This is a genomic window from Pseudomonas sp. MTM4 (genome assembly GCF_019355055.1).
Taxonomy (GTDB): Bacteria; Pseudomonadota; Gammaproteobacteria; order Pseudomonadales; family Pseudomonadaceae; genus Stutzerimonas.
In genome coordinates this window covers 2,816,429-2,874,099 of the sequence record NZ_CP048411.1, presented here as the reverse complement: position 1 = coordinate 2,874,099, position 57,671 = coordinate 2,816,429, and the positions used below count along the sequence as shown (strand labels likewise).

At 60.5% G+C, this 57,671-nt stretch carries 47 protein-coding genes, 1 tRNA gene, 1 pseudogene and 1 other annotated feature (1 of these 50 cut by a window edge); of the genes and pseudogenes, 23 read left to right on the top strand and 26 right to left on the bottom strand.

Features of this window, described 5'->3' with window-relative positions; translation table 11 throughout:
- A protein-coding gene (locus tag GYM54_RS13235) for an arsenic resistance protein (protein WP_003292675.1) crosses the window boundary here: on the top strand, positions 1-854 show its 3' portion. The gene continues 106 nt to the left of window position 1, outside the view; 854 of the gene's 960 nt are visible here — the last part of the coding sequence; its start codon lies off the left edge, out of view; it ends in the stop codon at positions 852-854.
- Between the two features lie 25 nt (positions 855-879).
- Here the strand turns inward: GYM54_RS13235 and tnpC are convergent, their stop codons facing one another.
- Together tnpC and GYM54_RS13225 are read right to left on the bottom strand one after the other, a co-directional pair.
- Positions 880-1,242 (bottom strand): Tn3 family transposase post-transcriptional regulator TnpC, encoded by a 363-nt coding sequence (gene tnpC / locus GYM54_RS13230; protein ID WP_003292676.1) that lies wholly within the window; start codon positions 1,240-1,242, stop codon positions 880-882.
- A complete protein-coding gene (locus GYM54_RS13225; RefSeq protein ID WP_003292677.1) occupies positions 1,239-1,415 on the bottom strand; it encodes a hypothetical protein in 177 nt (58 codons plus the stop codon). The genes tnpC and GYM54_RS13225 overlap by 4 nt, the downstream gene beginning before the upstream one ends.
- Before the next feature lie 143 nt (positions 1,416-1,558).
- Here GYM54_RS13225 and GYM54_RS13220 point away from each other — a divergent pair, with 143 nt between their 5' ends.
- Positions 1,559-1,726, top strand: a complete 168-nt coding sequence (locus GYM54_RS13220) for a hypothetical protein (protein ID WP_197446040.1) — start codon at positions 1,559-1,561, stop codon at positions 1,724-1,726.
- 305 nt (positions 1,727-2,031) lie between these two features.
- Here the strand turns inward: GYM54_RS13220 and GYM54_RS13215 are convergent.
- Positions 2,032-2,241: pseudogene (locus GYM54_RS13215) on the bottom strand (type II toxin-antitoxin system HigA family antitoxin); the annotation flags it as partial.
- A 149-nt stretch (positions 2,242-2,390) separates the two neighbouring features.
- Between GYM54_RS13215 and GYM54_RS13210 the strand changes: the two are divergent.
- A protein-coding gene (locus GYM54_RS13210) for an IS3-like element ISPst4 family transposase (protein ID WP_076611849.1) occupies positions 2,391-3,613 on the top strand; the annotation gives its coding sequence in 2 pieces (ribosomal slippage) (positions 2,391-2,676 and positions 2,676-3,613; 1,224 coding nt in all).
- Positions 2,669-2,785, top strand: a sequence feature (AL1L pseudoknot). It overlaps the preceding gene by 117 nt.
- Before the next feature lie 109 nt (positions 3,614-3,722).
- Here the strand turns inward: GYM54_RS13210 and GYM54_RS13205 are convergent.
- Entirely contained in the window at positions 3,723-4,280 is a 558-nt protein-coding gene (locus tag GYM54_RS13205; protein ID WP_023444708.1) for a hypothetical protein, read from the bottom strand.
- A 379-nt stretch (positions 4,281-4,659) separates the two neighbouring features.
- Between GYM54_RS13205 and GYM54_RS13200 the strand changes: the two genes are divergently transcribed.
- Together GYM54_RS13200 and GYM54_RS13195 are read left to right on the top strand one after the other, a co-directional pair.
- Positions 4,660-7,161 (top strand): site-specific integrase, encoded by a 2,502-nt coding sequence (locus GYM54_RS13200; RefSeq protein WP_081262847.1) that lies wholly within the window; start codon positions 4,660-4,662, stop codon positions 7,159-7,161.
- Positions 7,158-10,271 (top strand): site-specific integrase, encoded by a 3,114-nt coding sequence (locus GYM54_RS13195; protein WP_023444705.1) that lies wholly within the window; start codon positions 7,158-7,160, stop codon positions 10,269-10,271. Before GYM54_RS13200 ends, GYM54_RS13195 begins: the two co-directional genes overlap by 4 nt.
- A 12-nt stretch (positions 10,272-10,283) precedes the next feature.
- Here the strand turns inward: GYM54_RS13195 and GYM54_RS13190 are convergent, their stop codons facing one another.
- Positions 10,284-10,496: a helix-turn-helix transcriptional regulator gene (locus GYM54_RS13190; protein ID WP_019341961.1), complete on the bottom strand. Its 213-nt coding sequence runs from the start codon at positions 10,494-10,496 to the stop codon at positions 10,284-10,286.
- 148 nt (positions 10,497-10,644) lie between these two features.
- Here GYM54_RS13190 and GYM54_RS13185 point away from each other — a divergent pair, with 148 nt between their 5' ends.
- The 5 genes from GYM54_RS13185 (at position 10,645) to GYM54_RS13165 (ending at position 13,594) form a co-directional block, all read left to right on the top strand.
- Positions 10,645-10,878 (top strand): hypothetical protein, encoded by a 234-nt coding sequence (locus GYM54_RS13185; RefSeq protein WP_019341962.1) that lies wholly within the window; start codon positions 10,645-10,647, stop codon positions 10,876-10,878.
- Positions 10,871-12,031 carry an Arm DNA-binding domain-containing protein gene (locus GYM54_RS13180; RefSeq protein ID WP_023444704.1) on the top strand — a complete coding sequence of 387 codons (1,161 nt, stop codon included), beginning with the start codon at positions 10,871-10,873 and terminating at the stop codon, positions 12,029-12,031. The genes GYM54_RS13185 and GYM54_RS13180 overlap by 8 nt, the downstream gene beginning before the upstream one ends.
- A gap of 11 nt (positions 12,032-12,042) precedes the next feature.
- Positions 12,043-12,327 carry a hypothetical protein gene (locus tag GYM54_RS13175; protein ID WP_023444221.1) on the top strand — a complete coding sequence of 95 codons (285 nt, stop codon included), beginning with the start codon at positions 12,043-12,045 and terminating at the stop codon, positions 12,325-12,327.
- A 263-nt stretch (positions 12,328-12,590) separates the two neighbouring features.
- Positions 12,591-12,902, top strand: coding sequence for a hypothetical protein (locus tag GYM54_RS13170; RefSeq protein WP_023444220.1), 312 nt, complete (start codon positions 12,591-12,593; stop codon positions 12,900-12,902).
- A 320-nt stretch (positions 12,903-13,222) separates the two neighbouring features.
- A complete protein-coding gene (locus tag GYM54_RS13165; RefSeq protein WP_064480996.1) occupies positions 13,223-13,594 on the top strand; it encodes a hypothetical protein in 372 nt (123 codons plus the stop codon).
- A 325-nt stretch (positions 13,595-13,919) separates the two neighbouring features.
- Here the strand turns inward: GYM54_RS13165 and GYM54_RS13160 are convergent.
- Together GYM54_RS13160 and GYM54_RS13155 are read right to left on the bottom strand one after the other, a co-directional pair.
- Positions 13,920-15,037 (bottom strand): IS3 family transposase gene (locus tag GYM54_RS13160; protein ID WP_231108049.1). Its coding sequence is split into 2 segments (ribosomal slippage): positions 13,920-14,833 and positions 14,833-15,037, totalling 1,119 coding nucleotides; the frame shifts between segments, so codons are not numbered across the junction.
- A 453-nt stretch (positions 15,038-15,490) separates the two neighbouring features.
- A tRNA-Arg gene (locus GYM54_RS13155) sits at positions 15,491-15,567 on the bottom strand.
- A gap of 430 nt (positions 15,568-15,997) precedes the next feature.
- On the opposite strand from GYM54_RS13155, the gene gabD reads away from it, so the two are divergent.
- The 4 genes from gabD (at position 15,998) to GYM54_RS13135 (ending at position 22,293) form a co-directional block, all read left to right on the top strand.
- The gene (gene gabD, locus GYM54_RS13150) at positions 15,998-17,446 is read left to right on the top strand and encodes an NADP-dependent succinate-semialdehyde dehydrogenase (RefSeq protein ID WP_197445367.1); all 1,449 of its coding nucleotides are present in this window, start codon (positions 15,998-16,000) and stop codon (positions 17,444-17,446) included.
- Between the two features lie 346 nt (positions 17,447-17,792).
- Positions 17,793-19,898, top strand: coding sequence for a 3-hydroxyacyl-CoA dehydrogenase NAD-binding domain-containing protein (locus tag GYM54_RS13145; RefSeq protein ID WP_197445366.1), 2,106 nt, complete (start codon positions 17,793-17,795; stop codon positions 19,896-19,898).
- A gap of 43 nt (positions 19,899-19,941) precedes the next feature.
- The gene (locus GYM54_RS13140) at positions 19,942-21,138 is read left to right on the top strand and encodes an acyl-CoA dehydrogenase family protein (protein ID WP_197445365.1); all 1,197 of its coding nucleotides are present in this window, start codon (positions 19,942-19,944) and stop codon (positions 21,136-21,138) included.
- A 12-nt stretch (positions 21,139-21,150) separates the two neighbouring features.
- Positions 21,151-22,293 (top strand): acyl-CoA dehydrogenase family protein, encoded by a 1,143-nt coding sequence (locus GYM54_RS13135; protein ID WP_197445364.1) that lies wholly within the window; start codon positions 21,151-21,153, stop codon positions 22,291-22,293.
- Positions 22,294-22,637: 344 nt separating this feature from the next.
- On the opposite strand, the gene GYM54_RS13130 is transcribed toward GYM54_RS13135, so the two are convergent.
- Complete coding sequence (locus tag GYM54_RS13130; RefSeq protein ID WP_181103303.1) at positions 22,638-23,975, bottom strand: MFS transporter; 1,338 nt, start codon at positions 23,973-23,975, stop codon at positions 22,638-22,640.
- A gap of 145 nt (positions 23,976-24,120) precedes the next feature.
- Positions 24,121-25,005 carry a serine aminopeptidase domain-containing protein gene (locus tag GYM54_RS13125; protein ID WP_197445363.1) on the bottom strand — a complete coding sequence of 295 codons (885 nt, stop codon included), beginning with the start codon at positions 25,003-25,005 and terminating at the stop codon, positions 24,121-24,123.
- A 92-nt stretch (positions 25,006-25,097) separates the two neighbouring features.
- On the opposite strand from GYM54_RS13125, the gene GYM54_RS13120 reads away from it, so the two are divergent.
- Positions 25,098-25,676, top strand: a complete 579-nt coding sequence (locus GYM54_RS13120) for a TetR/AcrR family transcriptional regulator (RefSeq protein ID WP_131649091.1) — start codon at positions 25,098-25,100, stop codon at positions 25,674-25,676.
- A 14-nt stretch (positions 25,677-25,690) separates the two neighbouring features.
- On the opposite strand, the gene GYM54_RS13115 is transcribed toward GYM54_RS13120, so the two are convergent.
- Positions 25,691-26,473, bottom strand: coding sequence for an IclR family transcriptional regulator (locus tag GYM54_RS13115; protein ID WP_197445362.1), 783 nt, complete (start codon positions 26,471-26,473; stop codon positions 25,691-25,693).
- Positions 26,474-27,011: 538 nt separating this feature from the next.
- On the opposite strand from GYM54_RS13115, the gene rpmB reads away from it, so the two are divergent.
- Together rpmB and rpmG are read left to right on the top strand one after the other, a co-directional pair.
- Positions 27,012-27,248: a 50S ribosomal protein L28 gene (rpmB, locus tag GYM54_RS13110; protein ID WP_019339373.1), complete on the top strand. Its 237-nt coding sequence runs from the start codon at positions 27,012-27,014 to the stop codon at positions 27,246-27,248.
- A gap of 11 nt (positions 27,249-27,259) precedes the next feature.
- Positions 27,260-27,415 carry a 50S ribosomal protein L33 gene (gene rpmG / locus GYM54_RS13105; protein WP_025243687.1) on the top strand — a complete coding sequence of 52 codons (156 nt, stop codon included), beginning with the start codon at positions 27,260-27,262 and terminating at the stop codon, positions 27,413-27,415.
- Positions 27,416-27,682: 267 nt separating this feature from the next.
- Here the strand turns inward: rpmG and GYM54_RS13100 are convergent, their stop codons facing one another.
- The gene (locus tag GYM54_RS13100; RefSeq protein WP_197445361.1) at positions 27,683-29,011 is read right to left on the bottom strand and encodes an aspartate aminotransferase family protein; all 1,329 of its coding nucleotides are present in this window, start codon (positions 29,009-29,011) and stop codon (positions 27,683-27,685) included.
- A 200-nt stretch (positions 29,012-29,211) separates the two neighbouring features.
- Between GYM54_RS13100 and GYM54_RS13095 the strand changes: the two genes are divergently transcribed.
- On the top strand, positions 29,212-30,705 hold the full coding sequence (locus GYM54_RS13095; protein WP_197445360.1) for an aldehyde dehydrogenase: 1,494 nt from the start codon (positions 29,212-29,214) through the stop codon (positions 30,703-30,705).
- Positions 30,706-30,888: 183 nt separating this feature from the next.
- Here the strand turns inward: GYM54_RS13095 and GYM54_RS13090 are convergent, their stop codons facing one another.
- From GYM54_RS13090 to GYM54_RS13045, 10 genes are all read right to left on the bottom strand, one after another.
- Complete coding sequence (locus GYM54_RS13090; protein ID WP_197445359.1) at positions 30,889-32,289, bottom strand: glycosyltransferase family 2 protein; 1,401 nt, start codon at positions 32,287-32,289, stop codon at positions 30,889-30,891.
- Positions 32,286-33,410, bottom strand: coding sequence for a HEAT repeat domain-containing protein (locus GYM54_RS13085; protein ID WP_197445358.1), 1,125 nt, complete (start codon positions 33,408-33,410; stop codon positions 32,286-32,288). Before GYM54_RS13085 ends, GYM54_RS13090 begins: the two co-directional genes overlap by 4 nt.
- A complete protein-coding gene (locus GYM54_RS13080) occupies positions 33,400-34,530 on the bottom strand; it encodes a YaiO family outer membrane beta-barrel protein (RefSeq protein WP_181103292.1) in 1,131 nt (376 codons plus the stop codon). Before GYM54_RS13080 ends, GYM54_RS13085 begins: the two co-directional genes overlap by 11 nt.
- Complete coding sequence (locus GYM54_RS13075; protein ID WP_131649083.1) at positions 34,527-34,916, bottom strand: response regulator transcription factor; 390 nt, start codon at positions 34,914-34,916, stop codon at positions 34,527-34,529. Before GYM54_RS13075 ends, GYM54_RS13080 begins: the two co-directional genes overlap by 4 nt.
- Positions 34,913-37,783, bottom strand: coding sequence for a CHASE3 domain-containing protein (locus tag GYM54_RS13070; RefSeq protein ID WP_181103290.1), 2,871 nt, complete (start codon positions 37,781-37,783; stop codon positions 34,913-34,915). Before GYM54_RS13070 ends, GYM54_RS13075 begins: the two co-directional genes overlap by 4 nt.
- A gap of 147 nt (positions 37,784-37,930) precedes the next feature.
- Positions 37,931-39,568: a diguanylate cyclase gene (locus tag GYM54_RS13065; protein ID WP_181103288.1), complete on the bottom strand. Its 1,638-nt coding sequence runs from the start codon at positions 39,566-39,568 to the stop codon at positions 37,931-37,933.
- Positions 39,561-39,950 (bottom strand): response regulator, encoded by a 390-nt coding sequence (locus GYM54_RS13060; RefSeq protein WP_131649080.1) that lies wholly within the window; start codon positions 39,948-39,950, stop codon positions 39,561-39,563. The genes GYM54_RS13065 and GYM54_RS13060 overlap by 8 nt, the downstream gene beginning before the upstream one ends.
- Complete coding sequence (locus GYM54_RS13055) at positions 39,947-42,349, bottom strand: PAS domain S-box protein (RefSeq protein ID WP_181103281.1); 2,403 nt, start codon at positions 42,347-42,349, stop codon at positions 39,947-39,949. The genes GYM54_RS13060 and GYM54_RS13055 overlap by 4 nt, the downstream gene beginning before the upstream one ends.
- 44 nt (positions 42,350-42,393) lie before the next feature.
- Positions 42,394-42,780 carry a response regulator gene (locus GYM54_RS13050; RefSeq protein WP_131649078.1) on the bottom strand — a complete coding sequence of 129 codons (387 nt, stop codon included), beginning with the start codon at positions 42,778-42,780 and terminating at the stop codon, positions 42,394-42,396.
- Between the two features lie 154 nt (positions 42,781-42,934).
- Positions 42,935-45,883 (bottom strand): PAS domain S-box protein, encoded by a 2,949-nt coding sequence (locus GYM54_RS13045; protein ID WP_197445357.1) that lies wholly within the window; start codon positions 45,881-45,883, stop codon positions 42,935-42,937.
- A 287-nt stretch (positions 45,884-46,170) separates the two neighbouring features.
- Here GYM54_RS13045 and desA point away from each other — a divergent pair, with 287 nt between their 5' ends.
- Positions 46,171-47,361, top strand: a complete 1,191-nt coding sequence (desA, locus tag GYM54_RS13040; protein ID WP_197445356.1) for a delta-9 fatty acid desaturase DesA — start codon at positions 46,171-46,173, stop codon at positions 47,359-47,361.
- Positions 47,362-47,502: 141 nt separating this feature from the next.
- On the top strand, positions 47,503-48,501 hold the full coding sequence (locus GYM54_RS13035) for a sensor domain-containing diguanylate cyclase (RefSeq protein WP_197445355.1): 999 nt from the start codon (positions 47,503-47,505) through the stop codon (positions 48,499-48,501).
- 46 nt (positions 48,502-48,547) lie between these two features.
- On the opposite strand, the gene GYM54_RS13030 is transcribed toward GYM54_RS13035, so the two are convergent.
- The 5 genes from GYM54_RS13030 to GYM54_RS13010 form a co-directional block, all read right to left on the bottom strand.
- Complete coding sequence (locus GYM54_RS13030; RefSeq protein WP_197445354.1) at positions 48,548-48,928, bottom strand: hypothetical protein; 381 nt, start codon at positions 48,926-48,928, stop codon at positions 48,548-48,550.
- A 263-nt stretch (positions 48,929-49,191) separates the two neighbouring features.
- Complete coding sequence (locus tag GYM54_RS13025; protein ID WP_197445353.1) at positions 49,192-49,869, bottom strand: hypothetical protein; 678 nt, start codon at positions 49,867-49,869, stop codon at positions 49,192-49,194.
- Positions 49,870-49,926: 57 nt separating this feature from the next.
- On the bottom strand, positions 49,927-51,042 hold the full coding sequence (aguA, locus tag GYM54_RS13020) for an agmatine deiminase (RefSeq protein WP_197445352.1): 1,116 nt from the start codon (positions 51,040-51,042) through the stop codon (positions 49,927-49,929).
- Between the two features lie 109 nt (positions 51,043-51,151).
- The gene (gene aguB / locus GYM54_RS13015; RefSeq protein ID WP_131649071.1) at positions 51,152-52,030 is read right to left on the bottom strand and encodes an N-carbamoylputrescine amidase; all 879 of its coding nucleotides are present in this window, start codon (positions 52,028-52,030) and stop codon (positions 51,152-51,154) included.
- Between the two features lie 252 nt (positions 52,031-52,282).
- Positions 52,283-53,659 carry a glutamine synthetase family protein gene (locus tag GYM54_RS13010; RefSeq protein WP_131649070.1) on the bottom strand — a complete coding sequence of 459 codons (1,377 nt, stop codon included), beginning with the start codon at positions 53,657-53,659 and terminating at the stop codon, positions 52,283-52,285.
- Positions 53,660-53,911: 252 nt separating this feature from the next.
- Between GYM54_RS13010 and GYM54_RS13005 the strand changes: the two genes are divergently transcribed.
- The 3 genes from GYM54_RS13005 (at position 53,912) to GYM54_RS12995 (ending at position 57,533) form a co-directional block, all read left to right on the top strand.
- Complete coding sequence (locus GYM54_RS13005; protein WP_131649999.1) at positions 53,912-54,658, top strand: gamma-glutamyl-gamma-aminobutyrate hydrolase family protein; 747 nt, start codon at positions 53,912-53,914, stop codon at positions 54,656-54,658.
- Positions 54,659-54,702: 44 nt separating this feature from the next.
- Entirely contained in the window at positions 54,703-56,061 is a 1,359-nt protein-coding gene (locus GYM54_RS13000; protein WP_131649069.1) for a glutamine synthetase family protein, read from the top strand.
- A 113-nt stretch (positions 56,062-56,174) separates the two neighbouring features.
- Positions 56,175-57,533, top strand: coding sequence for an aspartate aminotransferase family protein (locus tag GYM54_RS12995; protein WP_131649068.1), 1,359 nt, complete (start codon positions 56,175-56,177; stop codon positions 57,531-57,533).
- Positions 57,534-57,671: the final 138 nt, after the last annotated feature.

Genomic DNA, 57,671 nt, shown 5'->3' with positions numbered 1-57,671 from the left:
CCATGGCCATCACACCGGCGATTGCCGTGCTGATGTATGCCATGTTTCTGCAGATTCCTTTTTTGGAGCTGCGAGAAGCTTTTGCCAACCGCCGCTTCGTCGGTGCCTTGTTGCTGGCCAACTTCCTATTGGTGCCATTGATGGTGTGGCTGGTGACGTGGCCGCTCTCATCGAACAAGGCCTTGTTGGTCGGCGCGCTGCTTGTCCTGCTGACGCCTTGTATCGATTACGTGGTGGTCTTCACCCACCTGGGCAAAGGGGACTCTCGTCTGGTGCTCGCGGCGACGCCATTGCTGCTGTTGCTCCAGCTTCTGCTGCTGCCCCTCTACTTGCGGCTAATCCTTGGCCCCGAAGCCGGCACAGTGATCGAGCTGTGGCCCTTCGCAGAAGCCTTCCTGTTACTGATCGTCCTACCCTTGGTAGCGGCTGTGCTCACCGAATTTGGCGGACGCCGATCTCTGCTGCTTCGCGCATGGAGCGCAGGTTGGGCCTGGCTGCCAGTGCCTGCAATGGCCCTGGTTCTAATCGTGGTGGTGGGTTCGCAGATCGCGGCTGTCGTGTACCAACTCGACATCCTGGCGCCGTTGCTTCCGGTATACGGAGCGTTTCTACTACTCGCTCCGGCCCTCGGCGTACTCAGCTCCCGGCTATTTGGCTTGGAGGCTTCTGCCGCACGGGCAGTGGCCTTTAGCTCAGGCACTCGCAACTCGCTTGTAGTGCTTCCCCTGGCCCTAGCGCTCCCGGAGTCCATTCGCGCGCTGGCCGCGGCGGCTGTGATTACTCAGACACTCGTAGAACTGATTGGTGAATTGATCTACTTACGGGCGATTCCAGCCATGGTCAGAAACAGTTGAGCCTCGTCGAAATCGGCGAGAGCGCTCATGCCTCGTGCTGTGGAGCAAGATTGATCAGCGGCGCAATGATGAGCTGAGCGGAGCGCGCCCAAGAAACCAGTGCCTCAAGATCCATCTGTAGAGATTGGGCTTCTGTCCAGATACAAGCACTCTCGGCAGGCACCGTAAGAGCGATGCCCTCAACTATCGTCAGAGCCATCGCATGCAATCTCAGTAGCTCGTCGCGAATGGAGGTGATTCCACCCAGTTCCACCAAGCAGACGTCCAAGCGATCAACCAGCCGGAGCAGTTGAGAGGTGTCGAAGCTGTCGCGCAGGTTTTCCAACGCCACGGCGTCCACTTCGCCGTACGGTGTAAGGCGGAAGGATGCGGGAGGAATGTTGATCATGGCGTTTTCTCGGTATCTAGCTGGCTAGGTCTGATCACCCGCAGCGAGCCGGCAGCTTGTTGGAACACCGAGTCCTTGATCCAGGGCTCCGGTGGCCGGTTTAGCTTGAGGTTGAATTCGCCGAAGCGCTTGAGGTTGCTGGTCAGGTAGAGTGGTTGGGCCCCCTTCAGCATACATAGCGGAACTGGTGTAGACGACTAGCCCTGAGCTAGGCCTTGGGCTTTCAAGCAGCTCCAATGATCGGCACTGAATGCTAGGGAGCGGATTACTTCTAAAATTCTGGCTAACACGCTCACACTTAAAAACGCTTCTGGATATGCTGGAAAAAGGCAAGCCAAGCAGGCGAAAAATTGACACTAACTACTTTCAATACAATGGTTATTTCTTGGGATATAACTCTTCTAAAGATAATGCCGGTAAATACGGATTTGAAGAAAGCCCTGCTGAAATCAAGCAAAAAGTGAAAGAGCTTTTACTAATCTAGCTCGGTCGAACAAACTAGGTCTATTGCTCGTTGAGTGATCGTCTCTGAGCATTTTAACTGCTGCCGTTGCTGGCAGCCATGAGTCAAAAATTGCACTCAACGACAGGCAGCTTTTGGCCGAAAGCAGCCGTAGGTTGCTTTGAAGTGAGAACATCAAATGGATGTCATCACGGACGTCGTGATCAGCCTGTTACTCCATCGCGAGGCTTACGAACCCTAGGCTTCTAGCATCTTGTCGATTGCGGGATTCGCGCGGCTGGATGGCGTCGGTTGGAGCGAATACCCAGGGAGCGCTAGATCACTCCGAGCCCATGCTGTTCCATTCGGAATCTGATGGCCTCGACGGGATCAGAAGGTGGGATCGGATAGTGTTCGTCTTCATATTTCTCGATCAACGCTGCGAGCGCTTCTAGCGCATCACTCTCTGGCGTACCGATCGGGGCACCCCACAGTTGCTCCATAAGCGCCAAAGCGGTAGCTAGGTCGCCATCAGTACGAATCGGCTTGATCTTCATTAAAACTGCCTCGACATTAATGGATGCACTGTACCTGCATAAGCCAGGGCGCTAATTTTTAAACTAGGTGCTCCTGAAGAGGGCTGGATAACCTGATAGTGAATCACCCCGGGTTTCGTGGAGGCCTCAACTCTTGAGAAGATGAGGCCATGAGAAAGACTACTACCTACTCCCCTGAAGTCCGTGAGCGTGCTGTGCGCATGGTTCTGGAACACCTGAACGACTATCCGTCCGAGTGGGCAGCCATTGAGGCCATCGCTCCGAAGATTGGCTGTGCCGCGCAAACCCTGCATGGCTGGATTCGTCGCCAGCAGACCGATGCGGGGCAGCGCCCCGGTCAGACCAGTGAAGAGCGCGAGCGCATCAGAGCCCTAGAGCGCGAAAACCGCGAACTGCGTAAGGCAAACGAGATATTGCGCCTGGCCAGTGCGTATTTTGCCCAGGCGGAGCTCGACCGCCGCACCAAGTCCTGAGGGCGTTTGTCGATCAGCATCGTGACCGTCTCGGGGTCGAGTCGATCTGCCGCGTGTTGCAGATCGCCCCGTCCGGTTACCGCAGGCACGTGGCTCAACAGCGCAACCCGGCACTGCGCTGTTGTCGTGCTCAGCGCGATGACGCATTGACCCTGGAAATCCAGCGAGTGTGGGATGCCAATATGCAGTGCTATGGCGCGGTGAAGGTCTGGAAGCAGCTGCGGCGAGAAGGCATCGAGGTCGCCAGATGCACGGTGGAGCGGTTAATGCGTCGGGCCGGATTGCAGGGCATTAGACGTGGCCAGATCGTGCAGACAACGGTGGCCGGCGACAAGGCCCTTTGCCCGCTGGATCGTGTCCAACGCCAGTTCCATGCCGACCGCCCGAACCAGTTGTGGGTGTCGGACTTCACCTATGTATCGACCTGGCAGGGCTGGCTGTACGTGGCGTTCGTGATCGACGTCTTTGCACGGCGGATCGTCGGCTGGCGAGTCAGTACCAGCATGAAGACAGACTTCGTACTGGATGCCCTAGAGCAAGCCTTGTATGCCCGTCAGCCGCATTGCTCGGGTGGTCTGATCCATCACAGCGACCGTGGAAGCCAGTACGTCTCGATCCGCTATACCGAACGGCTGGCAGAGGCCGGCATTGAGCCTTCGGTTGGCAGCAAGGGAGACAGCTACGACAACGCCTTGGCCGAAACCATCAACGGGTTGTACAAGGCCGAGCTGATTTACCGTCAGTCATGGAAGAGCCGCGAAGCCGTCGAAATGGCGACTTTGAAATGGGTGCACTGGTACAACCACCAACGCCTGCTGAGCTCAATCGGATATATCCCGCCTGCGGAGGCTGAGGCAAACTTCCACCAGCAACAAGCAGGTCAGGCCATGGCGGCCTGACTTAAACGAAACGGCCTCCACAAAACCCGGGGCGATTCATAGTCGCGCCGCTATGCAAAGCATAATATACGGCGCTTTGGGGTTAGCTAGTTAATGGAAATTATACAGGTCATTCGTCTTTTGCCAACCATCTGAGTCTCGCCCTACGGATATAGCTTGGGGAAACGCCTAGGCGCTCGGCTAAAATTCGGTCAGAGGTCAAACCAAACTCGGCTGCAATTTTAGCAGTGATTTTTGGATATGGTTTTTCAAACGCTTTTATTCCCAGCTCTTTTCGTTTGGATTTGATCGGGTAGTTACTAACTTTTAGCCTATCGGCTAACTCGTAGTCGGGCATAGTGCCAAGAAGCGCAATCGTTTGCTCGTTCCAAATTTCCTCAAGTGGTTGGAACTTAGGCCGGAGGGGTTTTGGCTCCGGAATACCAAACTCAGTTCGAGCCTCCTTAATGCTTTTTGCGGGAATACCGAGGTCTTTGGATAGGCTGTAGTCCGTCTGTACTGCCAGCCGCTCAATCAGCGATTGTGTAAGTTCTAGCTTGAAGCTGAATTCGGCGATACCGTTGGCCTTTCGATACCGGCGGACGGTAGTCGCTCCCACCCCAAACCTCCTCGCTATTTCGCGGTCGCTGAACTGGCCGACCTGGGCTTTCCAGTCGCTTTTACGCATGTGCATTTCCTCCATTTTGAGCAGGCGAGAAATTCACCGCTCTATGAGGTAGTGCTCAGAGCAAGTGCACCGATTCCAGTTCGATATGCCTAGGCACCGAAAATATTATCGAATAGTGAGCGGGCGGCCCTATGTCTAGTGCCTGGAGGGGGATGGCCTCGACTTTGGAAGCTGCAGCGCTTCCAACCCGCGCATGCGCGGAATCCGTGTGAGAATACTCGGCGTATCGACCTGGTTTTCCGCGCATGCGCGGAAAACCAGGTGTGGTGTCAGCCGATTCTGAAAAATCAGAACCAGCTTCTGGATTTCCATGGCATGCCCGAATTGGGGGACTTCGGCTTAGCACTATTAGCTAGTACTCACACGATAGGACTAGCTGATGTCGAACTCACTAAGCCAGCCAAGGGATGCCGGCTGCGAAACCACATTCAAAGAGCTGCTACAGCTGGCAGCAGGGTCCGGGCGTGACGTAACTGTCATAACAGAGATTCTGAAATTTATAGATGCTCATCCTCAGCTCATAGATTTTCCCCGAATAATCCAAGGGTTGTTAAACGCGCTGAATGAAATGGAAAAGCCGCCGGTTCTGTTCGTCGGTGATTTTGATCCCGTGGTCTGGCGGCATGAGTGTCACTGGATAATTTCTAATAGGAGCAATCCGCGGTTCATCTCAGCCCTGGGCCCTCGTTTTTTTTCCGGAGATGAGGCGCGCAGGCGTAATCCAATCATTGGACAGGGCGTCCAGGATTACGCTTTCCCGTATGCAATGTTATGGCATGAGCCGGCCGATGTTGATGGCGCGCCAGATTACTACCGGCTTGTAGGACAGCTACTGGTGGCGCATCAGGAGAGCTCTGGTGCATCGGACCTTCGCGGCCAGAAATACAATGCATATCTCAAGCTGCGTACGCTTTGCGCGAAGGAACTACTGACCGTCCCTGCAGAGCTAAATATTTGGTCTAGTCCAGCCATATTTATGCGGAGCTGCACAGTTTTCGATCCCAGTATTTCAGTCGACGTCCATGCTGATGCCTTTCCTGCTGTTACCCGGCTAGTTCGTTATTGCGGGGGCGATCAGCCACCTGAGCGTCGTGGTGGTGGTGGCAATCATCGAGGCAGGATGCCAGTCCGCTCCGGATTAGGTGTGGTAGTAAGTCAAGGGGTAACCAAGTTCCCTCTTGATGATCCGGACGATCCCGATCTACTGCCAGGCCATATTAGTTTTGTTGTTCCACGGTTAGACCATGATTTCGACGAAGAATTGCCCGACGGCGAAATCACTGCGCCAGATGAACTCTGTTTGATCGATACCGGCGGCGAAGTCAGGCCCTATGTCGCCGAGTTGCTCAGCCATCAGGGAATCCTCGCCCATATTGCCCGCGCTCGGCAGTTCTTACCGTTCGGATTCAACCTGCTGACGTTGCCCGAATTAGCAAATCTCCTGTTCAGCGTCACTGATGAATTTCTGCAGTGCCGGGAGCGGTTCCGCACAGCGCCACTGCCAGAGCAGGTAGGCATCCGTACGCGCATGGAGGCGCTACTCGCCCTACATCTCATGCTCTGGTTCGGCAGGTCACTTGAGGATTGCACAAAACTACAGATCTCTGAGGGCGGCGCGCGCCCGCGGGTGGCGTTTGAGCTTATACCTGCTAAAGACTTGGAGTCTGCTGAGTTCAGGTTTTTAATACCTACACCAGATTACGCTGCGGAGGAGCAACTGCCCCCTGAAACGGTTCGAAAGAGGGGGGCGGCAGTTTCAGTACCGGATATGGTGGGAGCCGCGACGTTAGTATTGGGAGTCAGAGCGCTGCCATCTACGACCGGAACGGCCGTATTTGCCGGGAAAGTTAAGAAAATTGAGAGCGAAGTTCGTGTCCTCTTGAAAGAATTGGGGGGAGGTGACCCGCGATATACAGTTCACAAGATTCGTTCCTATTTACATCGCCAAATAATCACCGATACACACGATGTGGTTGCGGCCACGATGTTGTCCGGGCTGCCTTGCCTGTCGGCTAATACTGCGCTTTATTACACCCAATACAGCGTTGATCACCTACGCAGCCTCTATTGTCATTCAGTGCGAAATGTATTAACCGCTATTTACGGCACAGTAGGTTTGGAGGCGCCAGTTACTAACGTCATTAGCTCTTCAGAGATGGCGGTTGGTGCCCGAAATTGTCTGAAACTTAGCGCTGTGAAAAACAATCTTGAAGCATTGCTCGCAGTGCTGCGCAAACGCCCACGAAAAGATATTCAAGAGCTGATTCATTGGCACAACTGCCTGACGCTCTGGACCATCCTCATGTTCCTAATGGCGACCGCGTGTCGAGCCATCCGCAACCCGCTAAAAGCAGTGGAAGAGTTCGAGCAACGAAGTGGCCACGGCGCACTGGGCGATAAAGGCGCAGATGACGGTCACATGAGCCGTCTGGTAGTGATGCCTGAGCTACTGCGTCGGCAGCTAGAGGCATACGACGCGCACTGCTGTGCAATTCGTGTGAAGTTCAAATACGGCCTACCTGCACAGACTCCTCCTAGGTCCGGTTTTTTCCTGTGGTTTGCTGATGACAATCGGCTGTACTACGAGGAAATCCGTCCGTCACATATCGACGCATATATGCGGCAGGTGGTTGGTTTTACACCCCATCCAGTGAACGGTTTCCGCAAGTTGCTGAGGACCGAGCTCGCAGAGCGTGGGTGCCCGCCTGAAACGCTTGCCGCATTCATGGGGCACTGGCTGCATGGCGAGGCGCCCCAAGAGTCGTTCTCAAGCTTTTGTCCTGGCGCTTATGTCCAGAGCCTCCATGCGTATTTATTGCCGCTGATGAGAGAGCTCGGTTGGATGGTTCGCAACAGCCACCTAGTTAAGGAGGCTAAATGACCATTTCGACCCTTTCTGAGGAAATGCTGTCAGCAATTTGGAGTCCTGAAAAATACGATCCAGAATGGAAGAGCGAATTTCTTCAGACGCTCAAGGAGCGCTGCAGAGACTCCAACAATGTCATCGGAGAATGGCTCTGCGGTAAACGTTCGCTGAGAAATTTTCCTGTCGAAAAGATGCGGGAGCTTGAGAATCAGCTTGAAAGCTCGACATTACGCAATGCACTGCGAGACGTAACAAGCCGGGCGCGGCGATTCAACCCGAGCCTGCCGCTTGCCCACATAGCGATCGACACGCGGCGTCCCGCAAATCCAATCAATCCCGACTTGTATACAGCAGAGAACATCTCAGCCAGTCGAGACGTGATCGATTCGCTGGAACGGGCGCTGAGACACGACCTGGAGCAACTCACCCCCCACTGCCGGGTTGGGCTACTCCTGCTGAGCGCCGCCTACTATGGCGCGCTGATGGACATCCCCCAGCTAAATGCGCTGACCCAGCTTGATGTAGGTCAGATTATTTGGGTATCTGGGATACCAGAGTTCCGGCTCAAGCTTTCAATCCGTGGGCAATCCGAGGCTGAGAGTAGGCAATGGTTCCCAGATCCGATGACACTGGCACTGTTGTCCCGTTGCGCTCCAGATCTAAGTGAATTGAGACCTTATCTGTCCAAGAGGGACGGAAAACTTCACTGTATTCAGGCGGCATTGGCCGTAGGTGGGGTAGATAATCAGAGCCAACCCGCGTCTCTCAGTCGACTGTTTGAGCTGCTGCGTATCAAGCGCCAAACGCAGCTACCGCAGCTGTTGATCAATTACACCACCAGATACGGTTACGTGACGCATTCTGTCTTGGCGGACTCATGGCTGCATCTGCAAGGTGACAGATCGTCTTCAAATCATGAACAAAAAAGCAAACGTAAAAAGCATCGGCTGGGTAGGCCCGAACAACGAGTTCCGGGATGGCTGACGACGTTATGTCGGCAGGTCCGTAGAGGACGGGTTTCGGTACTGGAGGTTGAGCAGGTACCTACGACGCTAGAAGAATTGATCACCGGTTGGGCATCGTTTCTGCTTCATGGCCGCTCGTTCTATGGCAACCCTTTGCAGTCCAAAACGGTTGCCAACTATGTTAGAGACGTCGGTATAGGATTGGACAATTTGCTGTCTGTTGGGTCGATTCTAGATGTTCCGCCGGACGCGTTAGAGGAGTTGTATGAAACGCTGCTGGAGGTACAACCCACGGCGCCAATGAGGAGAAACCTAGCCAAGGGCCTGCTGGAGTTTCATGGATACCTGCAAAACAGCTTCTCCTATCCACCAATCAGCCCCTATGCCGCATTGGGTATTGGGAAAACGCCTCAGTTCGTTGATGCCCAGATCATCAATGAAGAGCAATATCGTCAGGTGCTGCGAGACCTGGCCACAGGCCCGCTAAGCCATCGCTCACCGCGTATTGCTATGGTCGCGCAGGCTGTGGTGATTTTCGGATACCGACTGGGATTGCGGCGTAATGAGTCGCTGAAGTTGCTGCGCCGCGATCTGCAGTTACCGACGCTCTCTGCCGCACGTGCAGCTGCACTGCGTAGACGGCATCCGAACCTGAAGCCGCTATCGGCTGAGCAGCGAACCGCGCTCAACCTTCCCGCGGCTCTGCATATTCGCCCCCATTCTCAGCGTGCGCTCAAAACGCGCAACTCAACGCGTACGCTGCCACTCCATGTGTTGCTCGAGCCAGATGAGCTGCAGCTGATAGAGCGCCTGGCGCGGTTGCGTGATGACGAAGAGGAGAAAAGTCCATATTCGGAATTTCTGTTCTGTATCCCCGAGCTGCAGACACGATGGGTTTCCGAATCCACCTTGTTACCTGCAATTCATGCCTCCCTCCGCCGGGTTACAAGATGCTCCGATATGCACTACCACCACCTGCGGCACTCGGCTGCAACCTGGCTCACCTTCAAGCTGGCCGCCACAGCGTTAGGGGCATGCGAGAACGCTCGACTTCTCTTCGGTGAGCAATCTCAGACGATGGCGTGGTTGCTGGATGCAGAAAGGTTAAATAATGCGTTTTTCCATTCCCGGAAAGCCGCCACCCGCCGTGTAATCCATATCACCAGCGCTGTGCTCGGCCATGCGAGCCCCAAGACGTCGCTGCTGCACTATGTGCACTGCATGTCTTGGCTATCGGCGTTGTGCTGGCAATGGGAGCCCAAGTTTTGGCCCCCTGGCCATGTCATCGCAAAAATTGCCGGGGTCAGCCTGCCAAGTAAGCCAGAAGATTTGGCTGCGCCAGGGTTGCCAGCTGAGATCCGCCATATGCGGCGCATCATCGGTCGTATCGGGGTATACAAACGCAGTAAACGTCGCAAAGTCAGCTACCCGATGAGCCCCATAGAATCGAATGGCGAAGGGAGGGCTCTGACAAGGATGAATGACATCTCGTCCATGCTCGCATACCAAGCGTACGCGGAAGCATCAGGACAGTCGGTCAACATGGACTGGGTGGAGTTTTCCGATGCGGATCGATCGGCCATGCTGGAGCGGGCAAGGTATATCCGTCAGCTTGGTAAGCACCGCCTTAGCGGTTCGGCGACTTGCGACCCGAACGGTAAAGTTGAGCTGGTGCCCAGGCCGCCCAGACACGGAGGTTTAGCTGGCGTAGCTGCCTACGCTGACCGGCTCTACCGATTGCTTGACGGCAGATATAAGGCAAAAACTAACAGGGTTCTGGATGACTTCGTCGAGCGCTGCTGGGCGAGCGATACCACGCTGCGATTCCACTCTGGGCAGGATGAGCAGAGCGTTCGAGAGTACCTATGGGTGCTGTCTGAGCTGCGCATTCCTTCTGCCGATATTGAGTTCATCATTTACGATGAGCGCACACCCAAGCGAACCAAAAGCCTTTGGCGAAAAGTGTTACGGAAGCCCCGTTTGAAGTTTATAGAGCAGGTGCCCGAGAACAGGCTTGTTGAGAATATGCACCTCGGGATCCGCGCTAGGCTACGCCTTACAGGTGCGGGTTTCACTGATCAGGAAAGGAACCATCATTCCGGCGCAGCATTGCGCTACCTCTTTCTGATGACTTCGATCGACTGGCATTTCCGAGCATGAAAGGGTGGGCATTCAGCCCTCCGGATCATCCTGCAGTTCCAGCAAATCGCCCACCTGGCAGTTCAGGTACTGGCAGATCGTTTCTAGGTCCTTGAGCTCCACCCGCTGCGCGGTCTCGTGATAGAGCCGCGTGAGGGTTCCGCGATTCATCCCTGTGTCCCTGACTACGTCACTGATTTTCAGCTTCCGCTCGCCCAGTAAGCGAGATAAATGGCACTTGACCATTCTAATCTCCGAAAAATGATCTTCAGAAGATCATTTTGCCCTTGCAAAGCTCAAAATGAGCGTTATATTGATCTGCAGGAGATCATTATGAGTTTTCAGAAGCTCATAAGAATCCGCTGACGTTCAATTTAGCAGAGAGGGCATAGCCATGTCTCACACATACCTGACTACCGAAGAGTTGGCCACGCGCATGAAGTACGACGCGCGCACCATCCGTAATCGCTTGAAAGATTCAGTCCTGCTCGAGGGGATCCACTACTTCCGCCCCTTTGGCGGCCGCAAGATCCTTTTCATCTGGGAAGCCGTCGAAGAAGACATGCAGAAATTCTCGCGGACTTCCGGGCTGGTTCCTATGGCCGGCGGGGGCATCTGCCATGGGTAAGATTCGTGCCCGCGCCGACAACGAGAAGTTGTTCTTTGACTTCACCTACCTGGATCAGCGCTGCCGCGAGCAGACCACGCTGCCTGATACGCCCGCTAACCGGAAAAAGCTCGAGAAGATCCTGGAGCGCATCGAAGCGGAAATTACCCTTGGGAGCTTCGACTACGCCACCTACTTCCCCCAAAGCAGCAAAGTGCTAGAGATCAGTCGGCTGCAGGCTGGCTGTGCATCGCTGAAAACACCACTGTTCAAGGATTTTGCAGAACTGTGGTTTGAGGAGATGAGGGTCGAATGGCGTGATACGCACGCCAAAACCGTGCGCCTTACCCTTGATAAGCATTTGCTGCCTGAGTTCGCTAAGAAAGAGGTCAGCGCCATCACCAAAGCAGAACTTCTGTCATTCCGCTCGGCACTCGGCAAAGTCCCCGGGCAGAAAGGTCAGAGTCTGACAGCGACGCGAATCAACCACATCATGACGCCATTGCGCATGATCCTTAGTGAGGCAGCTGACCGCTTCGAGTTTACCTCGCCATACCTCAACATCAAATCACTGAAAGTCCCCAAGACAGACGTGGAGCCCTTCACTCTGGATGAGGTGCTGCAGATCCTCGGCACAGTGCGTGACGATTTCCGCAACTACTACACGGTGCGTTTCTTCACCGGCATGCGGACGGCCGAAATTGATGGTTTGCAGTGGAAGTACGTCGACTTTCAGCGGCGGCAGATTTTGATCCGTGAGACCTGGGTGGGCGGCAAGCTCGACTACACCAAGAACGACGGTTCGCAGCGTGAGATCGATATGTCCGAGCCGGTTTATCAGGCGCTCATCGGCCATCGCGAGAAAACCGGCAGTGGGCAGTTCGTCTTCTGCACCCGCGAAGGTACGCCGCACGCATACCGCAACATCAACGACCGGGTTTGGTACCCGCTGCTGCGGCACCTGGGGTTGCGGCGGCGGCGCCCCTACCAAACTCGTCATACAGCCGCGACCCTGTGGTTGGCGGCTGGTGAAAACCCGGAGTGGATCGCCCGGCAGATGGGGCATACCACCACCGAGATGCTGTTCCGTGTCTATTCGCGCTATGTGCCCAACCTGACCCGCCGTGATGGCAGTGCCTTCGACAACCTGATCAAAGCCAATCTCAAGGCCTGAGGAGTTCCATCATGAAACTGATCAAATGCGACAACGTGACCCCTCTGCATCCATCTATGGAGGCCCGCGAGCATAAGTACCTCAAGCATCTGGCTTCAGCTATGAGTCACTACCTTGAGAACCCCCATGGCACCGAGCTTATCTGCGTCCTCGGCTCCGGCTACGAGAAGGATAACCGGCATGCCCTCGAGACCTGGGTCGCCTACCACCGCAACGAAGTGTTCGAAAAGCGCCTGGAGGGCCGTAGCCCGCTGGACTTTCTGATCGAGAAGCTTGAAAGCTTATTGGCTAACTAAGTGCAGAAGGGGCCGAAAGGCCCCTTCATTGTTCTCCCCCTGGCAGCGGCGAGCGTGATCCATTCACCCGCCGAGCTGCGTTTGGATCAACGGTTCCACTGTCGGCAAAGCGCAACTTGAACATCCAGTCAGGCAGTTAAAGACCCGGATCAGCGTATTGGTTACTATCCAAGGCGCGAACCAGAGCACATTTTTTCTCCTGCCCGTTGATGGGCAATAGGGAGGTCGGGAGTACAGGGACAGTGGTAAAGAAGCAGTGCGTATTGGCCAGCTGGGTTGGCGGGAATGATCTCAAGGCAGTTGCAGGTGCTGAGGCAGGCCCGATTCTGGCGACGCTGAACACGGTGTCCTTCGATAGCGTCGAACTGCTCTGCTCATACCCCTCCGAGCTAGTGGAGCCCTACCTGGCCTGGCTGCGCCAGCAGGTCGATGTACCCATCACCGCGCATTACTTTTTCCTGTCTTCCCCCGTTCATTTCGGCGAGATCTACCAGGCCGCCAGTCAGCATTTAAAGCGGCTGAATACTTCCGCCAATCAGCTCTCCATTCTGCTCAGCCCTGGCGGTTCGCTATGAAGGGCATGCTTAGGCCAGCGGCTCTGCTCAGCCTAGGTTGGAGTAAGTGCAACGACTTCGGCTGCTCAGAAATTTCAGTCGCTTATGCTGGAGGGAGTAACGGTTACCGATATAAGGAGCGCGGTATGATACTGGAAAATGGGCACACTGAATTCTTCCCCGGGCGGTCTGGCAGGCTAGGCGTTACCTTGTGTAGAGGATGGGAATCGCCATATGGAACCGGCTTGGTCCTGCCGTTCAGTCTGACATCAGTAGAGCCTGGGCAGGACAGATGCTCTAGCCGTTCGCAGCTTTGGCGTGATGCGGATGGAGATTTATGGATGATCTCCTATCTCGAAGGGCCGTGCGAGTGGCTGGGCTGCTTTATGGGGCAAGACGTCAAGAGTGCTCAGGAGGCGCTTAGGGCTAACCGGGCGCGTGAGCTGCAGCCCCTTGATGCATACAGGATTCTGGCTGCAACAGATGGTCTCCCACGAGAGGAGATCGAGATCTTAGTGAGCGAAAAAGTTCGGTCAGCAGAATTTGAATGGGGGTACTTAGATTCACAGTTTTTATGGGGACGTGGGGAGCAAGAATTTTACCAAGTGTACAAATTTCGCGACGGATCAGCGCTGCGAGTCACTCACCCGGCTAGCGTGTTTTATGTGGGAATGAAGGTCATTGAGGCCTATATGGCGCCTAACCATAAGTAGGCCTATTGTGTCGGTTGGTGACGGCGGGGCTGGTCTCAAATAGGCCAGCCACCAGCATAGCTTCCACAGCCCGCTGGATCAGGTCTCGCGCTCCTTGGCGCAGCAGGTCGGTCAATGGCTTATTCATGGCGGCGTATCTGGCTGATTTGTTTGGCGACTAACAATCAACCAGATACGCCGCTTTTTTCAATTCCTCAAACACTACATTCAGTTATAACTCGTGCCGGGCGCATATACGTACAGCTGTAATCTTGCGTGTTATGCGGATTCATGTTTAATTACCCCTTGGGAGAATGGCGATGAAGATTGAATCGCCCCGGATTTCTTAGACACTTCCCAGGCTCAGTAAATGTCGCTTCTCAAACTCTACTGGTGACAGCTGGTTGTTGAAACCGTGTCGGCGTTTTGGGTTGTAAAACATCTCGATGTAGTCGAACACATCAGCGCGTGCGTCCTGCCTGGTGCTATAGATTTTTCGCCTGATCCGTTCCCGCTTCAGCAGCTGGAAAAAGCTTTCCGCTACTGCGTTGTCATGGCAATTGCCGCGCCGACACATGCTGCCAAGCAAGTTGTTGGCTTTCAGGAAGCTCTGCCAGTCGCCGCTGCTGAACTGGCTCCCCTGATCTGAGTGAATCATCACTTCCTGCTTTGGCTTACGCCGCCAAACTGCCATCAGCAACGCATCAATAGCCAGGTCGCTGGTCATCTGCGGTTTCATTGACCAACCGATTACCTGCCGCGAGAACAGATCGAGCACCACCGCCAAATACAACCAGCCCTCATAGGTGCGGATGAAGGTGATGTCCGTGACCCAGACCTTGTTGGGTTCGGTGACATTGAATCGGCGCTCCAGATGATTCGGTGAAGCCGCTGGAGGCTTACCACCATAGCGGCCCGGTCGGCGACGATACCCTGTCTGTGAGCGCAGCCCTTCCAAGCGCATCAGTCGAGCAACACGATGCTTGCCGCATGCTTCTCCAGGCTCACGCAGGTCGTCGTGGATTTTGCGGTAGCCGTACACACCGCCGCTCTCTAGCCACGCGTGCTTAATCAGTCCAAGCAGGCGTTGATCATCCTTGGCTCGTGCCGACTTCGGTTCAGCCAGCCACGCGTAGTAACCACTGGCATGTACTTTCAGCGTCAGGCACAGGCGGCGAACCGAATAGTCAGCGGATAGCTGGTTGATGAAGGCGTACTTCAGCCGCACTCCTTGGCAAAGTACGCGGCGGCCTTTTTTAGGATGTCTCGCTCTTCGGTCACGCGCTTGAGTTCGGTACGAAGACGACGCAGCTCAGCTTGCTGATCGTCCTCTTGCGCGCGCCGCTCTTGGGGCTTGCTGTAGCGCTTAACCCAGGCATACAGGCTGTGGGTCGACATGCCCAAACGAGCAGCTACCTCCGCCACTGGCAGACCTCGTTCGGTCACCTGTTTGACTGCTTCGATTTTGAATTATTCGGGATAACGCGGGTTGCTCATGACTCCTCCTAGTGGGCCGTATTATGAGGCCTGGAGGTGTCTACGAAACTAGGGGCGATTCAGATTATGTTCAGCTGTCTTATCACTTGCTGCGTTTTCCATGGTCTGGATCGGGAGCTACGTTTGTGGGGTAAGGGCTGAGCTTCTGAATTCGGCTGAGTGCAGCGCGGCTGTTTTGAGCGTATGTGCGTCGCGCGATGAGCTAGTGCTCGTGCAGGTGGCAAGGGATGGCACTCCGTCAGAGGATGCGGCACGGTATAGGCACAGAATTGGCACAGCCCGAAATACAGCCAAAAACGGTGGCCAGGGCAGTGCTCGTCGCGTCTGACGGCCGACATCGGGAGGTTCGTGCAGGAGTGGGCCAGCACGAGATTTGAATCGGCTTGAGCTTTATAAAAAAGTTTATAAAACAAAGAGATATGGCGCACCAGGCGGGATTCGAACCCACGACCCCCGCCTTCGGAGGGCGGTACTCTATCCAGCTGAGCTACTGGTGCGCATGTGTTGCGGCGGTCTATTTGACCATTAGCTGACACCCTTCTCAACTCGGTGAGTATTGCCTTCGGAGGGCAGTACTCTATCCAGCTGAGCTACTGGTGCGTTGCGGGGCGCAATCATACGCATGTCGCCCGCAGCCGTCCATGGCGGCTCGGCGGCTGGCGCCATGGTTGGGACGAGGCTGCCATGGCGTGCTGGGTCATCAGGCTGATCTATCAGGCGTTAGTTTTTTTGAACATGGTGTTGCTGCGCACAGCTACACACCACTAGGATTCGTTCGAGATATCAAACGGCGTGCGTCTCGGCAGGAACCATGAGGTTGCCTTTCGCTCTGACAGAGGTCAGGCGGTGCCCGCTGCGGATCGCCCCTTTCGGCCAACGGCCTTGGTCCATTTCCCGGCAGCATCTGCCGGCTCGAAGGAGACTGCCATGCAACTCAAAGATACCGCTCTGTTCCGTCAGCAGGCTTATATAGATGGCAGCTGGCAGGACGCCGACAGCGGCGAGACGATCAAGGTAAACAACCCGGCCAGCGGCGAAATCCTCGGTACGGTGCCGAAGATGGGGGCCGCCGAAACACGCCGTGCCATCGAAGCGGCCGAGCGCGCGCTGCCGGCCTGGCGTGATCTGACCGCCAAGGAGCGCTCGCAGAAGCTGCGGCGCTGGTTCGAGCTGATGATGGAGAATCAGGACGATCTGGGCCGGCTGATGACGCTGGAGCAGGGCAAGCCGCTGGCCGAGTCCAAGGGCGAGATCGCCTATGCCGCATCCTTTATCGAGTGGTTCGCCGAAGAGGCCAAGCGCATCTATGGCGACACCATTCCTGGGCATCAAAAAGACAAGCGCATCATCGTCATCAAGCAGCCGATTGGCGTCACAGCTGCCATCACGCCGTGGAATTTCCCGGCGGCGATGATCACCCGCAAGGCCGGCCCGGCTCTCGCGGCGGGTTGCACCATGGTGGTCAAGCCCGCCAGCCAGACGCCGTTCTCTGCGTTGGCGTTGGCCGAGTTGGCTGAGCGTGCCGGCATTCCCAAAGGCGTATTCAGTGTCATCACCGGTTCGGCCGGCGATATCGGCGACGAGCTGACCGCCAACCCGACCGTGCGCAAGATTACCTTTACTGGCTCCACTGAAGTCGGCGCCAAGCTGATGGCTCAGTGCGCACCGGGCATCAAGAAGGTCTCGCTGGAACTGGGCGGCAACGCACCGTTCCTGGTGTTCGACGATGCTGATCTCGATGAGGCGGTGAAGGGCGCAATGCAGTCCAAATACCGTAACGCCGGGCAGACCTGCGTCTGCGTCAACCGCATCTATGTGCAGAACGGTGTGTACGACGAGTTCGCCAAGAAATTCCAGGCCGCGGTGGAGAAACTGAAAGTCGGCAATGGGCTAGAAGAGGGCACCGACATCGGCCCGCTGATTGACGACCGCGCGGCGGCTAAGGTCAGGGAGCACATAGAGGATGCCGTCGCCAATGGCGCCAAGGTGCTCACCGGCGGCAAGGCGCATCAGATGGGCGGTAGCTATTTCGAACCGACATTAATGGTCAATGTGCCGCACGGCGCCAAGGTGGCCAAAGAGGAAACCTTCGGGCCGCTGGCGCCGCTGTTCCGCTTCGAGGATGAGGCTGAGGGCATCGCCCTGGCCAACGACACCGAGTTCGGCTTGGCCGCGTACTTTTACGCCCGTGACCTGGGCCGCGTGTTCCGCGTGGCTGAGGCCATCGAGTCGGGGATGATCGGCATCAACACCGGAATGATCTCCACCGAGGTGGCGCCGTTCGGCGGCGTGAAGTCGTCCGGATTGGGGCGCGAAGGCTCGAAGTACGGCATCGAGGATTATCTGGAGATCAAGTACCTCTGCCTGGGGCTGTAAAACTAGCGGTATCACGAGGAGCCAGTTCCCGTTCGGGACTGGCTCCTTTTTGTTTATGGCGGCTTATCCCGCTGGTCAATATCTTGAGCTGGCGGCACCCAGTGGCGGTTTTGTCTGCTGTCATCAGCAGGTCGCGTTGACGCGTGAGTCTCGCTGGCGCATCGATTAGGTGCGAAAACAGGCGAAAAGACGACGTCCGGTGCGCTAGGCAGTTATGGCGGTTGCCAGCTGAAGCGATTGTCACCAGTCTCTCGACATGCAGAAATGAGTCTATTATTCTGCTGTGCGAAACAAGATTCCGTGAAATAACAAATCCAATTCATCATTTCACAAGCGGAGGCCTGCCATGACGGATGTCGTACGGCTCGAACTTCAGGGCGAGATTGCTCTGATCACGGTCAACAACCCCCCGGTCAACGCGCTCAGCCATGTCGTGCGCCAAGGGCTGCTGCAGGCGTTTCAAAGCGCCGAAGCGGACGCGCAGGTTCGCGCCGTCGTGCTGGTCTGCGAAGGCAACACCTTTATCGCCGGCGCCGATATCAAGGAATTCGGCAAGCCGCCGCAGGCGCCGAGCCTGCCGGAGGTGATCGAGGTTATCGAAAGCAGCAGCAAGCCCAGCGTTGCGGTTATTCATGGCACCGCCCTGGGTGGCGGGTTGGAAGTCGCATTGGGCTGTCATTACCGCATCGCACGCCGCGACGCCAAGGTTGGGTTGCCGGAAGTGAAGCTGGGGCTGCTGCCCGGCGCTGGCGGTACGCAGCGACTGCCGCGTCTGGCCGGGGTCGCCAAGGCGCTGGACATGATCGTCAGCGGCACGCCGATTGGCGCCGCTGAGGCGGTGGAGCACCACATCGTCGATGAGGTATTCGAAGGCGACCTGAGAGGCGCCGGTCTGGCCTATGCTCGTCGCATGGTCGAAGAAGGCCGCGCCCCGCGCCGCAGCGGTGAACAGACGCGCGGTCTGGAAAACGCCGACAACGAGGCGCTGATCCGCGCCAAGCACGCCGAAGTGGCCAAGCGCATGCCGGGGCTGTTCTCGCCGCTGCGTTGCATCGCGGCAGTCGAGGCTGCGACGAAGCTGCCGCTGGCCGAAGGCCTCAAGCGCGAGCGTGAGTTATTTGCCGAATGCCTGAACTCGCCGCAACGCGGCGCGCTGATCCATTCTTTCTTTTCCGAGCGTCAGGCAAGCAAGATCAACGATCTGCCATCCGATGTGAAACCGCGGTCGATCAATACCGCCGCGGTGATCGGCGGCGGCACCATGGGTGTCGGTATTGCCCTGTGCTTCGCCAACGCCGGTGTGCCGGTGAAGCTGCTGGAGATCAATGAAGAAGCGCTGCAGCGCGGCCTGCAGCGGGCTCGTGATACCTACGCGGCCAGCGTCAAGCGCGGCAGTCTCACCGAGGAAGCGATGGAAAAGCGCCTCGCGCTGGTCACCGGTGTCACTGAGTACGGCGCGCTGGCCGACGTCGACGTAGTGGTCGAAGCCGTGTTCGAGGAGATGGGCGTCAAGCAGCAGGTTTTCGAACAGCTGGACGCGGTGTGCAAGCCCGGTGCGGTTCTCGCTTCGAACACCTCATCGCTGGACCTGAACGCCATCGCCGCCTTCACCAAACGACCCGAAGACGTGGTCGGGCTGCACTTCTTCAGCCCGGCCAACGTCATGCGCTTGCTGGAAGTGGTGCGCGGCGAGAAGACCAGCCACGAGGTGCTCGCCACTGCCATGGCCATCGGGAAGAAGCTGAAGAAAGTCTCGGTGGTGGTCGGCGTCTGCGATGGCTTCGTCGGCAATCGCATGGTCTTCCAGTACGGCCGCGAGGCGGAGTTCCTGCTGGAAGAGGGCGCCACGCCGCAGCAAGTTGACGGCGCGCTGCGCAATTTCGGCATGGCCATGGGGCCGTTCGCCATGCGCGATCTGTCGGGCCTCGACATCGGCCAGGCGATCCGCAAGCGTCAGCGCGCTTTTCTGCCGGCGGACCGCGATTTCCCGACCGTTTCGGACAAGCTCTGCGAAGCCGGCATGCTGGGGCAAAAGACCGGAACCGGCTATTACCGCTATGAGCCGGGCAACCGCACGCCGCTGGAGAATCCCGAGTTGGCGCCTATGCTCGAAGCTGCCTCCAGCGAAAAGGGCATCGAGCGCCGCGAGCTGGACGAGCAGTACATCATCGAGCGGACCATCTACGCGCTGGTCAACGAGGGCGCGAAAATCCTCGAGGAAGGCGTCGCTCAGCGTTCCAGCGACATCGACATCATCTACCTCAACGGTTACGGCTTCCCGGCCTTCCGTGGCGGCCCGATGTACTACGCCGACAGCGTTGGCCTGGACAAGGTGCTGGCGCGGGTCAAGGAACTGCACGCACGTTGCGGCGACTGGTGGAAGCCAGCGCCGCTGCTGGAAAAACTGGCCGCCGAAGGCCGCACCTTCACCGAATGGCAGGCCGGGCAATGAGCACCGCCCGCCTGCAATCCGAACGCACCATGAGGACCTTCCCATGAACGTCAACTACACGGCCGAAGAGCTCGCCTTCCGCGATGAAGTGCGCGCCTTCCTGACAAACGAGCTGCCCGCGGACATCGCCGCCAAGGTCAAGCTCGGCAAGCACATGTCCAAAGAAGACCACCAGCGCTGGCAGCAGATTCTGGTCAAGCGCGGCTGGTACGCGCCGGGCTGGCCGGTGGAGCTGGGCGGGACCACCTGGGGCCCGGTCGAGAAGCACATTTTCGACGAGGAATGCGCCGCCTTCGGTGCGCCGCGTAGTGTGCCGTTCGGCGTCAACATGGTCGCCCCGGTGATCATCAAGTTCGGCACCCAGCAGCAGAAGGATCACTACCTGCCGCGCATCCTCGATGGCACCGACTGGTGGTGCCAGGGCTATTCCGAGCCGGGTGCCGGTTCCGATCTGGCGAGCCTGAAGACCCGCGCCGTGCGTGACGGCGACCACTATGTCGTCAACGGCCAGAAGACCTGGACCACCCTCGGCCAGCACGCCGATTGGATCTTTTGCCTGGTGCGTACCGATCCGGAAGCCCAACAGCAGCGCGGCATCAGCTTCCTGTTGATCGACATGAGCACGCCGGGCATCAGCGTGCGGCCGATCATCACCCTGGACGGCGATCACGAAGTTAACGAAGTTTTCTTCGACAACGTCCGCGTGCCGGTGGAAAACCTCGTCGGCCAGGAAAACCAGGGCTGGACTTGCGCCAAGTACCTTTTGACCCACGAGCGCACAGGCCTGGCCGGCATCGGCGCGTCGAAGGCGGCGCTGGCACATCTCAAGCGCATCGCCATGAAGGACGTCTGCGACGGCAAACCAATGCTCGAAGACCCGCTGTTCCGTGCCCAGGTTGCGGAAGTCGAAATGCAGCTGATGGCCATCGAGATGAGCACCCTGCGCATCCTCGCGGCAGCGAAGGAGGGCGGCGTGCCCGGTGCCGAGTCCTCGATCCTCAAGGTCAAGGGCACCGAGATCCGCCAGGCGATCACCCATCTGTTGCGCAAAGTCATCGGCCCGTATGCGCTGCCATTCCTCGACGAGGAGCTGCAGCTGGACTACGACGGCGAGCTGCTGCACGCCGATTACAGCGCGTCTATTGCAGGGGACTACTTCAACATGCGCAAGCTGTCGATCTTCGGCGGCTCCAACGAAATCCAGAAGAACATCGTCTCGAAGATGATTCTCGAGCTGTAAGGGGGCACCGCAATGGACTTCAAACTGAGTGAAGAGCAGCAAATGCTGCAAGACACCGCGGCGCGCCTGGTGCGCGACGCCTACCCGTTCGAGCAGCGCGAGAAATTCAGCGAATCGGAGTTGGGCTTCTCCGCCGAGTTCTGGTCGCAACTGGGCGAGCTGGGCCTGACGGCCGTGCCGTTTGCCGAAGAGATCGGCGGCTTTGGTGGCGGCGGCGTGGAAGCCATGCTGGTCATGACCGAACTGGGTCGGGGCCTGACGCTGGAACCCTACCTGCAATCGGTGATCTTCGGCGGCGGGTTGCTCAATCAGCTGGGCAGCGACGCGCAGAAGCAGGATTTGCTGCCGCAGGTAGCTGCTGGCTCGTTGCAATTGGCGGTGGCGTTCGAAGAGCCGCAGAGCCACTACAACCTCAACGACGTGCAGACCCGTGCCGAAGCGGTCGATGGCGGCTATCGCTTGTCCGGCCGCAAGGCCGTGGTGATCGGTGGGCACAGCGCCGGGCAGATCATCGTCTCTGCGCGCACCTCCGGCGACAGCCGCGACGAAGCCGGGATCAGCCTGTTCCTCGTCGACCCGAATGCCCAGGGCGTCAGCCGCCGCGTCTACCCGACCATCGACGGGCGCAAGGGCTGCGAACTGTTTCTCGACAACGTTCAGGTCACGGCCGACGCCGTGCTCGGCGAGATCGGCAGTGCGCTGCCGGCGCTGCGCTACCAGCAGGGCCGCGCCATCGCCGCGCAGTGCGCCGATGCGCTGGGCAGCATGGATGAAGCCTGCAAGCTGACCCTCGACTACCTGAAGACGCGCAAGCAGTTCGGCGTACCGATCGGCAAGTTCCAGGTGCTGCAGCACCGCATGGTGGACATGCAGACCGAGTTGGAACAGGCCACCAGCATGGCGATCCTTGCCGCAACCTTCGCTGATGGTGAAGACAACGACGACCGGCGTCGCATCATCGCCGCCGCCAAGTACATCTGCGCCCGCGCCGCACGCAAGGTCGCCGAAGAAGCGATCCAGCTGCACGGCGGCATCGGCATGACCTGGGAATACAACCTCGCCCATCACGCCAAGCGCCTAGTGATGATCTCCCACCAGTTCGGTGATGACGACCATCATCTGAAGGCGTACGCGAAGTTGATGCAGGTGGCGTAAGCCGCTAGTTACAGTACACGCGACCGGGCCATTGGCCCGGTTTTGCTTTCCAGCAACTTGTATGACATTGAGTGGCGCCACCAATGGCTTACGGGCGGTGGGCTAAAGCCCACCCTACGATGTGGTTCTGCGCCCGAGCATGTAGGGCGGGTGTAACCCGCCGCCCGCCGGGCATGCCGGCGAGTTGTATCGGCGATATGACGCGGGCCGGCACAAGTTCAGACGCGAGCGGCGCTTTCGTAGGGTGGGCTTTAGCCCACCAATGGCTCGCTGGCGATGGGCTAAAGCCCACCCTACGGTATGGTTCTGCGCCTGAATGTAGCGGATGTAAATCGCCGCCTGGATCAGGTGTGGCTCGTACTCTGCGGCTTCCACTCCTGCAGCCGGTCCAGGCTGCCGCGGTAGTGCTTGAGGCCTAGGCCTAGCAGGATCATGGCGCCGACCAGGGCGATGCCGGTGACGATCAGCAGCGAGTAGCGCAGGGCGTTGTCGTCGCCGAAGACGAAGTCGGTACCCAGCGCCACCGCGGTCGGGCCGATGCCGAGGCCGACCATGGTGATGACGAACAAGTACACCGCCGAGGCTTGGCCGCGCATGGAGTTGGGCATGATTTCCTGGATCGCTGCCGGGCCGACGCCAAAGGGCATCGCAATGGTGAAGACGTGCAGGGCGATCAGGGCCAGCGCCAGTTCGCCGCTGCCGGCGAGGTAGGCGAAGTTAAGCGGCAGGGTTAGCGCGGCGGAGATGATGCCCACCCGTAGCGGCGCGTCGCGGTAACCGCGGCGGTGCAGCAGATCGGACAGCCGCCCGCCGGCGATGATGCCCAGCGAGCCGGCCACCGCCACCACGGAGCCGTAAAGCACGCCGACGTCGCTGGCCGACCAGCCGTAGGTGCGAATGAAGAAGGTCGGTATCCACGCCGAACTGCCATAGGCCGCGAAGGCCAGGCAGGCGAAGCCGAAGTTGTGGCAGAGCACGGTGCGACGGTTCTGTTTGATGTAGCCGGCCACTTCGCTCAGCGGCACCTCGACCCCGGCGCCGACACCCTTGCGCGACGGCTCGCGGATCAACAACAGTACGGCGGTGAACAGCACTCCGGCCGCACCGAGCACGAGGAAGATCAACTGCCACGGGCGGACCATGCCGATGATCGGCAGCAGCACATCGCCCTGCGCCGAGGCGAACTTGACCACCAATCCGCCGAGCAGAAAGGCCAGCCCCGAGCCGATGTAGATGCCCATCGAGTAGACGCTCATCGCGGTGCCGCGTAGCTTGGGCGGGAAGCTGTCTGCGATCAACGAGTAAGCCGAGGGTGACAACGCGGCCTCGCCGACGCCCACGCCGATGCGGAACACCAGAAATTGCCAGAACGTCCGGGCGGTGCCGCACAGCGCGGTCATCAGGCTCCAGATCAGCACGCCAACGGCGATGATGCCGCGCCGGCTCTTGCGATCGGCCAGGCGTCCGATGGGCACGCCGCAGATGGTATAGAACACTGCGAAGGAGAAGCCCATCAGCAGGCTCATATGGGTGTCGGTGATGTCGAGATCGCGACGGATCGGCTCGACCAGCAGGTTGAGAATCTGCCGGTCGACGAAGGACAGGACGTAGGCGAGCATCAGGATCGCGACCGTTATCCAGGCGCGGGTGCTCGAGGGGTAGCCATTATTGTTGTTGTCCATGGCAGGCTCCGAATTGATGGATGGCTGTAATCAGCGCACCTCAAATGTCGTCGGAGTTCAGCCGTCCGGCAAGTTCAATAAGCCCTATATATGTTTCGAAATATGGTCGTGTCGTTCCGCAGTGCAAAACATACGGTTTGCTGCGTTAGGCCACCGTCCGGCTTTCCTCAGGTGCTAGCTCTGGCAACAACCAGCGTAACCACAGGGTTGGTGCGAAGGATTTGCGGAAAAAGCCGAAATGGCCGATGCGATCCACGCCGATCTCGCTTGGAGCGATCCGTCGCAGGTTCTTCGGCGCGGATGTGTAGAAGCCGTGCAACGACTCGGTATTGCGTGCCGACATCATCTCGTCGTCGGTGAACGACAACGACGTCAGCGGCGTCCGCACGGCGTCGAAGGCGTGGCGCACGGGATCGCCCTCGACGCCGACCAGATATTCAGGATGTAGGCACCAGCGGCGCCACTGACGGATCACCCCGGCGGGCAGGTCACCGACCGCGCCAATCCGGCCACCGGGAAAATACCCGGCCAGCGCGGTGAGAACCGGCGCCAGGCCATGCCAGAGTAACCAGGCCTTGCGACGAATCTGTGGGCTGTTCTCTCGCCAATAACCGCTACCCGCGGCGATGGTGACGATGCGGGTGAGCCGCTCATGGCCCTTCACCAAGGGCAGGATTTGCGCGCCGACGCTATGGCCGATCCAGTACAGCGGCAGATCGCTGGCCGCTTCGGCGACTTCTGCCAGTACCGCGCTGGCGTCATGGCGGGCCCAGTCGAGCACGTCCACGTCGAGCTGGCGCAGTGGAACCCGGCGGGACAGACCCGTGCCGAGGTAGTCGAAGGTGACCGCCAGAAAGCCCTGCTCGGCGAGCCAGCCGGCGAAATCGGCGTAAAAGCGCTGCTCGACGGCCATTGCCGGTGCGACCAGCACGGCGCCGCGTGGCGTGCCGGCTGGGCGGTACCAGTAGCTGAAAATCAGATGGCCGTTGCCGTTGTCGATGGTGCGCGCCTCAGTCTGTATCGTCGCCATGTTTATTCTCCGGTCTTTTTGTATGGCCTGGATCGGTGCAGTATACGAACGGCAGAAAGTAATTCTAGAAAAATATTCTAGCTGGAGTCCGGATGGCCCGTAGTAGCCGCAAACAGGAAATCCTTCAGGCCGCGCTGGCCTGCTTTACCGAACATGGAGTTGAAGCCACCACCATCGAGATGATCCGCGATCGCTCCGGCGCCAGCATCGGCAGCCTCTATCATCATTTCGGCAATCGCGAGCGGATCATCGCCGCGCTTTATCTTGAAGGCATCGGTGAGTACGCCGCGCTGTTGGAAGCAGGGCTGATCGAAACGCTGGATGCCGAAGCCTGCATCAAGCTGTTCGTCACCTGCTATATCGACTGGGTGGTGGCGAATCCGAACTGGGCGCGCTTCGTCCTGCACAACCGTGGGCGGGTCGAGGCGGGCGAGATGGGCGAGCGGTTGCGAGAGGTCAACCAGGCCCATGGCGAGCGGGTCGGTGCGATCCTGCGCCGCCACCGTGAAAGCGGCGCCTTTCGCCGAATGCCGGGCGACTGCTTTCTAGCGGTGGTGATCGGACCCTGTCACGACATGGCGCGCAATTGGCTGGCCGGGCGTTCACGCACCGCCCTGGCCGATTGTCGCGAACTGCTCGCCGAGATTGCCTGGGCGAGCGTCAAGGCCTAGCGCGTCGGTGCGGGTCAGACGCCGAGGCTTTCGATATCGCGAGCCAGCATTTCCAGCTGGTGCGCCAGCGAACCCCTGAGGGTTTCTTCGCTGAGTTGGAATGAGGGGGCACCGCAGGTCAGCGCCATGACGCTGCCGTCGGCCAGATGCAGTGGCACGCCAGCGGCTTTAACGTTGCGGTCCCAGTCGCCCAGAGACAGGCAGAACCCATGCTGGCGGTATTCCTCGAAGGACACTTCCAGCGACTGCTTCATTGTTGGCCAGTCTTCGCCATACTTGGTTTCCAGCGCCGCCATCAGGTGCTCACGTTCCTTTTCCGGCGTGGCGGCGAGAAAGGCCCTGCCCGCTGCGGTGGTGGCTAGCGGCAGGCGCACACCGGCGTCCATACGCAGCGTCGAAACCTCGGCGGGGCGGCAATTTTCGATGTAGATCATCGACAGCCGGTCGCGGCAGGTCAGGCCTACGGAGGTGTTGGTGCGGCGAGAGAACTCATCCATGTACGGCTTGGCCAGCTGACGCACGCGCAGATTGGATACGTAGGCATAACCCAGGGCCAGCACCCCAGAGTCGAGTTGATACTTCTCTAATTGCTGCGAGTAGCTCAGATAGCCGAGCTTGGTCAGCGTGTAGGTCATGCGCGACACCGTGGGCTTGGGCAGCCCGGTGATGCGTGCGATATCCTGATTGCCCATCACTACCGAGCCGTGGGTGAAGGCGCGCAGCACATCCAGCCCGCGAGACAGGGCCTCGACGAATTTGCGGTCCTTGGGGGTCTCGGTGTCTTCAATGTCGCTCATGGTGATGTCGGTCTGTCTAGTAGTGGGCAGCGGGCGCGAACGATAGCAGATAGCCTTGATGGCCGGCAGCGCGGCCCGGTGCGTCTGGTTGTAGGAAGCTTATTCCATAGTAGCTCATTAAAGCGATCTTGCATTCCGCACAGTAAAACAATGGTTCGTTTTTCATGGAAAACGCTTGGCGGCTACTAGAGTTGACTGGAACAGGCGGGCCGCTGGTTCCTAGATGGTATTCGCCGAGCGACTTCTATCTATATAACTGAGTGGCAGCCGGCGAAAAGCGACGAACGGCGATGTATGCCGTCGATGCCGGGCCTGCTCGGTCTCCAGCCCGAATGCGAGAGACAGAAAAGCCACACCGCGCTTGTTGCTCGGGGGGCTTTCTGATATAAAGCAGCGCTCTTTTCTAGGGGCCCGGTTTCTTCGCTTGCTGCGTAGCCGGTAAGACCCCAACGAAACGTGGCGCTGAGCGCCAAAAGACAAGTGAATTCAAGCGGCCAACCCATGCCGGGTTGGGCATGTGGTTTTAGAGGGCTGAGGCATGTCGAGAGTCTGTCAAGTTACCGGTAAGGGTCCGGTAACCGGGAACAACATTTCCCACGCGAACAACAAAACCCGTCGTCGTTTTCTTCCGAACCTGCAGCATCATCGCTTCTGGGTCGAGTCCGAGAACCGCTTCGTACGTCTGCGCCTGACTGCCAAAGGCATGCGCGTTATCGACAAGCGCGGCATCGACGCCGTTCTGGCTGAACTCCGCGCTCGCGGCGAAAAGGTTTAAGGAGAACTATCATGCGTGACCTGATCCGTTTGGTGTCCAGCGCCGGTACCGGCCACTTCTACACCACCGACAAGAACAAGCGCACCACCCCCGACAAGCTCGAAATCAAGAAATTCGATCCTGTCGTGCGCAAGCACGTGATGTACAAGGAAGCCAAGATCAAGTAATTGATCGGCCCTTGAAGGAAAAACCCGCCACTCGGCGGGTTTTTTCGTTTTGGCGTGTTGCTTTGTTCAGGCTGCCAGGAAGCCAAAAAGCTTCGCCCCGAGGGCGGGCCTCCCACAAAGGCAACAAGCACTCACCGTATCGTTTTGTGAGAGGTGCGCCCTTGCGGCGAACGGGCGCAGGTGTGCCGGCGAAGCAGCGCTTTTGCACTGAGGCCGGCCCGCCTACAAACCCAGCATGACGTGTCGGGCCATTCGCTTCGGCGTCTGTCAGGCAGCCTTGCGGATCGCATCGGCGAGGCGTTCGATCATCGCGTCGATGTGTTCGCGCTCGACGATCAGCGCCGGTGACAGAGCGATGGTGTCGCCACTGGCGCGGGCCAGCAGACCATCCTCGAAGCACTGACGGAACACCTCGTAGCCGCGCTTGCCAACGCCATCGACATGGGTGGCGAACTGAATACCGCCAACCAGCCCCGCGGTACGGATGTCGGTCACGTTCGGCAGCTCCTGCAGGCTGAACAGCGCATCCTGCCAGTAGCGCTCCATCTCAATGGCTTTCTGGAACAGATTTTCCCGCTGATAAATCTCCAGAGTCGCCAGGGCCGCGGCGCAGGCCACCGGGTGGCCCGAATAGGTGTAGCCGTGGAAGAACTCGATGACGCTTTCCGGGCCCTGCATGAAAGCATCGTGAATCTGTTCGGAAACCAGCACCGCGCCCATTGGAATCGCACCATTGGTCAGGCCCTTGGCGCAGGTAATGATGTCCGGCGTGACGCCCCAGCGCTGGGCGGCGAAGGCCTCACCGATGCGGCCGAAACCGGTGATCACCTCGTCGAAGATCAGCAGGATGCCGTGCCTGGCGGTGGTCTCGCGCAGGCGCTGCAGATAGCCCACCGGCGGCAGTATCACGCCCGCCGAGCCAGACATGGGTTCGACGATCACGGCGGCAATGTTTTCCGCGCCATGCAGCGTGACCAGCCGCTCCAGCTCATCGGCTTTCTCGGCGCCATGTTGCGGCAGACCACGGCTGAATGCGTTGCGCTGCAGATCCAGCGTATGCGGCAGATGATCGACGCCCGGTAGCAGCGAATTGCCGAACGCCTTGCGGTTGTTGCCCATGCCGCCGACCGAAATGCCGCCAAAGCCGACGCCGTGATAGGCCAACTCACGACCGATCAACCGGGTGCGGCTGCCCTGGCCGATAGCACGTTGATAGGCCAGGGCGACTTTCAGTGCGGTGTCGGCCGACTCGGACCCGGAGTTGGTGAAGAATACCCGGTTGAGCCCGGTCGGGCTGATCTGCGCCAAACGTTCGGCCAGCTCGAAGGGCAGTGGATGACCCATCTGAAAGGTCGGCGCGAAATCCATCTGAGCGATCTGCCTGCTCACCGCCTCGGTGATTTCCCGGCGCCCATGACCGGCATTGCAGCACCAAAGCCCCGCCGTTCCATCGATCACCTGCCGACCGTCGCTGTCGGTGTAGTACATGCCTTCGGCGCGCTCCAGCAGGCGCGGGCTGCCCTTGAACTGGCGATTGGCGGTGAAAGGCATCCAGAAATGTTCGGCAGAGGTGGCGGGGTGCAGATCGTTAGCCATGACTAGCTCCGGAAGGGCAGGTTTGACGACTATGCTGTAACGCGACGTCATTGCAGACGCACAGCGGCATCGGCGAGTCTATGTTTAATAAATCGAACAAAACAAGGCAAAAGCCGCGCCTGCGTAAAAAATATTGATAGGGCTGGCGCCGCTGGTTTAGGGTGCCTTTCTGATTATTCGACTGTTACCGAGGACGCCCCATGACCACCCTGACACTCGCCGATTGGCAACAGCGTGCCCGCGACCTGCGCATCGAAGGCCGGGCCTTCATTCAGGGCGAATACACCGCATCCAGTGCTGCCGCCAGTTTCGATTGCATCAGCCCGGTCGATGGTCGCGTACTGGCGCAAGTGGCGAGCTGCGACGAAGCCGATGCCGACCGCGCCGTGCTCAGCGCGCGGATGGCCTTCGAATCGGGTGTCTGGTCGCGCCTGGCTCCGGCCAAGCGCAAGGCGGTGATGATCCGCTTCGCCGACCTGCTCGAAGCCAACGCCGAAGAGCTGGCATTGCTGGAAACCCTCGATATGGGCAAGCCGATCAGCGATGCGCTGGGCGTGGATATTCCGGGTGCGGCGCGGGCGCTGCGCTGGAGCGGCGAGGCGATCGACAAGATCTACGATGAGGTGGCGGCGACTCCGCACGACCAGCTAGGGCTGGTCACCCGCGAGCCGGTCGGTGTGGTGGCGGCCATCGTGCCGTGGAACTTCCCGTTGATGATGGCCTGCTGGAAGCTCGGCCCGGCGCTGGCCACCGGCAATTCGGTGGTGCTCAAGCCCTCCGAGAAATCGCCGCTCAGTGCGATCCGCATGGCGCAATTGGCGATCGAGGCGGGCATTCCAGCCGGCGTGCTCAACGTGCTGCCGGGCTACGGTCACACCGTGGGCAAGGCGCTGGCGCTGCACATGGATGTCGATACGCTGGTGTTCACCGGCTCCACGCGGGTCGCCAAGCAATTGATGATCTACGCTGGCGAATCGAATATGAAGCGCGTCTGGCTGGAGGCCGGCGGCAAGAGCCCGAACATCGTGTTCGCCGACGCGCCGGACCTGGCGGCGGCGGCGCGTTCGGCAGCGAGCGCCATCGCCTTCAACCAGGGCGAGGTCTGTACCGCCGGCTCGCGGCTGCTGGTGGAAAGTTCGGTCAAGGAGCGCTTCCTGCCGATGGTGGTCGAGGCGCTCAAGGGTTGGAAGCCGGGCAACCCGCTGGATCCGGCGACCAATGTCGGCGCGCTGGTCGATACCCAGCAACTGGATACCGTGCTCGGCTACATCGAAGCCGGTCGCAACGATGGCGCACAAGTGCTAATCGGCGGTCAGCGGACCCTGGAAGACACCGGCGGGCTGTATGTCGAGCCGACCATCTTCGATGGCGTTAGCAACGCGATGAAGATCGCTCAGGAGGAAATCTTCGGCCCGGTGCTGTCGGTGATCACCTTCGATACGGCGGCCGAAGCCGTCGCCATTGCCAACGACACCCCGTATGGCCTCGCCGCGGCGGTGTGGACGGCGGATCTGTCCAAGGCGCATTTGACGGCCAAAGCACTGCGGGCTGGCAGCGTCTGGGTCAACCAGTACGACGGCGGCGACATGACCGCGCCGTTCGGTGGCTTCAAGCAGTCCGGCAATGGCCGCGACAAGTCGCTGCATGCCTTCGATAAGTACACCGAGCTGAAGGCGACGTGGATAAAGCTTTGATGGAGCAACTGGTAGCTTGAAGCGGGAAGCCAGATGCCAGCAGGGTGGATGTCGCTACATCCACCCTGCTGCCGTGGATCGGTGAACCGTGACCGCACATGAAGCTGAGCAGTAGCCTTCAGGCTATGTAGGCAAACCTTGGACGTTGTTCAGCCCCGCGCCAGTCTATTCGCTTCCAGCTGACTACTGCCCCCAGCGCCCGCTGCGGCGCATTGCGCCCCACTGATGTTTGCGTCGTGAAAACCATTGCCACAGCCCGCGGCAACGCCAGAGTGTGTTCAACTGGCGATAACCGAAGTTTTCCAGCACGGCCATGATGAACAGCCGCAGCATATCGCGGCGACGTTCGTAGACGCGGAACGACATGGTTTCCAGCAGCAGGCCATTGACTGACAGCAGGATGCCCATGCCGATGGCCACCAGCAGGAAAGCAGCCAACGCCGGGTAGGACACCACCCCGAGTACGAACCCGCTGATCATGAAACCGTAGCCGACCACCTCGATCAGCGGTCCCAGCCATTCGAACAGTGCCATGAACGGCCAGGCCAGCCACCCCGGTGTACCCCCGCGCCGGCTGAAAGCGAGGCGCGCGTGACGGCCAAGACTCTCTGCCAACCCGCGCTGCCAGCGGCTGCGCTGGCGGCCAAGGGTGCCGATGTCTTCCGGGCACTCCGTCCAGCAGATCGGGTCGGGCAGATAGCGGATGCGGTAGGGAATGCGTCGCTCGCGATGGTAACGATGCAGCCGCACCACCAGCTCCATGTCCTCGCCGACCGTGTCGGTGCGATAGCCGCCAACCGCCATGACCCGCTCGCGGTCGAACAGGCCGAAGGCTCCTGAGATGATCAGTACCGCGTTCATCGGCGACCAGCCGAGGCGACCGAAGAGAAAGGCACGCAGGTATTCGACGATCTGAAAGCGCGCCAGCCAGTTGCTTGGCAGTCCAGCGCGGATCAGGAAGCCGCCGCGTACCTGCGAGCCGTTGGCAATGCGCACGGTGCCGCCCGCGGCGATGGTGCGCTCGTCTTCGAGAAAGGGCTGGACCACCCGCAGCAGGCTGTCGCGCTGGAGAATGGAGTCGGCATCGACGCCACAGAACAACCCGTACCGCGCGGCATTGATGCCCGCATTCAGCGCGTCGGCCTTGCCGCCGTTGGCTTTGTCGATTACCCGTAAATTGGCGTAGCGCCGCGAGCGATAGATGGCCTGCACCGGCTGATGGGCCACGGCCTGGCGAAGCGGCTCGGGATGCGGCACCAGTTCGAACTCGTCGATCAGCACGGCCAGGGTGTTGTCCTTCGAACCATCGTTGATGACCACGACTTCGAATTCTGGGTACTGCAGCTGCAGCATCGACCGCACCGAGGTACGGATCGTCGCTTCCTCGTTGAATGCTGGCATCAGTATCGAGACCGGCGGCTCGACGCCGAGATAAGGCGCGATCTCCCCGGTTTCGGCGCGCTGACGGATGTAGCTCGTCAGGCTGACCATCGATAGCAGGTTAAGCAGCAGATACATGCCGTTGAGCAGCAGGAAATAGAGGATGAAGCCCAATTGCAACCACCACAGCCAGTCGATGCTCATCGGCGCACCTCGGCGATAGCACGGCGCAGTGCGTCCTGTCCGTAGCGATCTTCCACCTGCGCGAGCAGCGCTTGGAGCCGTTCGGGCGTGTTGCGTGGCAGCGTTGCCAGACAGTCCGCAGCGGTTTGACGGACCCACCAGCTGTGATCGCCAAGCAGGGGCAGGAACAGCTCGCTGTCGTCATCGCGCGCCTGCTTGTGCAGCGCTTGCAGTGCCCCCAGCCGAACATCGGCGTGGCTGTGCCTGAGCGCGCGTAGCAGCAGGGGACGGTCACGCGGATCGCCCAGTTCGCAAAGGCAGCGCAACGCGATCTGCAGCTGCTCCGGCGCGGAGTCCTCTTCGAGTCGTACCCGTGCCCAGGGCGCCGCATGGCGGGGATCGCCATGGACCAGCAGCGGGATCAGCCGCTCGCGGCGCGGGTCTTCGGAGCTCGACAGCGTGATCAGCAGCGGCGTGGTGACGGCCTGTTCGCCGGCTTGCTGGCAAAGGTTGGCCAGACGTGGCAGCGCCCAGTCGGGACGTGCCGCGGCGGCGGGCAGGATCAGATGCATCGCGCGGGCGGCGTCCATGGCGATCAGCGTCTGCGCCGCGGCCAGCGAGACGATCATGTTGCGACTCATGAGTAATGGCTGCACCGCCTCCCAGTGGGCCGGGTCGGCCAGATGGCGCAGGCAGGTCAGGCCGATCAGTTTGCGCTGCACGCGCCCGCGTAGCAGTGCCAGCGCCCTACGGTCCATGTTCAGCGCGACCAGCGCACGATTCATCCGCTCCCGCGCCGCGCCGCGCAATTGAAGCTGGGTGCGGTTCCATTGCAGCAAAAACCACAGCTGGCGACCGCGTGGTAGCACAGGCAAAGGCTCGGGCAGCGTATCGCCGAGGCTGCAAAGGGCGAAAAAAGGACGCCATTGGTCGTTGAACTGTTGCCGTCGCGCTGAGCGCCGGCGGGCCACCTCGCCCAGCAGCAGTACCTGCAGCATCACCAGCAAGGTGAGCCCGGCCAAGCCTAGCGCACAGTAAAGCGCCAATTGCAGCATGGCATCTTCCGGCCAGACCGCCCGCCACGCCTGGCGCGGCGATTCGCAGAGCCAGGTCGGGCAGTTCGCCACGAACTCAAAAAGCATGCCGCAGACCGAGTTGCAGCCAGCGGCGCGTGTAGTAGTCACCCTGGCGGTGGTGGCCGAGCTCCCAGGACAGCGCCCAGTGGCGGTCCAGCCAATGGCGGCCTTGCAGGCTGATGGCACGCACATCGCTGGTAATCAGCTGCTGCTCCTCGACAGCTTCTTCCTCGCCGACCGTCAGGCGAAGGCCGGCATAGCTGAGCCCAGCGTAGTAGTAATCCAATGCCAGATCGTGACCGATCGGCGTTCCTGCGTTGGCCACGTCGGTGACGTTCAGCGTGTAACCGGCGCGCCAGGAGTTCCAGTAACGCTCGGCGCTAAGGGCCAGACGATCGACTCGGGTCGTTTCGTACTCGGTACGCCGAATGCTGGCGGCACCGAGAAAGCCGGCTGGTAGGCGCCGTTGCAGACGGACATCGGCGTGCCACTCAGGCAGGAAGTAAGGCGATGGCTGATAGCCAATCTCCGATTGCAGCGTCCAGTTTTCGTCCAGCGGGATTACCGCGCCGGCTTCGGCGCCCTGGTCCCATTCGCCGAAACGTTGCTCGCGCAGTAGCGCGCCGTACCAGCCGAGGCCTTCCGGTTGCGTCGAGGCGTAATCCAGACGCTGGCTGCGCCAGTTGTCGAAGCCGCTGTCTAGCCAGTCCTGGCGGGCCGACAATTCGAGCTCGTGGCGTCGCTGGGTCGGCGCAGTAGCAGCTGGCGCGGTGGCGGTAACCGGTGAAGTCAACGCGGCACGTGCCTGCTGCATCACCTGTTGGACCTCGACGTAATCTGGCGCTGTCTCCGCTGCCCGCTCCAGCGAGATCAATGCCCTCTGCGGCCGTCCGGCCCAAAGCAGCGCCTGGCCCTGACCGAGCAGGTAGTCGGCATTGTCTGGGGCGCGTTGCAGCAGCCTTTCATACAGCGGCAGTGCCTGCTCGGGCGCGCCCTGCCAGGCGAGCACGCGTGCCAGCAGAAATTGCGCTTCGCTGTCGTCGGGCTGGTGTGCCAGATGAGCTTGTAGGGTCGCCTCGGCAGCATCGAACTGCTGCGCCTCGACCTGGCGCTGGGCAGTGGAAAGATCGGCGATCGCCAGCGATGGCAGCAGGGAAACGGTTACCAAAAGAGCCAGTCGTTTCATCGCGGCCTCCTTAACAGGCGGCGGATACGCGCCAGCAGCTCCTCCGGCTGGAAGGGCTTGGTCACGTAATCATCGGCGCCCAGCTCCAGCGCCCGAACGATGTCCACTTCGCGGGCCTTGGCGGTAAGCATCAGCACTGGCACGCGGTCCCAGCCAGGTTGCGCCCGCAGCCGTTCGATCAGTTCGAGACCGTCGTGGTAGGGCAGCATGATATCCATCAGGGTCAGGTCGGGTGGCGCCGAGGCAGTGATCTTTTCGATGGCCTGGCGACCATCTGCGGCATGTTCGACGGTGAATCCGTGCCGCTCGAGCATGAAACGGATGAGGAAGGCGATATCCTCCTCGTCCTCCACCATCAGAATGCGCTGGGTGCCGGAATCACTCATGCGTTGACCTCGTCAGAATCGGAAGTATGGCCAGGTGGCCAGTGTTGGAGCATGTGCTGGATCAGGTTGGCCAACTCGTGGCCGTCGTGGCGCGATTTGATCAGCTGGCGCATGGCCAGGCGACTGTCATGCACAGGCGAGTCCAGCGCGGAAAAGATGATGACCGGCGGGGGTGGGACGGTTTTGGCCAGCTGATCGAAGAGCTCGCTGCCGTTACCGTCGGGCAACATCAGGTCGATGATCGCCAGGTCGTAGCGTTGCGCGGCGATTCGCTCGCGGGCTTCGGCCAGGGTGGCCGCGCCCTGCAGATCAATGTCCAGCGGCGCGATCTGCCGTGCCAGCAATATGCGCAGATCCTCGTCGTCCTCGACGTGCAGAATCCGCGGGCGAGCGTCGCTGGTATCCAGGCAGGCGCGAACCACCTCCATCACCCGCGATGGGTCGATCGGCTTGTGCAGCCAGTCGATCACGCCCACTGCGCCGCCGCGCAGCGCGCCGTCGTCATTGTCGCGCCGCTGGGGTTGCAGGCTGACGATGAGCACCGGCAGGTGGCGATAGGCGCTCTGGCTGCGCAAGTTGTGCAGAAAGGCAATGCTGTTCTCATCGCTCAGCGCGGGGCTCAAGGTCAGGGCCTGGATGCTGTATACGGCCAGCAGGTCGCGAGCCTGGACTGCTGTCTCAGCGATCAGGGTCGAGTAGCCATGGTGTTGCAGCGCATTGGCCAGCTGTTCGGCAGCGGGCGCATCGGGTTCGAGTACCAGAATGCGAGCCGCGGAACGCTGTGCACTGGTGGCCGATATTGGCTGGAGTGCCGCAGGCGGGCTCGCGGGCTGGTGCGGCGGCAACGGCAGTCGCAGCCAGAACCGCGTGCCCTGGCCCTCTTGCGAGTCGAAGCCGATCTGTCCGTGCATCTGCTGTACCAGCGAACGGGTGATCGCCAGCCCCAGCCCGGTGCCGCCGCGCTGGCGCGTATCGGACGAATCGGCCTGAGCGAAACGTTCGAATATGCGTGAGCGGAAGCTTTCCGGGATGCCCTGTCCCTGATCCTGGATACCGATCTCCAGGTCACTGCCGTCGCGATGCAGATCGACGCTGACCACGCCGCCGTGAGGCGAATGTTTGATCGCGTTGGACAGCAGATTGGCCATCACCTGGGCGAATCTGTCCGGGTCGACGGTCGCCTCGATCGGCCCGGTGTCGTCCGGGACCACGAGCGCCAGGCCGACGCCATAGTCATCGCCGTATGGCTTGAGATCCAGCAGGGTCTGTTCTAACAGCGCGCGTACATCGCAGCGGCTGTAGTGGAACGACAGATGCCCCGCTTCGAGCTTTTCGATGTCGAGAATGTCGTTGATGAGGCGTACCAGACGCTCGCTGTTCTTGTGCGCGATATCCAGCAAAGGCCGCGCGCCCTCACCGATCTCACCGGCCACGCCGCCGACCAGCATGCCCAGCGCGCCGCGAATGGCGGTCAGCGGCGTGCGCAATTCATGGCTGACGGTAGAGATGAACTCACCCTTCATCTGTTCCACGCGTCTGCGCAGCGAAATATCGACCGCAACGGTAACGATATGGCAGGCGCCATTGGTCATCGTCATGGGCCGCTTGACCACTTGCAGCCAGCGCTCGTGGCCGTGCACATCGGTGATGTTCACTTCGGTGATACGCAACTCGCCGCCGCCGCTCAACAGTTCGGTTTCGCCTTGCAATAGCGGCAACAACAGCTGTGCGCCGGTAATCTCGTCGGCTCGATGCTGCTCGATGGCTTCGGGTGAATAATCGAGCAGAGCGGAAAACGCGCGGTTGCAGAGCACGAAGCGGCCAGTCTCGTCGCGTACGAAAATCAGGTTTTCATTGGTATCGGCGACCCGTCGCATGTAGGTCTTTTGATCTTCGAGGGTATCCCGGCTGCGCTGCAGTTCGGTGATGTCGCGGGCGATGGCCAAGTGGTCGCCGAGCCCGGTAGGCGCCAGCCGTACCTCGAATATCCGTTGCCGTTCGAGCTCGCACCAGGTTGTATGGCGCAGCTTCGGAGCGTCGTCCGCCTGCGGCAGCAACCCTGCCAGCAATGGCTCGATTGCCCCAGGCGATGGGCCGCGCCTGTCGTTCGGCTGGGACAGGGCAGATACCCGATGCGCGTCATCAACGGCGTAGAGGTTGTCCGGAATCGCTTGCAACAGCGCGCCCAGGCGCGCCTCGCCGGCTTGCGCCTTGACCGTCAGCGCCTGGCGCAGCCGTAGATTGCGCCGGACCGACCACATGGCGGCGAGAAACAGGATGACCACCAGCAAACTGCCGATCAGCGCGAATTGCCGGTTGTGCTCGACGGTCTCGGCCACGGCGCGGTTGCCCGCGGCGAGGTGACGGCGCTCGTGTTGTTCCACCGCGGTGAGCAATACTCGGAGCTGATCCATGACCTCTTTGCCCCCGGCTTGCGCGAGGTAGGCGGCTGCGGTTTGCAAGCCGGTATCACGGCGCGTCTGGATATTGTCGGCGGCGATCAGCAGGCGCTCGGCTATTTTTTCGTCGAGCCGGTCGAACCATGGCGGGGCGGGGTATGTGGAATCGCGGGTGAGCATCTGTAGCCTGCGGCGATGCTGCTCCAGCTGCATCAGGCCGCGCTCGTAGGGCTCCAGGTAGGTGCGCTCGCCGGTTAGAACGAAGCCACGAACGCCGGTCTCGATATCCTGCAGCGACGACAGTATCGCCTGGGTAGCCGTGATGACTTCCAGGCTGTGGTTGACCGACTGGTTGGCTTCCAGCAGCGCTTCCTGACTGCGCTTGCCTTGCCAGCCGAGTGCGACGAGCAGAACGAAAGCGACCAGGAAAGCGAGTGAATGCCAGCTTGTCGCGGGCTTTGCAGGCAAAGCGGAGCTCCTTTCGCCGGTAACGTTTGTCAGTGTCGCGGCGAGTGGGTTCGCAGCATTCGGCGTGAAGATACCCAATCGCCAGCTTCAGGCAGTTTTAGTTAGAGTCGATCGCCATGCAGCGGTTCGCGCGCCCCGGCGCAGCGATCACTTCGGCTGGGCGATTTTGATCCGGTTGCGGCCCTTGTGCTTGGCAGCATAGAGCGCTTGGTCGGCGTGCTCCAACAAGGTGCTGGCGCTCGCATGGCCATCGGTGGCGCTGATGCCGGCGCTGAGTGTGACGTTGAATGTCCGCTCGCCCGCGTGGAAGCGCAGCTCCGCGAAGCGCTGGCGGATCTCGTCGAAAATCTGCCGTGCCTGCTCAGCGGTACAGTTGGGCAGTACCGCTACGAACTCCTCGCCGCCGTAGCGGCCCAGGCTGTCGATGCGGCGCAACCGTTGGTGCATCAGATTGGCCAGCGAGCGGATCACGTTGTCACCGGCGGCATGGCCGTACTGGTCGTTGACCTGCTTGAAGTGGTCGAGGTCGAGCATCACCACGCTGGCCGGATTGCCGCTGCGCAGCGAGCGCTCCACTTCCAGGGCCACATGCTCCTTTATGTCGGCGTGCTTGAGCAGTCCAGTCAGGCTGTCGCGTGAAAGCGCCGTGCTCAGCGATCGGGCGCGCTGGGCATGGGAGAATACGGCGGCGATCAGCGCGTTGTCGCTGATGGGTTTGGTGATGAAATCGTCGCCGGCCTTGAGCAAGGCCGCCATTTGCCGATTGACGTCGGTTTCGGCCGACAGATAGATGATGGTCACCCGTAGCCAATCGTCGTTCAGGCGGATGATCTGCGCCAGCTCCGGGCCGGAGAGCTCTGGCATGTTGACGTCGAGCAAGAGGATTTCCGGGTTGAACATGCGCATGACCTCGAACAGCTCGCCGGGATCGGTCAGGGTCTGCACCAGCATTTGCGAGTTACGCAGTACGAGGCTGTAACGAGCGGCCAGATCGACGTCGTCGTCGATGATAAGCACGCGATAGGGCTCGTTCAGCTGTAGATTGAGGCAATTTTCGAGGCGATTTTCCAGCCGTGTGACATCCACTGGGCGCGTGAAGTAGCCCTTTGCACCCGCCCGTACGGCGGCCAACTGGCTGGCGAAATCCTCGCGATGATCGATCACCAGTAGCGGCAGCGGCGATTCCAGGGTCTGCTGCAGTGCGCTCACCTGCTCGAGTTCGCCATCGTGCCGGCTGATGATGAGGGCGTTCGGCAGCTGTCCGTTCATGGCCGTTCGCAACAAGGCGATTTCCTGAAACAGCAGCACCTCGTAGCCAAAGTTGCCGAGGGTTTGGCACATCTCCTGGCCCGCCGCGGGATCGCTTTCGAGCAGGTAGACGCGATGAGCGGCAGGCGGTTCGTGCGCTTCGGGCTGATCGAACGGGGTGCTGGCCGAGTCGCTGAGCGGTGCATTGGTGGCCAGCTGGCGAACCGTCTGGGCGAACTCGACAAGCAGCTGCGGATCGGGGTTAGCGGCTTGCAGCCAGCCGTCCGCGCTCTGCTCCAGCAACCGTGACCGCTGCCCCAGCGCGGTGAAACCGAAGGTGCCCGCGGTGCCGGCAAGGCGATGCAAGCGTTCATGGAGGTCGAGCATCCGCTGCCGGCGTTGCTCCGGCTCGTCAGCCTGCGACAGCTGCTCGACGAGGTGCTCGAGTTCCGCCAGCTCGTCGCTCAGGCGTTCGGCGAATTTCTCATTCAGCGCCTGCAATTGGCTTTGCAGCGCTTCGCGGGCGCTGTCACTCATGTTCGGCATTCCATACGTCTTTTAATTGTGCGGACAGTTGCAGGGGATCGAAGGGCTTTCTCAGCAGCTTGCGCACGCCGAGTTGGCGCAGCTCGGCAGGGCTGGCGGGCTCTTCCTGCTGCCCGGTCAGCAACACGACCGGTGTGTGCTGCAGATCGAGCAATGACGAGAGCTGGCGCAGCAGCTCCAGGCCGCCCATCTGCGGCAGCATCACATCGAGCAGAATCATGTCTGGCGCGAACCGCTGGGCGCGCGCCAGCGCCTCCTGCCCGGACGCGCAGCTGAGCACCTCGAAGCCGCCGAGCTTCTCCAGGGCGATGCGGGTCACCACCTGAATGGATGGCACATCCTCGACGTGGAGAATCCGCTGCAATGGCCTCACAGCCGAGTCTCCTGCGGCGGATAGCAAGGCAACTCGAACCAGAAGCAGGCGCCTGCGCCGGGTATCGAGTCGAAACCGATCTGTCCGTGCATATGCTCGATCAGCTCCTTGCTGATGGCCAGGCCAAGGCCGGTGCCGCCTTGCTGGCGCGTGTCCGACGAATCCGCCTGAGCGAACTTGCTAAATATGCGCTCGCGGAAGGTATCGGCGATCCCCGGCCCCTTGTCGCGCACGCTGACACGCACCTTGGCATCATCGACCGTTTCGGCCCATAACTCGATGGTTTCGCCGGGCGGAGAATACTTGGCGGCGTTGGACAGCAGGTTGCTCAATACCTGCTCCAGACGCATCGTGTCGACCTCAATCGACACGGCCGGGCAGCTCCCCAACTCGATACTGACAGTGTAGCTCTCGGCGTAGCCCTGGTTGCTGCGCAGCGCCTGCTCCAGCAACGGTTGCAAGGGTTGCCGCTGCATCTCGAAACGCATCTTGCCGGCATAGAGCTTGTCGATATCCAGCAGGTCGTCGATCAGCGCACTCAGGCGCTTGCTGTTCTGGTGAGCGATGTCCAACAGCTCCTGCAGATGCGCGGGCACCTCGCCGACGATCTCGCCACAGATCAGCCCCAGCGAGGCGGTAATGGAGGTCAGTGGCGTGCGCAGCTCGTGGCTGACGGTCGAGACGAAGTCGCGCTGCAGAATCTCGACCTGCTTGCGCTCGGTGATGTCGTGCAGCACCACTACCGCGCCATTCTGCTGGCCGTCGGATGCGAACATCGGATCGGCATTGGCCAGCACGTGCCGGGCCGTGCCGTGCACTACGATCGTCATCTCCTGGTTGCGGATGCGTTCGCCACGCAGCGCACGCAGCAGCGGGACCTGGTCATAGGGCATCGGCGTCACGCCGTCCGCCTGAAAGAGGCGGTAATACTCCGGCCACTGTTCCGGTGAGAGCTGCGCTGCGTCCAGGCCATGCCAGAGCCGCGCGGTATTGTTGAACAGCGTCAGGTTGCCTTCGGCATCGCAGGCCACCACGGCTTCGGACAGCGCTTCGAGCAGGCGTCGGTTCATTTCCTGCTGTTTGTCCAGTTCGGTCTGCTCGGCCTTGCGTTCGGTGATATCGGTCACCAGACCGTGCCAGAGCACAGAACCATCCGCCTGGCGCATCGGCGTGGCGCGCGCCTCGACCCAGATGACGCCTTTGCGCGGGTGGTCGATGCGGTGCTCGAAATGCCAGGGCGTCAGGGTAGCGGCGGCATGTCGTATGCTCGCCAGCACGCGCGCGCGATCATCCAGATGAACCCGGGAATAGATCGGCGCGATGCTCGGTGCCATTTCGGCGGCACTCAATCCGTAGATGTCCTCGAGCCCTTCGCTGAGATAGGGAAACGAGCTGCTGCCGTCGGGGCGCCAGCAGAACTGGAACAGCAGGCCCGGTACCTGCGCGGCGATCTGCTGCAGACGTAGCTGCAGGTTCTCCTGATGGGCCAGGTCATAGGCGCTGACGATATAACCGTGCAGCTGTTCGTGTTCGTCATGGATCGCCGAGACGTTCAGCAGCACCGGCACGCTGTTGCCGTTTCGGTGCAACAGACGCCACTCACGCATTTCACGCCGCCCTTCGATCAGCGGCGCGATGAGCACGGCAAATCCCGGCTCGACGGTCTCACCCAGTTCGTTGCTGAGAATGGCGGCGCGTCGGACCAGGGCATCCAGCGGGAACAGTGCCGTGGTCAGTGAGCGGTCGATCAGCATCCGCTCGGAATACCCGAACAGGCGCTCGGCGGTCGGGTTGACGCCCGAAATTCGGCCGTCAGCGGTGGTCAGCACCATCGCACTGGCGGCGCTGTTGAGCAGGGCCTGGTGCAGCGCCGCCTGCTCGGCGTAGCGGTGCCCCTGCAGACGTTCCTCGAACAAGCGCATGATCTGCCGACTCAGGCGCATCAATGCGTCGCGCTGGCCTTCGCTCAGGCGGCGCGGTTGCCGGTCGATCACGCACAGAGTGCCGAGGTTGTAGCCATCCGGCGTGGTTAGCGGCGCGCCGGCATAGAAGCGGATGTGCGGCTCGCCGGTCACCAGCGGGTTGTGGCGAAAGCGCTGGTCCCGTTGTGCGTCATGGACTTCGAAAAGGCCGTCACCCTCGATGGTGTGGGTGCAGAAGGAAATGCCGCGAGGGGTTTCGCTGACGTCCAGACCGAGGCGGCTTTTGAACCACTGACGATGGTCGTCGACCAGCGAGATCAGCGCGATCGGTGTGTCGCAAATATACGAGGCCAGTTGGGTGAAATCGTCGAAGGCGGATTCATCTGGCGTGTCGAGAATCTCGTAACGCAACAGCGCGGCGAGTCGAGACAGCTCGCGCGGTGGCGAGGGTGCCGGCATCGCTTTCGGTGGCTCCATCTGGCTGACCTGTCTCACTTGTTTGAGGGCTGGACGCCGTCGACTCATGCGCGACCGGAATCCCAGATTGCGCGAATCTGGCTGGCCAAGCGCATCGGATCGAAGGGTTTGATAATCACGTCGCGCGCGCCGAGCTTGCGCAAATGTTCTATTTCCCCCGGCTGGACCTTGGCGGTCATGAAGGCGACCGGTACCTGAGTCAGGTCGATCCGCTCGCTGAGCCGGGTCAGGGTTTCGGCGCCGCCCATACCGGGCATCATCACATCGAGCAGAATGAAGTGGGGATCGAACTCTTCGACCTCCTCCAGCGCCTGCAGGCCGGACGAGCAAGACCGTACCTGATAGCCGCCGATGGCTTCCAGTGCGACTTTCGTCACCGCCTGTATGGAAGGATCGTCCTCGACATGGAGTATCCGTTTCAGCTCGGTCATGCGGTGCCTCCGTCGGCCAATGCGCCTTGCGAACGATCAGGCGAGCAGTGTGCCAGCTTGCCCGCCGACTGACGCGGCACAATGAAAAAATAGCCTGTCATCACCAGCATCTGCTGACGTTTCGTCACGGTCGCGAACGAAACGTCAACAAACCCTAATCCTGAACAGGCAGTTCGAACCAGAAGCAGGCACCCTGGCCCAGTTCAGAATCGAAACCGATGCGTCCGTGCATGTGCTCGATCAGCTCCTTGCTGATCGCCAGGCCAAGGCCGGTACCGCCTTTCTGGCGGGTGTCGGAGGAATCGGCTTGGGAAAACTTCTGGAAAATCCGCTGCCGAAACGTCTGCGGAATACCTGGGCCAACGTCACGGACGCTCACGCGGACCTGATCGCCCCGACGGCTGCTACTCAAGACTACGACTTCGCCAGTCGGCGAGAATTTCGCTGCGTTGGAGAGCAAGTTCGCCAGCACCTGCTGCAGGCGATGCTCATCCACCGACACCCGCACATCCACCTGCTCGCCCAATTCCAGACGCACCCGGTGTTGTTCAGCGTAGCCCTGATTCGAGCGAAGCGAGTCTTCGAGCAACGGCGCCAGAGGCTGGGTCTGCAGCTGGAAGTTCATCTGGCCGGCGATCAGCTTCTCCATGTCTAGCAAGTCATCGATCAGCAGGCCGAGGCGCTGGCTGTTCTGTTGCGCGATGCCGAGCAACTGCCCGATCGCTGGCGGGACCTCGCCGACGGCACCGCCGTTGATCAGCCCCAGGGCGCCGGAAATCGACGTCAGCGGCGTGCGCAGCTCGTGGCTGACGATGGAGACGAACTCGCTTTTCATCTGCTCGATGCGCTTGCGCTCGGTGATGTCGCGCACCAGGCCGATGAACTTGCGTTCGCCTCGATGGCTGATTTCCGAGACACGCAATTCGATGGTGAACCGCTCGCCATTGCGGCGTACCCCCTGCAATTCGCGGTTCTGCTCCAGGCTGCGGCCTTCGCCGCGGCGCTCGTAGTCCTCGAGATAGCCATCGTGAGCGGCGCGGTGCGGCTCGGGCATCAGCATCGACAGGTTGCGCCCGAGCACTTGCTCTTCGCTATAGCCGAAGGTGCGTTCGGCGGCGTGGTTGAAGGTTTCGATCAGGCCGCGCTGGTTGATGATGATGATCGCGTCGACGACATTGGCGATCAGCAGGCGCACGTAGCGTTCACGCTCGTTGGCCTCGCGCTCGGCCAGGGCACGGGCACTGACATCCGAGATAAAGCCGTCGTACCACAGCAGGCGCCCGTCGGCGTCGCGAAGCGCGCGGCTGTTTTCCTGCACCCAGAGCGTTTCGCCGCGCGCATTGATCAGCCGGTAGGTGCGTTCGAAATGATCCGCTTCGCTGCCCTGCAGGCCGGCACGATCTTCGGGGTGGATCAGGCTGCTGAACCGGCGTGTGCCGGGGGCAAGGAAATCGCTGGCCGGGTAACCCGTCAGCCGCTCTATACCGTCGCTGAGATAACGAATCGTACGATTAGCGTCGCCGTCACGCCGGTAGACCACACCCGGCAGATTGCTGACCATGCTGCGGAAGCGGCTCTCGCTTTCACTGAGCGCGATCGCGGTATTCATGACGGGCGTGATATCGGCGATGAAGCCATGCCAGAGCACCGAACCGTCACGCAGGCGCTCGGCGGTCGCCCTGACTTCGACCCAGATCAGCCCTTTTTCGCGGTGGTTGATCCGGTAGCGCGTGGAGCCGCCGCCCAGGTTGGCCGCCGAGCGTTCTATCGCGGCGCGCAATGCGGGACGATCAGGGTCATACACCACGGCGAAGGCATGGCGTGCGTCTTCGATCAGCTGCTCGGGTTCTATTCCGTAGAGCTCGCGCGACCCCTCACTGGCATAGAGCATGCTGTAGGCGCCTTCCGGCGAGCGCTTCAGTTGGTAGACCATGCCGGGCAGCAGGCTGGCGATTTTCTGGCCGCGCTCGAGCAGACGTTTGCGGTTGCGCTCTTGCTGCGTCGAGCGAATCCGATGGATACGCTGAACGATGCCGCGGCGGTGGAGCATGAAGGCCAGTATCAACAGCAGCACTTCGGTCGTCAGCCAGGCCAGTCCCCATTTGATCAGAATGCGGCGTTCGGCCTGCTGCTGCTCCCGCAGCGCCAGGGTGATGTCTCGCCAGACCAGCGCAACGGCGAAAGGCAGACGCCCTGGATTGTGTTCCGCCCGGACGTCGTGCAGCGGCACCTGATTGAGCACGAAACTGCGACCGCCGGACTCCAGCAGGCGCAGCGCTTGTCCGGACCCTGGCACCGGCAGCGAACGCTGTTGCGCCCACTGCAGGATCTGCGGCGCCGAATGGGTGTCGAGCAGCCAGCCGGGAAGGCCTTGCAGCTGAATCCCGACTGGAGGCGTCCAGAACACACTCTTGAGCTCGTCTCGGTTCACCAGCAGGCCCAGGCCGGCGTTCAGCTGGTGACCCAGTTCGGTCAGGTTAGGAAGGATGCCGAACCCCACCTCCAAGGCACCGATCACTTCGCTTTCAGGGCTGCTGCTGGCGCGGATCGGCACGATGGCCCGGTTGCCCGCGCTACGCCGACCGATATCCAATCCGGAAACGATCCGGTCATGGGTCAATGCCTGGTAGAGCATAGGGCGGCGGTCGGCGACCGCATCACCGAACGCGTCGGGATCCTGCATGCGCAGCAGCGCCATGCCTGTTTTGCCCAGATACAGTTGTAGCTGGAGCGCGCCGTGGGCTTGCATGGCCGTCCAGGTCGGGGTGAGCGAGTTGAACAACTGCTCGCGGATCCGGGCCAGTCGAGGGCCGTCCCACTGAGCTCCGGCCTTCACGGCACGGTCAGCCTGGCGAACCAGCCGAAGCGTCCCCGGACTGGCGCTCAAGGCACTGGCGATCAACCGGGCCTGCTCTTCCAGTCCCTGCTGAGCGCTGCGCAACGCCAATGCCTGGAGTTCGCCCTGCTGCGCCGTCTGCAGCGTCCAGACGGCATCGCGCGCCTGATGATCATTAATGGCAAGGCCACCGAACAGCAACGCGAGAAGCAGGCTGCCGAGGCCGAATATCCAACGCGGGTCGGTGGGGTGGGGGATGGCTTTCATGACGATTCTGAGCACCGTACTGCGTGGGCGTGCTGCGACGCGCTACCTGTCCGGTACTGCAAGCAGTGCCAAATAGGGAGGCGAAACAAATGATGGCCTTATGCTACATCTGTTGCTTGGTAGATGGGATCGACTGGAGTATCGGCCGCGTGGGCTTTTTCTGTCAGATGCCGAAACGAAAAATAAACGCCGGACGACAGGCGGACGCTTCTCCAGTTAGGCAGAGTAGATAATGCAAACAGATTCGCGGCTGCGGATCGGAACTTACACCGCGAGGCTTCAACACTATGTGGTACACCGGTTTTCTCGACCTCTCGGCTTGGCAGGTGGTTGCGGCCACGTTGCTTCTGACTCACGTGACTATCGTTGCCGTCACGGTCTACCTGCACCGTTATTCGGCACACCGCTCGCTCGAGCTGAACGCGGGCCTCAAGCACTTTTTCCGTTTATGGCTGTGGCTGACCACAGCAATGAACACCCGCGAGTGGACCGCCATTCACCGCAAACACCACGCCAAATGCGAAACGTCCGACGATCCGCACAGCCCGGTACAGAAGGGACTGGGCACGGTGCTGCGGCGCGGTGCCGAGCTGTATATGGAAGAGGCGAAAAACGAGGAAACCCTGCGCATCTATGGCAAGAACTGCCCGGACGACTGGATCGAGCGCAACCTGTACTCGCGCTTTCCCAACCTCGGTATCGTCTTGATGCTCGGCCTCGACCTGGCCCTGTTCGGCGTGATCGGCCTGACCGTCTGGGCGGTGCAGATGATCTGGATTCCGCTCTGGGCCGCCGGGGTAGTCAATGGGCTAGGGCATGCCGTGGGCTATCGCAACTTCGAATGCCGCGACGCGGCGACCAACCTCGTGCCCTGGGGCATCCTCATCGGAGGCGAGGAACTGCACAACAATCACCATACCTACCCGAACTCGGCCAAGCTGTCGGTGCGCAAGTGGGAGTTCGACATGGGCTGGGCCTGGATCAAGCTATTCAGCCTGTTCGGGTTGGCGAAGGTGAACCGCACCGCGCCCATCGCACACCGCGTCACGCCCAAGCATCAGCTGGACATGGACAGCGCCATGGCGATTCTCAACAACCGTTTCCAAATCATGGCGCAGTATCGAAAGCTGGTGATCAAACCGCTGGTGCGCCTTGAACTGCAACGCGCCGATGCATCGGTGCGCCATCAGTTCCGCCGTGCCAAGCGGCTGCTATCCCGCGAACCGAGCCTTTTGCAGCATGAGCAACAGGCGCGCATCGAGGTGATCCTCGAGCAGAGCCAGTCGCTGCGGGTGATCTACGAACAGCGCCTGGCGCTGCAACAGATCTGGACTCGCACCAGCGCCAATGGTCACGAGATGCTCGCGGCGATCAAGCAGTGGGTGCAGGAGGCCGAAGCCAGCGGCATCCAGTCGCTGCGTGAATTCGCCGAGCATCTGCGAACCTATTCGCTCAGGCCTGCGGTCGCCCACGGATGACCATTGATCGGCGCAATTAGCGGTAATTGCGCCAGCTGGAACTTTGCTCTACCGGCGTTCTCTCAACAGCATTCTGGTGCTTTAGCGACAGCTGCTCAGCGGGCCCCCGCCGGTACCTGGCGCTCGTTTGGGAACGCAGGTATGACTCTGGTGAAGCAGCGAAGTGAAAAAGGGGTTGGCATCCTTCCCCCGACCGAAGGGCAGACGCTTTTGGCGTTGATGCATGCCCGGGCCGAAGTCGAGCGCTTGAGCGAGCGCGAACAGCTATTCAGTACGTTGATGAGTGCAGTCAATGCGGTGCTCTGGGCGTACGACTCGCAGGCTCAGCGGATGGTCTATGTCAGCCCGGCCTACGAACAGATATTCGGGCGCTCGGCTGCGCTGTTGCTGGCGGACTTCGGCGAGTGGCGCAACAGCATCTACCCGGACGATCTGGAATATGCACAGCAGGGCCTGACCGACGTGCTCGAAAAGGGCGCCATCGAAGAGCGCGAGTACCGCATCATTCGTGGTGACGGCCAGTTGCGCTGGCTGAGCGACAAATGCTTCATCGCGCGTAACGTCGACAGCGCGCATGGGCCCATCATCGTTGGGATCGCCGAAGACATTACCGATAAGAAACAGCTCGAAGGCGAACTGCAGCGCCTGGCCACCGTCGATGTCTTAACCCAGAGCAGCAACCGCCGCTACTTCTTCGAGTGCGCCAAGCGCGAGTTCGACCTAGCCCGGCAATACGCCACTCCGTTGGCGTTTCAGCTGTTGGACATCGACGACTTCAAGCGGATCAACGATACCCATGGCCATCAGATGGGCGATCAGGTGCTGCAGCGCGTCGCCGAATGCGGCTCGTCCGTGCTGCGGCGTGGCGATCTGTTCGGTCGCATCGGTGGTGAAGAGTTCGCCTTGCTGCTGCCGGGCTGCAAGCCGGACCTCGCCGAGCAGATCGCCGAACGCCTGCAGCGGGAGGTGCAGCGGCTGGTGTTCACTACCACCGACGGCCAGCGCTTCGGAGTTACCATCAGCCTCGGCGTGACCTGCCTCAGGGCCGGCGATCCGGATCTCGGTGCGCTGTTCGCCCGTGCCGATGCAGCCATGTACACCGCCAAACGTCTGGGCAAGAACCAGGTGATCATGGCCTGAGTCAATGGCGCGGGCCGGCGCCATCGGACCGGTCACCTATCAGCCATCAACGGGTGAACTGCTGCGCCAGTTCCTCCATCTGCTGTTTGAATTCGTCGCACTTGGCCTGCCGTTCGGATGCCGGGATGCTGTCCCATTTCGCTTTGCCCTGTTTGACACCGGCATCGAAGTCCTTGTCGAAGCTGGCCGCATCCATGCCATTGCGCGTCAGATGATCTTTCTGCTGCTGTTTATGCTCGACCAGCTGTTCGTCCGTATAGCCGCCACAGACCTCTGCCGTGACCTGCATCGTGCCGCCCAGTTTCGCTAGCTGTGCGTTCATGTTCGCCATCATTGGATTAGTCGGCTGCTGAGCCAGGCTCGGAAGACTGATCAGCATGGCGGCGCTGATGAGGGACAGGTATCGCAACTTGGTTGGTAAGGACATGTTCGTTCCTGATTGTTGGTTTGCTGCTCGAAAATCTGCGGCTCGGCCAGGGTTGACCTCGGGGACGTTGGGTTGCCCATCACATCATTTGTCCGGCTGAGCGGCACGCCGTGTTCATTGGACTTCGTGCAGAGCGATCGCGGCCCCTATGGTCTGGTCGTTGGTGATGCCCAACATGACTTGCGCCACATGCCAAGAAGACCTCAACTCTAGACCAGATCGTTTGGCTTTCAAGCTAGCGATGGCAGACGGCGAAAAGCGCGTCAGGGCGCTTTGCGGTAGACGTCATCGAAGCGAACGTTGAGGCCGCCGCAGCGGCTGTTGTCGGTCACTACGAGGTTCGCTGCGACGTACTGCAGGGTGACGCGGCAGGCATATTCTTCCGCACTCTCGGCAATTCTCAGCAGATCACCGGAGGGTTGTGCTTGACCTTCGAAGGCGCCGACGTGGACAACCGGCTCGCCATAACTATTCACGCCGCCCTGCCAGATCGCCTCGCCTACGAGCGCAAGCGACCCGCTGGCCGAGGCTCGAGAAATGACGATGCTGTTGCCGCCGGCGGTGGGCAGCCAGCGACCAATCCAGTCCTGCACTGCGGGAGGCGTCGAAGCAGTGTCGATTTCAAGATTGCGTGCTGGCAACCAGCCTACGAATTCGCGCTTTTCGCCGAAGTACCATACGCAGGCCCAGCCATCGGAATGATTGCCGACCAAGAGTTTGTCGCCGTCCACGAGATAGGCCTTGCGTATGCAGGATTCATCTTCGGGGCAGCCAACGGCGTCGTCCCTGAAGTGCACGCGCGAGTTGGCGTCAGCAATAACCTCTGCGGGTCGCACCTGACCGGCGAATGCAGGAAAGAAGCCGTTGCGGCAGGAATAGGCTTCGATGGCCTGCACAGTTGGCGCTAGCAGCAGGCACAGCAGAAAGGCTTTGTATTGCACGGCTTGCAAGCTCCTTCAGGCGCTGCCCGTGTCGGCGGCACGGACAGCTCGGGTGCGTTACACCGGCGTTTGGCTCGAGGCCGCCGGTTGCTGCTGAGTGATGCAGTGGATGTTGCCGCCGCCGAGCAGGATCTCGCGGCCCGGTACCATCACCACCTGATGATTGGGAAAGATCCGGCTGAGGATAGCTTCTGCTTCGGCGTCCATCGGATCGTCGAAAGACGGCGCGATGATGCCCCCGTTGACGATCAGGAAGTTCACGTAGCTGCCGGCCAGGCGAATCGACGGATCGCGCGGCTGACTGCCGATCAGCGGCACCACACCAGCGCATTCCTGCTCGGTGGCATGCAGCGGGCCAGGGATCGGCATCTTGTGCACCACGAGCTTGCGGTCCCAGGCATCACGGGCCTGCTCCAGCACGTGCATAGCCGCCTGGCAGCGCTCGTAGTTGGGGTCGTCGCGATCATCGGTCCAGGCCAGCAGTACTTCACCTGGGCGAACGAAGCAGCAGAAATTGTCCACGTGACCGTCGGTTTCGTCGTTGTACAGCCCGTGCGGCAGCCAGATGACCTTATCGATCGCCAGGTAATCGGCCAGGACCGCTTCGATTTGCTCACGGGACAGCTGCGGGTTGCGATTGCGGTTGAGCAGGCACTCCTCGGTGGTGATCAGGGTACCTTCGCCGTCGACGTGAATCGAACCGCCTTCCAGTACGAAACCCTCGGTGCGGTAGCGGTCGCAGCGCTCGATTTCGAGAATCTTACGCGCCACTTCGTCGTCGCGCTGCCAGTTGTCGTACAGCCCGCCCTCGAGGCCGCCCCAGGCGTTGAACGTCCAGTCGACGCCACGCAGTCCGCCCTTGCCGTTGACCAAAAAGGTCGGCCCCGTATCGCGGACCCAGGCGTCATCGCTGCTGATTTCCACCAGCCGAATGCGCGGGTCATCGAGTTGCTCTCGTGCGGCCATGTATTGCTCGGCGGTGGCGCAGACGGTGACCGGCTCGAAGCGTGCTATGGCCTTTGCCACAGCGGTGAAAGCCGCCTGCGCCGGCGTGCCCTGGTCGCGCCAGTTATCCGGACGCTGCGGCCAGACCATCCAGGTCTGGTTGTGCGGCGCCCATTCGGCGGGCATATGGAAGTCGTCGGCGCGAGGCGTGGTGGTCAGGGTTGTCATCGATCTTTTCCGTAGAGAGCGCGGCCTGTAGGAGCGGGCCTGCTTGCGAATGCGGCCTTGCAGGCGCGTTCGCGAGCAAACTCGTTCCCACGATGGGTCAATTGTTCGGTCAGGACTCCAGCGAGCCGTCCAGGGTCTTGATCGGGCTGTACAGGTTTGGCCGACGGTCGCGGAATACGCCCCAGGCGCTGCGGATGTGCTCCAGCTGGTCCAGGTCGAACTCGTGCACCAGCACGCCTTCGGTGGTCTTGTCCATTTCCTCGACCTTGGCACCGAACTGGTCGGCAATGAACGAGGAACCGTAGAAGGTGATGTCGTAGCCGTCCTGCTCTTCGGTGCCGACGCGGTTGCTGGCGATCAGCGGCATCAGGTTGGCGCCGGCGTGGCCCTGCTGGACGCGCTGCCAATGGTCGCGCGAGGTGATGTTCGGGTCATGCGGCTCGCTGCCGATGGCGGTGGGGTAGAACAGCAGCTCGGCGCCCATCAGTGCCATGCTGCGCGCGGTTTCGGGGAACCACTGATCCCAGCAAATGGCCACGCCGATCTTGGCGTAGCGGGTGTTCCAGACCTTGAAACCAGTGTCGCCGGGGTTGAAGTAGTACTTCTCGTGATAGCCAGGACCGTCGGGGATGTGGCTCTTGCGGTAGACGCCCAGCACCTTGCCATCGGCGTCGATGATGGCGATGGAGTTGAAGCGTGCGCGGCCGGCGACTTCGAAAAAGCTGATCGGCAGCACCACCTGCAGCTCGGCGGCGATCTTCTGGAAATGCTGGATCGCCGGGTTTTCTTCCACGCTGGTAGCCAGCTGCAGATATTCGGGATTGGGTTTCTGGCAGAAGTAAGGGGTTTCGAACAGCTCCTGGATCAGGATCACCTGCGCGCCCTTGGCGGCGGCTTCACGAACCAGCTTCTCGGCGTTGGTGATGTTCGCCTGGCGATCCCAGGAACAGGCCATTTGGGTGGCGGCAACGGTAACGGTACGGGACATGGCGGCCTCGCGGAATTGGGGCGTTTAGAAATGGAGTGGATTTTAGGCGTGAAGTTTGGAAAAGACGATAAAGGCGCTGGAGGCAGAACGAAAACCGTGGCGCTAACGCTTCAGTGAGGCTGTAGGTGGGCCGGACCGCCGTAGGGTGGGCTTCAGCCCACCGCCGACACCTCGGTGGGGCCGACTTGGTGGGCTGAAGCCCACCCTACGATTACTTCTCTGCCCGCCAGCGCTTTGATCGGCTTCCAGCTTTTAGACCGTATGCAGGTACCAGTTGTATTCGAGATCGGAGATCGAATGCTCGAATTCGGCCAGTTCGCTTTCTTTGCAGGCCACGAAGATGTCGATGTACTCCGGGCTGATGTAGCGGGCCATGATTTCGTTGTCATCCAGCTCGCGCAGGGCGTCGCGCAGGTTGGAGGGCAGGCTCGGTTCGACCTGCTCGTAGGAGTTGCCTTCGATCGGCTGGTCGGGTGCGATCTTGTTGGTCAGGCCGTGATGAACGCCGGCGAGAACGCTGGCCAACAGTAGGTAAGGGTTGGCATCCGCCCCGGCGACGCGATGCTCGATGCGTACTGAATCCGCGCTGTCGGTCGGCACGCGTAGCGCTACGGTGCGGTTGTCCAGGCCCCAGCACGGCGCATTCGGTACGTAGAACTGAGCGCCAAAGCGGCGGTAGGAGTTGACGTTGGGGCAGAGGAAGGCCATCGACGCCGCCATGGTCTGCTGGATACCGCCGATGGCATGACGCAGGGTTTCGCTCTCCAGCGGATTGTCGGTGGCGAAGATATTGTTGCCATTCTTGTCGAGCAACGAGATGTGCACGTGCAGTCCGTTCCCAGCCTGGCCCGGGTAGGGCTTAGCCATGAAGGTGGTGTCCATCTCATGGTCATAGGCGATGTTCTTGATCAGGCGCTTGAGCAGCACGGCGTAATCGCAGGCCTTGATCGGATCGGCGACGTGATGGAGGTTGACTTCGAACTGCGCCGGAGCGCTTTCTTTGACGATAGCGTCGGCAGGAATGCCCTGTTCCTTCGCGCCCTCGAGAATGTCCTGCAGGCAGTCGACGTATTCGTCCAGATCGTCGATCAGGTAGACCTGGGTCGACTGCGGGCGCTTGCCGGAAATGGGCGAGCGCGGCGGCTGCGGACGGCCATTCACGTTCTCCTGATCGATCAGATAGAACTCCAGCTCGAAGGCCGCACAGATGGTCAGGCCCAGCTCGTCGAACTTGCTGACGACCTGGCGCAGCACTTCGCGTGGGTCGGCGAAAAAAGGCGAGCCGTCGCGCTCGTGCATGGTCATCAGCAGCTGCGCGGTGGGGCGCTTCTGCCAGGGCTCGTTGCTCAGGGTGTTGGGAATGGGGAAGCAGGTCCGGTCCGAGTCGCCGATGTCCATCCCGAGCCCGGTGCTTTCCACGGTGATGCCATTGATGTCGAGCGCGAATAGCGAGGCGGGGAGGTTGATGCCTTTTTCATACACCTTATGCAGGCTGGCGCGTTCGATGCGCTTGCCTCGCACGACACCGTTCATGTCTGCGATCAGCAGGTCGACGTACTGGACCTCCGGGTGTTCTTTCAGAAACGCGTTCGCTTCATTGAGCTGAACGGCACGCGGCGGCGGAAGCATGATGAAAACACCTTAATTGTTAAAAATTTCAATCATCAAACAACATGTCTTGGAGTCAATCGGAAAGCCAAGTCGCTGTCAATAGCGCCTCAAAACGCCCCATGAATGCCCATTAAGGGCGGTTTTGGGGCACTGCCGGAAAAATTTTCACGGCGCTGCGTTTGCTTTCGGAAGGACGCCGGGTCGGCTATTGTCTATAAAAATGAACAAGACTACTCTCCGATGAGCACCCTTCTGAAAGACGAGTATCACATGCCTCGCGTGCCATTGATCGGCGTTTCCGCCTGTACCAGGCAGATCGGCCACCACAGCTTCCATATTGCCGGTGACAAATACCTGCGTGCCGCAGCGGTCGCCGGCTTGCCTCTGGTCATCCCGGCGCTGGGTGACCTCATCGATCCGACAGCTCTACTCGATAGCGTAGACGGCCTGCTCTTCACCGGCTCGCCATCGAACGTCGAGCCTCATCATTATGGCGGGTCGGCCAGTGCCGAAGGCACGCCACACGATCCTCCCCGTGACCAGCTGACCCTGCCCCTGATCCGCGCTGCGGTAGATGCCGGCATTCCGGTGTTCGGCGTCTGTCGCGGTTTTCAGGAAATGAACGTGGCGTTTGGCGGCAGTCTGCATCAGAAGGTGCACGAGGCCGGCCCCTATGCCGATCATCGCGAGCGCGCCGAAGACCCGATCGACATCCAGTACGGGCTCAGTCATCCACTGCACGTGCAACCCGGTGGCTTGCTGGAGCGTCTCGGGTTGCCGCTGCATCTGGAAGTCAATTCGGTGCACGGCCAGGGTGTCGAGCGCCTTGGCGAGGGGCTGCGCATCGAGGCATTGGCGCCGGATGGGCTGATCGAGGCGTTTTCCGTCGAGGCGGCGCAGACCTTCGCGCTCGGCGTCCAATGGCATCCTGAATGGAAGGTGCATGAGCACCCTTATTACCTGGCGTTGTTCCAGGGCTTTGCCCGCGCTTGCCAGGAACGCGCGGGACGGCGCTGAGCGCAGGCCGGTCCGGCGCTCGTTTCATCAACTCTGAGGTCATCATGACTAGCACGCTCGACCAGCTCACCGGCTGGCTCAAAGAACGCAAGATTACAGAAGTGGAATGCCTGATCAGCGACCTGACCGGCATCGCCCGCGGCAAGATTTCACCGACCAACAAGTTCCTCGACGAGCGCGGCATGCGCCTGCCCGAGAGCGTGCTGTTGCAGACCGTCACTGGCGACTACGTCGAAGACGACATTTACTACGAGCTGCTCGATCCGGCGGACATCGACATGTTCTGCCGCCCCGATCCCGACGCGGTGTTCCTGGTGCCCTGGGCTATCGAGCCGACCGCGCAGGTGATCCACGATACCTACGACAAGATGGGCAACCCCATCGAGATCTCGCCGCGCAACATTCTCAAGCGCGTTCTGAAGATGTACGCTGATCGTGGCTGGCAGCCCATCGTTGCGCCGGAGATGGAGTTCTACCTGACCAAGCGTTGCGAAGACCCGGACCTTCCGTTCCAGCCACCCATCGGCCGTTCTGGACGTCAGGAGACCGGCCGCCAATCGTTCTCCATCGACGCGGCCAACGAATTCGACCCGCTGTTCGAAGACATGTATGACTGGTGTGAGGCCCAGGGGCTGGACCTGGACACGCTGATCCACGAGGAAGGCACCGCGCAGATGGAAATCAACTTCCGTCACGGCGAGGCGCTGCACCTGGCCGACCAGATACTGGTGTTCAAGCGCACCATGCGCGAGGCGGCGCTCAAGCACAACGTCGCTGCCACATTCATGGCCAAGCCGATGACCGGCGAGCCGGGCAGCGCCATGCACCTGCACCAGAGTGTGGTGGACATCGAAACCGGGCGTAACGTGTTTTCCAACGCCGATGGCTCCATGAGCCAGCTGTTCCTGCACCACGTTGGTGGCCTACAGAAATACATTCCCGAGCTACTGCCGATGTTCGCGCCCAACGTCAATTCGTTCCGCCGGTTCCTGCCCGATACCTCGGCGCCGGTGAACGTCGAGTGGGGCGAGGAAAACCGCACCGTGGGCTTGCGCGTGCCGGATTCTGACCCGCAGAACCGCCGCGTCGAAAACCGCCTGCCGGGTGCCGACGCCAATCCTTATCTAGCCATCGCCGCCAGCCTCCTGTGCGGTTACATCGGCATGGTCGAAGGGCTGAACCCGAGTCCCCCGGTCAAGGGCCGCGGCTACGAGCGCCGCAACCTGCGCCTGCCGCTGACCCTGGAAGCCGCGCTGGAACGCATGGAGAACTGCCGCGAGCTGGTCAAATACCTGAGCCCGAAATTCATCACCGGCTACGTCGCGGTCAAGCGCGCCGAGCAGGAGAACTATCACCGGGTGATCAGCTCATGGGAGCGGGAATTTTTGATGTTGTCGGTTTAAAGAAGCTGGAAGCCACGCCATAGCAGCTCCCTCTCCCCTTGTGGGAAGAGGGTGGGGGTGAGGGGTGTTTTGCAACGGCAAGCACCATAAAACCATTTGAAACGAGGTGCCCGATGAGCGATTCGCAAACCCTGCAATGGCAAGCCCTGAGCCGCGACCACCATCTGCCGCCGTTCACCGACTTCAAGGCGCTCAACGCCAAGGGCACGCGCATCATTACCCGTGGCGAGGGGGTTTATCTCTGGGATAGCGAAGGCCACAAGATCCTCGATGCCATGGCCGGGCTCTGGTGCGTCAACCTGGGTTATGGCCGTGAGGAACTGGTCGAGGCCGCGACCCGGCAGATGCGCGAGCTGCCGTACTACAACCTGTTCTTCCAGACCGCTCACCCGCCGGCCTTAGCCTTGGCCAAGGCGATCGCCGAGATCGCTCCCGAGGGCATGAATCACGTGTTCTTCACCGGCTCGGGCTCCGAGGCCAACGACACCGTGCTGCGCATGGTGCGCCATTACTGGGCGATCAAGGGGCAGCCGCAGAAGAAGGTCGTGATCGGGCGCTGGAACGGCTATCACGGCTCGACCATCGCTGGCGCCAGCCTCGGTGGCATGAAGGCCATGCACGAGCAGAGCGACGGTCCGATCCCAGGTATCGAACACATCGACCAGCCGTACTGGTTCGGTGAGGGCGGTGATCTCGATCCGGAAGAGTTCGGTGTGCGTGTCGCGCAGCAGCTGGAGGACAAGATCCGTGAAGTCGGCGAAGACAAGGTCGCCGCCTTCATCGCCGAGCCGATCCAGGGCGCTGGCGGTGTGATCATCCCGCCGGACAGCTACTGGCCGAAGATCCGCGAAATCCTCGACCGCTACGACATTCTGCTGGTTGCCGATGAAGTCATTTGCGGCTTCGGCCGCACCGGCGAATGGTTCGGCAGCGATCACTACGGCAATGCGCCGGACCTGATGCCCATCGCCAAGGGCCTAACCTCCGGTTACCTGCCTATGGGCGGCGTGGTGGTGCGCGACGAAGTGGTGCACACGCTCAACGAGGGAGGCGAGTTCTACCACGGCTTCACCTACTCGGGGCACCCGGTGGCCGCCGCCGTGGCGCTGGAAAACATCCGCATCATGCGCGAAGAGAAAATCGTCGAACGGGTCAAGGCGAAGACGGCACCCTATTTGCAATCTCGCTGGCGTGAGCTGGTCGAGCACCCGCTGGTCGGCGAGGCGCGTGGCGTCGGCATGCTCGGTGCGCTGGAGCTGGTGAAGAACAAGAAAACCCGCGAGCGTTTCGCCGATCCGGGCGTGGGCATGCTCTGTCGCGAGCATTGCTTCCGCAACGGTCTGGTGATGCGCGCGGTAGGCGACACCATGATCATTTCGCCGCCGCTGGTGATAAACGAAGAGCAGATCGACGAGCTGATCGGCAAGGTTCGGCAGTGCCTGGACGCAACCGCCAAAGACGCGTTGGGCTGACTCTTGGGCGCGCAGGCGACGGTCTTGTCTGAGCGCTGTGAACTAACGTTCGGGCTGTTGAAAAACAGCCCTCGACCTTGCCAGACTGCGCGCGTGCTTAGGCCTGACTTACCGAGGGGTGTGTCGATGCCGGCACAG

Excerpts from the sequence above, each read along its gene's own strand:
- tnpC (WP_003292676.1), bottom strand. The coding sequence starts at position 1,242 with ATGATCAACATTCCTCCCGCATCCTTCCGCCTTACACCGTACGGCGAA.
- GYM54_RS13225 (WP_003292677.1), bottom strand. The coding sequence starts at position 1,415 with ATGCTGAAGGGGGCCCAACCACTCTACCTGACCAGCAACCTCAAGCGC.
- GYM54_RS13220 (WP_197446040.1), top strand. The coding sequence starts at position 1,559 with ATGCTGGAAAAAGGCAAGCCAAGCAGGCGAAAAATTGACACTAACTAC.
- GYM54_RS13205 (WP_023444708.1), bottom strand. The coding sequence starts at position 4,280 with ATGCGTAAAAGCGACTGGAAAGCCCAGGTCGGCCAGTTCAGCGACCGC.
- GYM54_RS13200 (WP_081262847.1), top strand. The coding sequence starts at position 4,660 with ATGTCGAACTCACTAAGCCAGCCAAGGGATGCCGGCTGCGAAACCACA.
- GYM54_RS13195 (WP_023444705.1), top strand. The coding sequence starts at position 7,158 with ATGACCATTTCGACCCTTTCTGAGGAAATGCTGTCAGCAATTTGGAGT.
- GYM54_RS13190 (WP_019341961.1), bottom strand. The coding sequence starts at position 10,496 with ATGGTCAAGTGCCATTTATCTCGCTTACTGGGCGAGCGGAAGCTGAAA.
- GYM54_RS13185 (WP_019341962.1), top strand. The coding sequence starts at position 10,645 with ATGTCTCACACATACCTGACTACCGAAGAGTTGGCCACGCGCATGAAG.
- GYM54_RS13180 (WP_023444704.1), top strand. The coding sequence starts at position 10,871 with ATGGGTAAGATTCGTGCCCGCGCCGACAACGAGAAGTTGTTCTTTGAC.
- GYM54_RS13175 (WP_023444221.1), top strand. The coding sequence starts at position 12,043 with ATGAAACTGATCAAATGCGACAACGTGACCCCTCTGCATCCATCTATG.
- GYM54_RS13165 (WP_064480996.1), top strand. The coding sequence starts at position 13,223 with ATGATCTCCTATCTCGAAGGGCCGTGCGAGTGGCTGGGCTGCTTTATG.
- gabD (WP_197445367.1), top strand. The coding sequence starts at position 15,998 with ATGCAACTCAAAGATACCGCTCTGTTCCGTCAGCAGGCTTATATAGAT.
- GYM54_RS13145 (WP_197445366.1), top strand. The coding sequence starts at position 17,793 with ATGACGGATGTCGTACGGCTCGAACTTCAGGGCGAGATTGCTCTGATC.
- GYM54_RS13140 (WP_197445365.1), top strand. The coding sequence starts at position 19,942 with ATGAACGTCAACTACACGGCCGAAGAGCTCGCCTTCCGCGATGAAGTG.
- GYM54_RS13135 (WP_197445364.1), top strand. The coding sequence starts at position 21,151 with ATGGACTTCAAACTGAGTGAAGAGCAGCAAATGCTGCAAGACACCGCG.
- GYM54_RS13130 (WP_181103303.1), bottom strand. The coding sequence starts at position 23,975 with ATGGACAACAACAATAATGGCTACCCCTCGAGCACCCGCGCCTGGATA.
- GYM54_RS13125 (WP_197445363.1), bottom strand. The coding sequence starts at position 25,005 with ATGGCGACGATACAGACTGAGGCGCGCACCATCGACAACGGCAACGGC.
- GYM54_RS13120 (WP_131649091.1), top strand. The coding sequence starts at position 25,098 with ATGGCCCGTAGTAGCCGCAAACAGGAAATCCTTCAGGCCGCGCTGGCC.
- GYM54_RS13115 (WP_197445362.1), bottom strand. The coding sequence starts at position 26,473 with ATGAGCGACATTGAAGACACCGAGACCCCCAAGGACCGCAAATTCGTC.
- rpmB (WP_019339373.1), top strand. The coding sequence starts at position 27,012 with ATGTCGAGAGTCTGTCAAGTTACCGGTAAGGGTCCGGTAACCGGGAAC.
- rpmG (WP_025243687.1), top strand. The coding sequence starts at position 27,260 with ATGCGTGACCTGATCCGTTTGGTGTCCAGCGCCGGTACCGGCCACTTC.
- GYM54_RS13100 (WP_197445361.1), bottom strand. The coding sequence starts at position 29,011 with ATGGCTAACGATCTGCACCCCGCCACCTCTGCCGAACATTTCTGGATG.
- GYM54_RS13095 (WP_197445360.1), top strand. The coding sequence starts at position 29,212 with ATGACCACCCTGACACTCGCCGATTGGCAACAGCGTGCCCGCGACCTG.
- GYM54_RS13090 (WP_197445359.1), bottom strand. The coding sequence starts at position 32,289 with ATGAGCATCGACTGGCTGTGGTGGTTGCAATTGGGCTTCATCCTCTAT.
- GYM54_RS13085 (WP_197445358.1), bottom strand. The coding sequence starts at position 33,410 with ATGCTTTTTGAGTTCGTGGCGAACTGCCCGACCTGGCTCTGCGAATCG.
- GYM54_RS13080 (WP_181103292.1), bottom strand. The coding sequence starts at position 34,530 with ATGAAACGACTGGCTCTTTTGGTAACCGTTTCCCTGCTGCCATCGCTG.
- GYM54_RS13075 (WP_131649083.1), bottom strand. The coding sequence starts at position 34,916 with ATGAGTGATTCCGGCACCCAGCGCATTCTGATGGTGGAGGACGAGGAG.
- GYM54_RS13065 (WP_181103288.1), bottom strand. The coding sequence starts at position 39,568 with ATGAGTGACAGCGCCCGCGAAGCGCTGCAAAGCCAATTGCAGGCGCTG.
- GYM54_RS13055 (WP_181103281.1), bottom strand. The coding sequence starts at position 42,349 with ATGGAGCCACCGAAAGCGATGCCGGCACCCTCGCCACCGCGCGAGCTG.
- GYM54_RS13050 (WP_131649078.1), bottom strand. The coding sequence starts at position 42,780 with ATGACCGAGCTGAAACGGATACTCCATGTCGAGGACGATCCTTCCATA.
- GYM54_RS13045 (WP_197445357.1), bottom strand. The coding sequence starts at position 45,883 with ATGAAAGCCATCCCCCACCCCACCGACCCGCGTTGGATATTCGGCCTC.
- desA (WP_197445356.1), top strand. The coding sequence starts at position 46,171 with ATGTGGTACACCGGTTTTCTCGACCTCTCGGCTTGGCAGGTGGTTGCG.
- GYM54_RS13035 (WP_197445355.1), top strand. The coding sequence starts at position 47,503 with ATGACTCTGGTGAAGCAGCGAAGTGAAAAAGGGGTTGGCATCCTTCCC.
- GYM54_RS13030 (WP_197445354.1), bottom strand. The coding sequence starts at position 48,928 with ATGTCCTTACCAACCAAGTTGCGATACCTGTCCCTCATCAGCGCCGCC.
- aguA (WP_197445352.1), bottom strand. The coding sequence starts at position 51,042 with ATGACAACCCTGACCACCACGCCTCGCGCCGACGACTTCCATATGCCC.
- aguB (WP_131649071.1), bottom strand. The coding sequence starts at position 52,030 with ATGTCCCGTACCGTTACCGTTGCCGCCACCCAAATGGCCTGTTCCTGG.
- GYM54_RS13010 (WP_131649070.1), bottom strand. The coding sequence starts at position 53,659 with ATGCTTCCGCCGCCGCGTGCCGTTCAGCTCAATGAAGCGAACGCGTTT.
- GYM54_RS13005 (WP_131649999.1), top strand. The coding sequence starts at position 53,912 with ATGCCTCGCGTGCCATTGATCGGCGTTTCCGCCTGTACCAGGCAGATC.
- GYM54_RS13000 (WP_131649069.1), top strand. The coding sequence starts at position 54,703 with ATGACTAGCACGCTCGACCAGCTCACCGGCTGGCTCAAAGAACGCAAG.
- GYM54_RS12995 (WP_131649068.1), top strand. The coding sequence starts at position 56,175 with ATGAGCGATTCGCAAACCCTGCAATGGCAAGCCCTGAGCCGCGACCAC.